General features: G+C 44.8%; 60 protein-coding genes, 1 other RNA gene and 1 pseudogene (1 of these 62 cut by a window edge). 33 read left to right on the forward strand and 29 right to left on the reverse strand.

Annotated elements, in window-relative coordinates:
- Positions 1-270: the end of an iron uptake porin gene (locus tag DSM107010_RS03945; RefSeq protein WP_106166811.1), read on the forward strand. 1,377 nt of this gene lie to the left of the window's left edge; the window shows 270 of its 1,647 coding nt (coding positions 1,378-1,647); its start codon lies off the left edge, out of view; the stop codon is at positions 268-270.
- Between the two features lie 145 nt (positions 271-415).
- Here the strand turns inward: DSM107010_RS03945 and lptC are convergent, their stop codons facing one another.
- The 4 genes from lptC to DSM107010_RS42025 all read right to left on the reverse strand — a co-directional run bounded on the left by lptC (position 416) and on the right by DSM107010_RS42025 (position 4,423).
- Entirely contained in the window at positions 416-1,579 is a 1,164-nt protein-coding gene (lptC, locus tag DSM107010_RS03950; RefSeq protein ID WP_199755393.1) for an LPS export ABC transporter periplasmic protein LptC, read from the reverse strand.
- A 169-nt stretch (positions 1,580-1,748) separates the two neighbouring features.
- Positions 1,749-2,390: a LabA-like NYN domain-containing protein gene (locus DSM107010_RS03955; RefSeq protein WP_015153513.1), complete on the reverse strand. Its 642-nt coding sequence runs from the start codon at positions 2,388-2,390 to the stop codon at positions 1,749-1,751.
- 171 nt (positions 2,391-2,561) lie between these two features.
- Positions 2,562-4,157, reverse strand: a complete 1,596-nt coding sequence (gene metG, locus DSM107010_RS03960; RefSeq protein ID WP_015153514.1) for a methionine--tRNA ligase — start codon at positions 4,155-4,157, stop codon at positions 2,562-2,564.
- 143 nt (positions 4,158-4,300) lie between these two features.
- Positions 4,301-4,423: a hypothetical protein gene (locus DSM107010_RS42025; RefSeq protein WP_277871308.1), complete on the reverse strand. Its 123-nt coding sequence runs from the start codon at positions 4,421-4,423 to the stop codon at positions 4,301-4,303.
- A 197-nt stretch (positions 4,424-4,620) separates the two neighbouring features.
- On the opposite strand from DSM107010_RS42025, the gene DSM107010_RS03965 reads away from it, so the two are divergent.
- The 3 genes from DSM107010_RS03965 to DSM107010_RS03975 all read left to right on the forward strand — a co-directional run bounded on the left by DSM107010_RS03965 (position 4,621) and on the right by DSM107010_RS03975 (position 7,777).
- On the forward strand, positions 4,621-5,370 hold the full coding sequence (locus DSM107010_RS03965) for a lysophospholipid acyltransferase family protein (RefSeq protein WP_015153515.1): 750 nt from the start codon (positions 4,621-4,623) through the stop codon (positions 5,368-5,370).
- Between the two features lie 2 nt (positions 5,371-5,372).
- On the forward strand, positions 5,373-6,329 hold the full coding sequence (locus DSM107010_RS03970) for an alpha/beta fold hydrolase (protein WP_199755394.1): 957 nt from the start codon (positions 5,373-5,375) through the stop codon (positions 6,327-6,329).
- A 158-nt stretch (positions 6,330-6,487) separates the two neighbouring features.
- Positions 6,488-7,777 carry a Glu/Leu/Phe/Val family dehydrogenase gene (locus DSM107010_RS03975; RefSeq protein WP_015153517.1) on the forward strand — a complete coding sequence of 430 codons (1,290 nt, stop codon included), beginning with the start codon at positions 6,488-6,490 and terminating at the stop codon, positions 7,775-7,777.
- Between the two features lie 129 nt (positions 7,778-7,906).
- Here DSM107010_RS03975 and DSM107010_RS03980 read toward each other — a convergent pair whose 3' ends face one another.
- The gene (locus DSM107010_RS03980) at positions 7,907-9,703 is read right to left on the reverse strand and encodes a metallophosphoesterase family protein (protein WP_106166812.1); all 1,797 of its coding nucleotides are present in this window, start codon (positions 9,701-9,703) and stop codon (positions 7,907-7,909) included.
- Positions 9,704-10,279: 576 nt separating this feature from the next.
- Here DSM107010_RS03980 and DSM107010_RS03985 point away from each other — a divergent pair.
- Positions 10,280-10,714, forward strand: coding sequence for a hypothetical protein (locus tag DSM107010_RS03985; RefSeq protein ID WP_015153519.1), 435 nt, complete (start codon positions 10,280-10,282; stop codon positions 10,712-10,714).
- Positions 10,715-10,781: 67 nt separating this feature from the next.
- Here DSM107010_RS03985 and DSM107010_RS03990 read toward each other — a convergent pair whose 3' ends face one another.
- Positions 10,782-11,210, reverse strand: coding sequence for a thiol-disulfide oxidoreductase DCC family protein (locus DSM107010_RS03990; protein WP_106166813.1), 429 nt, complete (start codon positions 11,208-11,210; stop codon positions 10,782-10,784).
- 65 nt (positions 11,211-11,275) lie between these two features.
- Positions 11,276-11,728, reverse strand: coding sequence for a clan AA aspartic protease (locus DSM107010_RS03995; RefSeq protein ID WP_015153521.1), 453 nt, complete (start codon positions 11,726-11,728; stop codon positions 11,276-11,278).
- Positions 11,729-11,980: 252 nt separating this feature from the next.
- On the opposite strand from DSM107010_RS03995, the gene DSM107010_RS04000 reads away from it, so the two are divergent.
- The 10 genes and pseudogenes from DSM107010_RS04000 to DSM107010_RS04040 all read left to right on the forward strand — a co-directional run bounded on the left by DSM107010_RS04000 (position 11,981) and on the right by DSM107010_RS04040 (position 20,800).
- Positions 11,981-13,588, forward strand: a complete 1,608-nt coding sequence (locus DSM107010_RS04000) for a VOC family protein (RefSeq protein ID WP_127022419.1) — start codon at positions 11,981-11,983, stop codon at positions 13,586-13,588.
- A 79-nt stretch (positions 13,589-13,667) separates the two neighbouring features.
- Complete coding sequence (locus DSM107010_RS04005; protein ID WP_015153524.1) at positions 13,668-15,335, forward strand: FAD-dependent oxidoreductase; 1,668 nt, start codon at positions 13,668-13,670, stop codon at positions 15,333-15,335.
- A 154-nt stretch (positions 15,336-15,489) separates the two neighbouring features.
- Positions 15,490-15,567: pseudogene (locus DSM107010_RS42030) on the forward strand (type II toxin-antitoxin system prevent-host-death family antitoxin); the annotation flags it as partial.
- 15 nt (positions 15,568-15,582) lie between these two features.
- Complete coding sequence (locus DSM107010_RS42035) at positions 15,583-15,687, forward strand: DUF2281 domain-containing protein (protein WP_258183989.1); 105 nt, start codon at positions 15,583-15,585, stop codon at positions 15,685-15,687.
- Positions 15,684-15,953: a type II toxin-antitoxin system VapC family toxin gene (locus tag DSM107010_RS04015; protein WP_106169199.1), complete on the forward strand. Its 270-nt coding sequence runs from the start codon at positions 15,684-15,686 to the stop codon at positions 15,951-15,953. The genes DSM107010_RS42035 and DSM107010_RS04015 overlap by 4 nt, the downstream gene beginning before the upstream one ends.
- Positions 15,954-15,960: 7 nt before the next feature.
- Positions 15,961-16,785, forward strand: a complete 825-nt coding sequence (locus DSM107010_RS04020; protein ID WP_106169200.1) for a hypothetical protein — start codon at positions 15,961-15,963, stop codon at positions 16,783-16,785.
- Positions 16,786-16,826: 41 nt separating this feature from the next.
- Entirely contained in the window at positions 16,827-18,218 is a 1,392-nt protein-coding gene (locus DSM107010_RS04025; RefSeq protein ID WP_106169201.1) for an ATP-binding protein, read from the forward strand.
- Positions 18,219-18,303: 85 nt separating this feature from the next.
- Positions 18,304-19,104 carry an alpha/beta fold hydrolase gene (locus DSM107010_RS04030; protein WP_106169202.1) on the forward strand — a complete coding sequence of 267 codons (801 nt, stop codon included), beginning with the start codon at positions 18,304-18,306 and terminating at the stop codon, positions 19,102-19,104.
- 11 nt (positions 19,105-19,115) lie between these two features.
- The gene (locus DSM107010_RS04035; protein WP_041462392.1) at positions 19,116-19,373 is read left to right on the forward strand and encodes a serine hydrolase; all 258 of its coding nucleotides are present in this window, start codon (positions 19,116-19,118) and stop codon (positions 19,371-19,373) included.
- Between the two features lie 2 nt (positions 19,374-19,375).
- Positions 19,376-20,800 (forward strand): sensor histidine kinase, encoded by a 1,425-nt coding sequence (locus DSM107010_RS04040; protein WP_015153529.1) that lies wholly within the window; start codon positions 19,376-19,378, stop codon positions 20,798-20,800.
- 140 nt (positions 20,801-20,940) lie between these two features.
- Here DSM107010_RS04040 and ftsH2 read toward each other — a convergent pair whose 3' ends face one another.
- Positions 20,941-22,827 (reverse strand): ATP-dependent zinc metalloprotease FtsH2, encoded by a 1,887-nt coding sequence (gene ftsH2 / locus DSM107010_RS04045; RefSeq protein WP_015153530.1) that lies wholly within the window; start codon positions 22,825-22,827, stop codon positions 20,941-20,943.
- Between the two features lie 105 nt (positions 22,828-22,932).
- The gene (locus DSM107010_RS39375; protein WP_127022422.1) at positions 22,933-23,145 is read right to left on the reverse strand and encodes a hypothetical protein; all 213 of its coding nucleotides are present in this window, start codon (positions 23,143-23,145) and stop codon (positions 22,933-22,935) included.
- Between DSM107010_RS39375 and DSM107010_RS04055 the strand changes: the two genes are divergently transcribed.
- The 3 genes from DSM107010_RS04055 to DSM107010_RS04065 all read left to right on the forward strand — a co-directional run bounded on the left by DSM107010_RS04055 (position 23,140) and on the right by DSM107010_RS04065 (position 26,102).
- Complete coding sequence (locus DSM107010_RS04055) at positions 23,140-23,847, forward strand: SDR family oxidoreductase (RefSeq protein ID WP_015153531.1); 708 nt, start codon at positions 23,140-23,142, stop codon at positions 23,845-23,847. The genes DSM107010_RS39375 and DSM107010_RS04055 overlap by 6 nt on opposite strands.
- Before the next feature lie 186 nt (positions 23,848-24,033).
- Positions 24,034-25,281 (forward strand): 4-hydroxyphenylpyruvate dioxygenase, encoded by a 1,248-nt coding sequence (hppD, locus tag DSM107010_RS04060; RefSeq protein WP_106168246.1) that lies wholly within the window; start codon positions 24,034-24,036, stop codon positions 25,279-25,281.
- A 122-nt stretch (positions 25,282-25,403) separates the two neighbouring features.
- Positions 25,404-26,102, forward strand: coding sequence for an HAD family hydrolase (locus DSM107010_RS04065; protein WP_041462393.1), 699 nt, complete (start codon positions 25,404-25,406; stop codon positions 26,100-26,102).
- A 15-nt stretch (positions 26,103-26,117) separates the two neighbouring features.
- Here the strand turns inward: DSM107010_RS04065 and DSM107010_RS04070 are convergent, their stop codons facing one another.
- Complete coding sequence (locus DSM107010_RS04070) at positions 26,118-26,741, reverse strand: CPP1-like family protein (RefSeq protein WP_015153534.1); 624 nt, start codon at positions 26,739-26,741, stop codon at positions 26,118-26,120.
- A 704-nt stretch (positions 26,742-27,445) separates the two neighbouring features.
- On the opposite strand from DSM107010_RS04070, the gene DSM107010_RS04075 reads away from it, so the two are divergent.
- The gene (locus DSM107010_RS04075) at positions 27,446-28,156 is read left to right on the forward strand and encodes a response regulator transcription factor (protein ID WP_041462394.1); all 711 of its coding nucleotides are present in this window, start codon (positions 27,446-27,448) and stop codon (positions 28,154-28,156) included.
- A gap of 192 nt (positions 28,157-28,348) precedes the next feature.
- Here the strand turns inward: DSM107010_RS04075 and DSM107010_RS04080 are convergent, their stop codons facing one another.
- The gene (locus DSM107010_RS04080; protein ID WP_015153536.1) at positions 28,349-28,546 is read right to left on the reverse strand and encodes a DUF2811 domain-containing protein; all 198 of its coding nucleotides are present in this window, start codon (positions 28,544-28,546) and stop codon (positions 28,349-28,351) included.
- Between the two features lie 559 nt (positions 28,547-29,105).
- Here DSM107010_RS04080 and DSM107010_RS38145 point away from each other — a divergent pair.
- From DSM107010_RS38145 to DSM107010_RS04100, 5 genes are all read left to right on the forward strand, one after another.
- Positions 29,106-29,279 (forward strand): hypothetical protein, encoded by a 174-nt coding sequence (locus DSM107010_RS38145; protein WP_158631730.1) that lies wholly within the window; start codon positions 29,106-29,108, stop codon positions 29,277-29,279.
- A gap of 21 nt (positions 29,280-29,300) precedes the next feature.
- Positions 29,301-30,284: an alpha-ketoacid dehydrogenase subunit beta gene (locus tag DSM107010_RS04085; protein ID WP_015153537.1), complete on the forward strand. Its 984-nt coding sequence runs from the start codon at positions 29,301-29,303 to the stop codon at positions 30,282-30,284.
- Positions 30,285-30,367: 83 nt separating this feature from the next.
- Positions 30,368-31,792 carry a protein translocase subunit SecD gene (gene secD, locus DSM107010_RS04090; RefSeq protein WP_127022425.1) on the forward strand — a complete coding sequence of 475 codons (1,425 nt, stop codon included), beginning with the start codon at positions 30,368-30,370 and terminating at the stop codon, positions 31,790-31,792.
- A complete protein-coding gene (gene secF / locus DSM107010_RS04095) occupies positions 31,789-32,757 on the forward strand; it encodes a protein translocase subunit SecF (RefSeq protein WP_127022428.1) in 969 nt (322 codons plus the stop codon). The genes secD and secF overlap by 4 nt, the downstream gene beginning before the upstream one ends.
- A gap of 106 nt (positions 32,758-32,863) precedes the next feature.
- Complete coding sequence (locus DSM107010_RS04100) at positions 32,864-33,265, forward strand: hypothetical protein (protein ID WP_015153540.1); 402 nt, start codon at positions 32,864-32,866, stop codon at positions 33,263-33,265.
- Positions 33,266-33,295: 30 nt separating this feature from the next.
- Here the strand turns inward: DSM107010_RS04100 and DSM107010_RS04105 are convergent, their stop codons facing one another.
- Complete coding sequence (locus DSM107010_RS04105) at positions 33,296-34,276, reverse strand: sensor histidine kinase (protein WP_015153541.1); 981 nt, start codon at positions 34,274-34,276, stop codon at positions 33,296-33,298.
- Positions 34,277-34,378: 102 nt separating this feature from the next.
- On the reverse strand, positions 34,379-34,957 hold the full coding sequence (locus DSM107010_RS04110; RefSeq protein WP_015153542.1) for an L-threonylcarbamoyladenylate synthase: 579 nt from the start codon (positions 34,955-34,957) through the stop codon (positions 34,379-34,381).
- Between DSM107010_RS04110 and DSM107010_RS04115 the strand changes: the two genes are divergently transcribed.
- A complete protein-coding gene (locus DSM107010_RS04115; RefSeq protein WP_127022431.1) occupies positions 34,942-35,169 on the forward strand; it encodes a hypothetical protein in 228 nt (75 codons plus the stop codon). The genes DSM107010_RS04110 and DSM107010_RS04115 overlap by 16 nt on opposite strands.
- Before the next feature lie 14 nt (positions 35,170-35,183).
- Here the strand turns inward: DSM107010_RS04115 and plsY are convergent, their stop codons facing one another.
- The 5 genes from plsY to DSM107010_RS04135 all read right to left on the reverse strand — a co-directional run bounded on the left by plsY (position 35,184) and on the right by DSM107010_RS04135 (position 38,822).
- Positions 35,184-35,855, reverse strand: a complete 672-nt coding sequence (gene plsY / locus DSM107010_RS04120; protein WP_015153543.1) for a glycerol-3-phosphate 1-O-acyltransferase PlsY — start codon at positions 35,853-35,855, stop codon at positions 35,184-35,186.
- A 150-nt stretch (positions 35,856-36,005) separates the two neighbouring features.
- Positions 36,006-37,286, reverse strand: a complete 1,281-nt coding sequence (locus DSM107010_RS04125; RefSeq protein WP_106547762.1) for a DUF3086 domain-containing protein — start codon at positions 37,284-37,286, stop codon at positions 36,006-36,008.
- A gap of 72 nt (positions 37,287-37,358) precedes the next feature.
- Positions 37,359-37,499 (reverse strand): hypothetical protein, encoded by a 141-nt coding sequence (locus DSM107010_RS39380; protein WP_199755402.1) that lies wholly within the window; start codon positions 37,497-37,499, stop codon positions 37,359-37,361.
- Positions 37,486-37,902 carry a DUF3119 family protein gene (locus DSM107010_RS04130; RefSeq protein ID WP_127022434.1) on the reverse strand — a complete coding sequence of 139 codons (417 nt, stop codon included), beginning with the start codon at positions 37,900-37,902 and terminating at the stop codon, positions 37,486-37,488. The genes DSM107010_RS39380 and DSM107010_RS04130 overlap by 14 nt, the downstream gene beginning before the upstream one ends.
- A gap of 131 nt (positions 37,903-38,033) precedes the next feature.
- The gene (locus DSM107010_RS04135) at positions 38,034-38,822 is read right to left on the reverse strand and encodes an MlaE family lipid ABC transporter permease subunit (protein ID WP_015153546.1); all 789 of its coding nucleotides are present in this window, start codon (positions 38,820-38,822) and stop codon (positions 38,034-38,036) included.
- A 483-nt stretch (positions 38,823-39,305) separates the two neighbouring features.
- Between DSM107010_RS04135 and DSM107010_RS04140 the strand changes: the two genes are divergently transcribed.
- Positions 39,306-39,599 carry a hypothetical protein gene (locus tag DSM107010_RS04140; RefSeq protein ID WP_015153547.1) on the forward strand — a complete coding sequence of 98 codons (294 nt, stop codon included), beginning with the start codon at positions 39,306-39,308 and terminating at the stop codon, positions 39,597-39,599.
- A 488-nt stretch (positions 39,600-40,087) separates the two neighbouring features.
- On the opposite strand, the gene DSM107010_RS04145 is transcribed toward DSM107010_RS04140, so the two are convergent.
- The 4 genes from DSM107010_RS04145 to ssrS form a co-directional block, all read right to left on the reverse strand.
- The gene (locus DSM107010_RS04145) at positions 40,088-41,353 is read right to left on the reverse strand and encodes a M16 family metallopeptidase (RefSeq protein WP_015153548.1); all 1,266 of its coding nucleotides are present in this window, start codon (positions 41,351-41,353) and stop codon (positions 40,088-40,090) included.
- A 20-nt stretch (positions 41,354-41,373) separates the two neighbouring features.
- The gene (locus tag DSM107010_RS38150) at positions 41,374-41,550 is read right to left on the reverse strand and encodes a hypothetical protein (protein WP_158631731.1); all 177 of its coding nucleotides are present in this window, start codon (positions 41,548-41,550) and stop codon (positions 41,374-41,376) included.
- 33 nt (positions 41,551-41,583) lie between these two features.
- A complete protein-coding gene (locus DSM107010_RS04150; protein WP_106169475.1) occupies positions 41,584-42,849 on the reverse strand; it encodes a M16 family metallopeptidase in 1,266 nt (421 codons plus the stop codon).
- 230 nt (positions 42,850-43,079) lie between these two features.
- Positions 43,080-43,261, reverse strand: a non-coding RNA gene (gene ssrS / locus DSM107010_RS04155) — 6S RNA.
- 21 nt (positions 43,262-43,282) lie between these two features.
- Between ssrS and DSM107010_RS38155 the strand changes: the two genes are divergently transcribed.
- On the forward strand, positions 43,283-43,450 hold the full coding sequence (locus DSM107010_RS38155; protein ID WP_158631732.1) for a hypothetical protein: 168 nt from the start codon (positions 43,283-43,285) through the stop codon (positions 43,448-43,450).
- On the opposite strand, the gene DSM107010_RS04160 is transcribed toward DSM107010_RS38155, so the two are convergent.
- Positions 43,430-44,596: a 5-(carboxyamino)imidazole ribonucleotide synthase gene (locus DSM107010_RS04160; protein ID WP_106169256.1), complete on the reverse strand. Its 1,167-nt coding sequence runs from the start codon at positions 44,594-44,596 to the stop codon at positions 43,430-43,432. The two genes, DSM107010_RS38155 and DSM107010_RS04160, sit on opposite strands and share 21 nt — an antisense overlap.
- Entirely contained in the window at positions 44,593-45,090 is a 498-nt protein-coding gene (locus DSM107010_RS04165) for a pentapeptide repeat-containing protein (protein ID WP_041462395.1), read from the reverse strand. Before DSM107010_RS04165 ends, DSM107010_RS04160 begins: the two co-directional genes overlap by 4 nt.
- A gap of 11 nt (positions 45,091-45,101) precedes the next feature.
- On the opposite strand from DSM107010_RS04165, the gene DSM107010_RS41080 reads away from it, so the two are divergent.
- On the forward strand, positions 45,102-45,653 hold the full coding sequence (locus DSM107010_RS41080) for a phage holin family protein (protein WP_241994120.1): 552 nt from the start codon (positions 45,102-45,104) through the stop codon (positions 45,651-45,653).
- 123 nt (positions 45,654-45,776) lie between these two features.
- Here the strand turns inward: DSM107010_RS41080 and DSM107010_RS04175 are convergent, their stop codons facing one another.
- Positions 45,777-46,562 (reverse strand): HAD family hydrolase, encoded by a 786-nt coding sequence (locus tag DSM107010_RS04175; RefSeq protein WP_181246470.1) that lies wholly within the window; start codon positions 46,560-46,562, stop codon positions 45,777-45,779.
- Positions 46,563-46,798: 236 nt separating this feature from the next.
- On the opposite strand from DSM107010_RS04175, the gene DSM107010_RS04180 reads away from it, so the two are divergent.
- The gene (locus tag DSM107010_RS04180) at positions 46,799-47,605 is read left to right on the forward strand and encodes an SDR family NAD(P)-dependent oxidoreductase (protein WP_106169254.1); all 807 of its coding nucleotides are present in this window, start codon (positions 46,799-46,801) and stop codon (positions 47,603-47,605) included.
- 152 nt (positions 47,606-47,757) lie between these two features.
- Here the strand turns inward: DSM107010_RS04180 and lpxD are convergent, their stop codons facing one another.
- From lpxD to uvrB, 3 genes are all read right to left on the reverse strand, one after another.
- Positions 47,758-48,795 (reverse strand): UDP-3-O-(3-hydroxymyristoyl)glucosamine N-acyltransferase, encoded by a 1,038-nt coding sequence (gene lpxD, locus DSM107010_RS04185; protein ID WP_106169253.1) that lies wholly within the window; start codon positions 48,793-48,795, stop codon positions 47,758-47,760.
- 208 nt (positions 48,796-49,003) lie between these two features.
- Positions 49,004-50,365: a BaiN/RdsA family NAD(P)/FAD-dependent oxidoreductase gene (locus DSM107010_RS04190; protein ID WP_127022437.1), complete on the reverse strand. Its 1,362-nt coding sequence runs from the start codon at positions 50,363-50,365 to the stop codon at positions 49,004-49,006.
- A gap of 97 nt (positions 50,366-50,462) precedes the next feature.
- Positions 50,463-52,460, reverse strand: coding sequence for an excinuclease ABC subunit UvrB (gene uvrB / locus DSM107010_RS04195; protein ID WP_015153557.1), 1,998 nt, complete (start codon positions 52,458-52,460; stop codon positions 50,463-50,465).
- Between the two features lie 283 nt (positions 52,461-52,743).
- Between uvrB and DSM107010_RS04200 the strand changes: the two genes are divergently transcribed.
- From DSM107010_RS04200 to DSM107010_RS04215, 4 genes are all read left to right on the forward strand, one after another.
- The gene (locus DSM107010_RS04200; protein ID WP_015153558.1) at positions 52,744-53,271 is read left to right on the forward strand and encodes a hypothetical protein; all 528 of its coding nucleotides are present in this window, start codon (positions 52,744-52,746) and stop codon (positions 53,269-53,271) included.
- 286 nt (positions 53,272-53,557) lie between these two features.
- A complete protein-coding gene (locus DSM107010_RS04205; RefSeq protein WP_015153559.1) occupies positions 53,558-53,737 on the forward strand; it encodes a CsbD family protein in 180 nt (59 codons plus the stop codon).
- Positions 53,738-53,855: 118 nt separating this feature from the next.
- Positions 53,856-54,284: a hypothetical protein gene (locus tag DSM107010_RS04210; RefSeq protein WP_015153560.1), complete on the forward strand. Its 429-nt coding sequence runs from the start codon at positions 53,856-53,858 to the stop codon at positions 54,282-54,284.
- A gap of 185 nt (positions 54,285-54,469) precedes the next feature.
- Positions 54,470-54,997 (forward strand): hypothetical protein, encoded by a 528-nt coding sequence (locus DSM107010_RS04215; RefSeq protein WP_015153561.1) that lies wholly within the window; start codon positions 54,470-54,472, stop codon positions 54,995-54,997.
- A gap of 82 nt (positions 54,998-55,079) precedes the next feature.
- Here the strand turns inward: DSM107010_RS04215 and DSM107010_RS04220 are convergent, their stop codons facing one another.
- Positions 55,080-56,102, reverse strand: coding sequence for a hypothetical protein (locus DSM107010_RS04220; protein ID WP_106168741.1), 1,023 nt, complete (start codon positions 56,100-56,102; stop codon positions 55,080-55,082).
- Positions 56,103-56,355: the final 253 nt, after the last annotated feature.

Genomic DNA, 56,355 nt, shown 5'->3' on the forward strand with positions numbered 1-56,355 from the left:
AACTGGGCAGCAACCCTGGCTTTACAAGATGTAGGTAAAGAAGGTAGCGTACTTGGTTTAGTCTTCGGTCAGCCACCAAGAACAGCTAAAAATGATTTTGGCGGTCGCCGCGACCAAGATACTTCATATCACTTAGAAGGTCTCTATCGCTTTCCGCTCACCGATAACATTGATGTGACTCCTGGTGTCATTGTCATCTTTAATCCAGAGCATAACGACAACAACGACACGGTTTATGTAGGTACGCTGAGAACGACATTCCGCTTCTAATGCTATATCCCCTTGTCTTGGCAAGGGGATTCCAAATTAGTTCGGATTTATCCACATAAGCTATGTATTTTGAAGTCCGCTGGGAGCGGACTTTTTTTGTTTCCTCTGTAGGGACGCACAGCCATGCGCCTCTATAATTCCTTTGTTACGGTTGCGGTACGAATTGTGTCGAAACCCTACCCCCGCTAACGACAAAATTTTGTGCGTCCAACTTGCCTACGGCTTTTTGTCCTTTAAGAGTCGCTGGCGGCTGAAATTGTTGATAAACAACATTACCTGTTGCTTCCATTTGCTGAGTTTCAATGTACCAAGTAAGCGCGTCAGATGTAACAGTCTGCTGCTTCTGCCCTACACCTTTGACATTGCCATTCATGTAGGCAACTTGTTTTTCCGTTTCTAGCCTACCGCGATCGCCACTCACAGTGACTTGCTGCTGGCGCTGCACGACGCGCACGGGTTGGTCTGCAATTACAGTTTTCGTGTCAACGTTCCACTTAAGCGAATTGCCATTCACTTGTAGCGGTGGCTCTTGTAAAGAAATTTGAGCATTTTGCGCCAAGGTAGCAATGTTTGTTTTCAGATCGTACTCGCCACGACCTGCCGTCCCTCGGTCGGTAATTTTATGATTTTGGTAGCGATCGAATTTTATCGGGCGATCGCCAATCAACTTTTGAGCGCGAAACTGCCAAGTTAGCTGTTCCGTCTGCATTTGCACGTTTGATTCTTTTGCAGTTGCCTGGACTCCATTCAAGAACTCAACAATTCCCGCTCGACTTCTAACTCTTGCCTCTTGAGCGACTGTTTGCATTTGGGGATGTTCTCCCGTCAGGCGATCGCGCACGATTAATAAATCTTGGTTTGGTTGCCACTCTAGCTCATTGCCGCGCAATACCAAATTGTATGCAGGAGCTTTAGCAACAATTTCACCCTTAAGCAATAACTTTGCTCCATCCTGCTGAATCTCTCCTGTTTTTGCCGTAATATCGTATACGGGTTTGCCGTCTTGAAACAGTTGACCAACAGGGTTTTCTACTTGAGCGGTTTTACGATCTTTACTATACGTTGCTTGCTTCGATTTAACTTTCCAAAACAATTTTCCCTGCTTATCTGACTGCTCTAAGATCACATCATTAAAAGTTAAGTCGCGCTGCACTTGCTGAGGAGGCGAGGAGGGAGCTTGAGCAACTGTTTCTGCTGTCTGAGTTCGCTGCTCGCAGCCAAATAGTAACGTTACAAGTACTACACCTACTAATGGTGCTGCCATGCAGCGAGAAAACATAAAAAATTGCTGAAAGATATTATTTTTCATGCCTCCATCTTGACAAAAAAAGAGGGAGTCGGGAGAGAAAAGAGCTGCGGGAGCGATCGAGAACTGAGGGAGAAAAATTAGTTCTGACTTCTGACTTCTCCCTTGTCTCCCGTGTCCCCCTTGTCCTCTTTTTCCCTGCTCGTGCGCTCGTGCGCTCTCCGCTCCCTAGTTAAGTGTCTGAAGTTTCGATCGTATCTAAACCATCGGGGGATGGTTGCTCGACAAGATCCAGGCTGGAGAGAGGACGATAGGTATAACCGGATCGCGGTGTTTTTTGAATATCTTCTTTGATCGTTTCCAAATCGATATAGCGATCGCTAACATTGATCAAACTATCACTGGTCATCGATCGCAAGCTGACAACCTCAACTCGCGCCCCACGATAGCTGACAGCGTTTACGGCATAAGCCAAATCTCCATCACCGCTGACTAATACTGCTGTATCATATGCGCCAACCAACGCCATCATATCAACGGCGATCTCGACATCTAAGTTAGCTTTTTTAGAACCATCTGGTAGCTGAACTAGATCTTTAGCAATCACGCGGTAGCCATTGCGCCGCATCCATAATAGAAACCCTTGCTGTTTATCATTGGTACGGTCTACGCCTGTATAGAAAAACGAGCGCAACAATCGCGATCCTGCCGTTAGCCGACATAAAAGCTTGGTGTAATCGATTTCAATTCCCAACTGTAACGCTGCATAAAATAAATTTGACCCATCAATAAAGATTGCTACCTTACCTCGATTTTCTAAAACTTGTTCTGGCGTAAAGATCGAACTATTTTCAAAATCTCTATTGCTCAACATGATTGTTATACCTCAAGCTTTTATTAAAAAAAGAAAAATTGTTATTTTTGAAAGTTTTTATTGTCTTGATTCTAGCAAACGCCCCTGCTAACACTAGACTCTATAAAAGAACAGGGTCGATGGCTCAAATCTTTAGTAATTCCTATCGACCCTGTAAGCTTGACTTATTAGTTAAACCTTTTGAGCCAATTCTATGCGTTGAAATACTGGTCTAGGCTCCCCCAATTGTTGTATATCGCTCAGTATCCCCCAATTTGAGTGACTACTGAATGGAGTGGTAATGAAAGTTTGAGCTTTGTGATTAAAATCAATCGCAAATCCTAATTGCTGATAAATTTCGGTGCAAGTATGTGGGATAATTGGGGCTAGTAAATAGGCTGCTAATCTCACTGATTCCAACACAGCATACAATACTTCCTCCACTTCTGTCTGTCGCTTTTGTTTGTAGAGACTCCACGGGGCTTTCTCATCAATAAATTTATTACTTGCTCTGACGAGATCGAGAATCGCTTCACAAGCGCGGTCGAATGCTAGGACTTCGTAGTATTGTTTCACTTCCTGTCCTAAAGAGGTAGCGATCGCCTTCAGAGGATGCTCGGCAGCTACTTCTCCTACACTCGGTACTTTGCCAGCGCAGTACTTGCGCACCATGCTCAGGGTGCGATTTAACAAGTTACCTAAGTTATCTGCTAAATCTGCGTTGACTGTATTGATGAATCGAGTTTCGCTAAAGTCTCCATCTTTACCAAACTCGATCGTCTTGAGGAAGTAATAGCGCACGGCATCGGAACCATATTGCTTAACCAAAGCTACGGGATCGATTGTATTTCCCATCGTTTTTCCCATTTTCTGCCCGTCTTTGGTTAAAAAGCCGTGTCCGAAAACTCGCCCTGGTAACGGCAAACCAGCAGACATCAACATCGCGGGCCAATAGACAGCATGGAAGCGGAGAATATCTTTACCGATAATGTGTATGTTAATGGGCCACCATTGAGCTAAAGCATTTTCCAAAGTTGCTTCGCTGTCAGGATCGAGCAGCGCCGTCACGTATCCTAACAATGCATCAAACCAGACATAGAGCGTCTGTTCTGGCGCGACGGGAACGGGAAAACCCCAATCTACATTCACTCGCGAAATCGAAAAATCCTGTAAGCCTTGACTGACAAAGTTCAGCACTTCGTTGCGACGGCTGACTGGCTGGATGAAATCGGGATATTTTTGATAATGTGCTTCTAGTTGTTCTTGGTAGCGCGACAAGCGAAAAAAGTAATTTTGTTCGTCTCGCCACTCTACTTGTTTATTTGGGTGCAGCGGGCAGTAATTCCCCTCTAATAATTCTCGTTCCTCTTTAAATTCTTCACAGGAAACGCAATACCATCCTTGCTGGCGATCGGAGTAAATATCTCCTGCATCCCAAACTCGCCCAAAAAATTCTTTGACAATGGCTTCATGTTGAGTTGCTGTCGTCCGACTAAAGCGGTCGTATTGAATGTTCAACAGCTCCCACAAAGAGACAAAGCTAGATGAAATTCGATCGCAATACTCTTGAGGCGATCGCCCGTGACTTTCTGCTGCTCGTTGAATTTTCTGCCCGTGTTCGTCTGTGCCTGTAATCATGAGTACGGATTTACCCAACAATCGCTCAAACCGAGCTAGCGCATCTGCTGCCATCGTTGGATAAGCACTGCCGATATGAGGTAAGTCGTTGACGTAATATAGTGGCGTTGTAACAGCGAATGTGTCTTTGCTGCGATCGGCAAAATTCATGAATCTTAAGCAGAGGATTTAAAAACTCCCTCTATCATATATCAGCCTTGGTAGTTATATATTTTCATTACTTTTAATGCAACTACATAATTACTTGAGTTATGACTCTTGCGATCGCGATCGAATAATTAAACTCTATAAAATTAGCTCAATTTCTGATAGAAACTGTATAAGTGGAGAGTGGTGTAGGGAATTGGTAGTTGGTAATGGGTAATGGGTAATTGGTAATTGCTCCCTTGTCCCCCTGGTCTTCCTTGTCCCCTCAACTTCCTCAGCTCCCTGGGCTCTCTTCTCTCCCTTGTCCCCCTTGTCCCCTCACTCCTCGCTCCTCGCTCCTCACTCCTATTCCCAAAGATATGCGATCAGGTTCGCAAAGAAATGTAAAAATAGATTAAGTACAGCAGCAACTCGTTCGAGCGATCGCCGGCTGCCGATCTCATAAAAGAACTATACAAAGTAGTGCATGAGTGGAAACAGCCCCCTGCAAATTTCTGATTGGTTTCTGGCTTCGATGGGAACCAAACAGTTTCTCTATTACGAAGACCGTATTCCTCGCGATAGTGCCGTTTTGATCGTGAGCAATCATCGTAGCTTTATGGATGCACCACTGTTGATGAAGGCAGTGGAACGTCCAATCCGCTTTGCTTGCCATCATTACATGGGACAAGTACCAGTCATGCGCGAGATTGTCACGGGTCAATTAGGGTGTTTTCCTTTGGAAACTCCCCAATATCGCCAACAAAGCTTTTTTAATCAAGCAATTGAATTATTGCAACGTCGGCAAGCCGTGGGAGTCTTTCCCGAAGGGACAAAGCCAATGGTGCAATTTAGTCAACCTTACCAGATGCAAAAGTTTCAGCGCGGATTTGCTCACTTAGCGATTCGGGCAGCTGCGGGTGGAGAGATTCATAAACCAGTCAAGGACTTGGCAGTTTTACCAGTGGCGATCGCCTCTTTAGAAGAAGTTAACACCTCCGCCGTACCGCTGCGGCTGCTGAGCGTATTTGACCCCTCAGAACCTTTATTCGATCGCGCTGGCTGGCATCCTTTAGTTATTTATCGCCGCGTTGTCCTTCTCGTCGGTCATCCCTTGTGGATTACACCCCAGCAGGTGAGACAATATCAGGGCAAACAAGCAAAAGCTGTTGTCTCAGAATTGACCGAGCGCTGCGAGACAGAAATCGAGACGCTGTTACGTCAAGGATGTTACTAGTTATGAATGATAAAGGAGCAGAGGAGCAATTCAAAATTCAAAATTCAAAATTCAAAATTCAAAATTCAAAATTCCCCGACTCCCGACTTCCTAGTACGGGCGCGCAGCAATGCGCCCCTACCGATTCCCGATTTTCTACAACAACACCAATAGTCTCCAATCGTCCCTGTTTCCTCAGTCCGAAAAAACTTCAGCCAGAGTATCCGCTATTCGTATTTTTACCAGGTATGGATGGAACGGGGCAGTTATTGCGATCGCAAACTGAAGGTTTAGAAGTTGCTTTTGACGTGCGTTGTTTGATGATTCCACCAGATGATATGACAAGTTGGGATGTGTTGAGCGCACAAGTGATTCAACTGATTCACAAAGAACTTGCTAAAAATCCTCAAAGAGAAGTTTACTTGTGCGGCGAGTCATTCGGTGGCTGTCTAGCAATGAAAGTAGCAGTCAAAGCACCAGAGTTATTTAGCCGCATTATTTTGGTCAATCCTGCTTCTTCCGTACAACTTCGTCCTTTCTTAGCGTGGGGTTCGCAATTTGCAAATTTAGTGCCGTCTTGTTTCTACCAATTTGGGGCAGTGGGATTGTTACCGTTTCTTGCCTCCTTGGGGAGAGTAACTAAAAGCGATCGTCGCGAAATGCTTAAAGTCATTCGTTCGGTACCCCCAGAAACAGTTCTCTGGCGAATTGCTTTAATCAAGAACTTCGATGTAGACAAAACACAGTTACGACAACTAACACAACCAGTACTACTAATTGCCAGCGCTCAAGATCGTCTTTTACCTTCAATTGCAGAAGCCGAACGATTGCTCGGAATTTTACCAAATTCCCGTTTAGTTGTCCTACCCTACAGCGGACACGCCTGCTTGCTCGAATCAGAGACAAATCTTTATGACATCATGCGATCGCAGCATTTTTTAGATGCAAATACGGCAAAAATGGCTGCTGGTAAGTCGTAAGTCGGAAATTGTTTAAATCTCCGCTGCTCCCTGCTCCCTGATAAAAATGTAACGAATTTTACAGAAATTTAGTGTGTTTCGATCGTGGAAGGATAGGCTAGAGATCGAGAGATAATCCGATCGCAATCGGGCGATCGCAATCAAATAGAGGAAAAAATATGGTTTCTACATCCCCACTGCCGCTAGAAACTCCCTCTCCGGCTCATATTTGCCCCTACGACCAAGCTTGTAGTTATCTAGAACAGGCAGCAAAAGAATTAAGGTTAGACCAAAACCTACTCGTGATGCTGAGTCACCCGCGCAAAGTTATCACCGTATCAATTCCAGTTAAACTCGATAGCGGCGAAGTGCGAGTGTTAGCGGGGCATCGCGTACAGCATTGTGATATTTTAGGACCTTATAAAGGTGGAACTCGTTACCATCCGGCTGTAACCCTGCGAGAAGTTTCAGCATTGGCAATGTTGATGACATGGAAATGCGCTTTGCTGGGTATTCCCTACGGTGGGGCAAAAGGCGGAATTGCGATCGATCCTAGTCGCTATAGTGTGGGAGAACTAGAACGCATTACCAGACGTTATACGAGCGAACTGATCAAGGATATTGGACCATCTGTAGATATTCCCGCCCCAGACATGGGGACTTCCGCACGGGAAATGGCGTGGATGATGGATACGTATTCTGTCAACGTCGGTCACGCCGTACCGGGAATCGTGACCGGAAAGCCGATTTCGGTGGGTGGATCGCGGGGTCGGGAAATGGCAACGGGACGGGGTACGATGATTGCCGTGCGAGAGGCACTTGCCGAGCGGGGTAAGTCTTTGGCGGGATCGCGGATTGCGATTCAAGGTTTTGGGAATGTTGGCGGTGCGGCGGCTTTGTTACTCCATCAAGCAGGAGCAAAAGTCATTGCTGTGTCTACTGGTGCTGGGGGAGTGTACGCCGAAAATGGTTTAGATGTTCCCGCACTTAAGAGTTTTGCGGCTCAAAATCACCGCAGTTTGAAGGGTTTTCCCAACGCCATGCCAATTAGTAATGCTCAGTTGCTAACTTTACCCTGCGACGTGCTGATTCCTGCTGCATTAGAAAATCAGATTACTGAGGATAATGCTAACCAAATTCAAGCCGCGATTGTAGCAGAAGCAGCGAATGGACCGACAACCCTAGAAGCAGACCGCATCTTAGAAGCACGAGGGATAACAGTATTACCCGATATTCTGGCGAATGCTGGCGGAGTTGTAGTGAGTTATTTGGAATGGGTGCAAGGGCTGTCTTATGTATTTTGGGATGAAGAGCGCGTCAACCGAGAACTAGAACATTTGATGGTGCAAGCATATCAGCAAGTGTCTCAAAAATCTAGACAGCGGGAAATATCCTTGCGAGGGGCTGCATATATGTTGGGTGTCGGTCGTGTTGCTCAAGCATTATCTGACCGAGGGTTGTATCCTTAATTGTTTATATAGCCTTTTTCAATTCGATGAAATACAAGATCTGTAGGGGTGCACAGCTGTGCGCCCCTACGAATGTATCGCATCATAACGAGAATCGCTATATATGTAGAGATGTTTCATGAAACGTCTCTACAAAGCAAATTCATCAAACTTAACTACATCTGAACCCGGGAATCGCGTGTCAAATCGATAGCTACTAATCGTACCTGTTGCCGTATTGAAAATACTAAAAACTGTAATATCGTTGCTGGCAATATAAGGCTGTGGCTTATCGTCTTCACCTCGTAAAGGGGCAATGGTTGGTACTATAGGTTCTAATCCATTCGGATTGCCTAGCGCAACATAATCCTTATTATTGCCAGGTGGGACTTTTCGCCTTTTATTTCCCACAGCCGCACCGTAAGTATTGCCAACATTCGATGTTTCTAAAAAGTGCGTGCCATTATTACTAATAAAACGATTCCACAGGTGAGAATGCCCGTAAAAAACTAATTGCACCCCAGCCGTCTCTAACAAAGGTACGACATCGCGAATGATGTAATCTGCTGCTCTAGGATATTCGTATCGCACTGCTTCGAGGCTACCATCTGTAGCGCGATCGCGAATTTGTACCGGATCGGTATAAGCAGGAACGATATTATCTCCTAAAGAATGGGGCGGATGGTGGAACATAACAATTTTGTATTTCGCTTGTTGAAATTCCTGACTTTTGAGTTCCGCTTCCAACCAGTTATATTGCGGACTACCCTGAGCAATTTCACCAAAAATGACTTGTCCATAGCCCCACTTTTCAGGGCGATCTAAATCTTGTTGGCGTTCTTGGTACTTTCCTCTTACATCTGGCGTGAGATTGTAAGACCGCCACATATTTGTCACGTACAGCACTACCAACCGTACATCACCAAAGGTAATGGCGTAGTATGTCTTTCCGCCTGGACTCGTTTCGGGAAGCGTGAAAATTTCTTCGTAGGTATTCGTATTAAAGGAACGATCCTTCAACCATTGTTCTGTTTGAGTTTCTGTTTGTTCGGGATAAAGTTTTTTAGCGATCGCACGCGGGATAGAATTCTCGAATTCTTCCCCTAAACTATCGCCACTACCATATCTACCCATTACCTCATGATTGCCGATCGCGGGAAATATTGGCGCATATTGAGCGATCGCCCCACCGCGATACACTGTTTTAGCAATCTCGTATTTTGCCCTTCCTTGCAAGCAGGGAAAAAACGCGCCACCACGATTATCGTCAAACCATTCGGAAGCGCGATCGGGAATATTAATTAAATCTCCAGCAAAGAAAACCCCGTCTACTCTCCCTACCGTCTCTACTACTTTTTGCAAGTTTGCTGCTGTCATCGGTTTGAGTTGATGATCCGAGGTGAGTAAAATTTTGAGTGGCGTTCCAGATTCAGGCAGGGAAGCAAGGGTATATTCACCGCTACTGAATGTCGTGCCATCTTCACGCACGCTAGACACGCGATAGGGGACGCGCACCCCAGCACTTAATCCCGTCACTTTTGCTTCGTGTCGCCAGATATCTCGCAGTTTGATGTTTTGGTATTGTCCGGTTTCAGCTTGTGCGCCGACATGGGACTCTCGATCTTCTCGCGTGCGGCTGAGTTTAACTGTAGAGGCGATCGCAGTTTGTTTCAGTCCTGCACCATAAGTAACTGCGTGCTGACTACCTGCAAATTCTGTAAACCACACTACTTGTACAGAGTTGACTGTTGGTAGTTGTAAAAATGGCTCTGTCAGTAACTGAGGTGGTGCAGGCATCATTGGCTCTCTGTTGAACACTCCTAGCAGCGTCAGCATCAAGATTAGCAAAAAACCAATAATGGCGAAGATGGCAAAACGAAGCGCTTTCGGCAGCGCATTCCACCCGACTCTCGACTCTTCTAGCCTTGACCGAGTAGAAAACATCATTTCTTTATAGTATAGTGGTGCATCTTCATCATTTCTTGATGACAGCAAAATAGAGTAAGTCTTACAGTTGATATAGAGTAAACAAGCAAAGGTTTACTTGACGCCAAACCGAATATCTCTAGCTCTAATACTATACTTAAGTAATTATCGTTAAGCACAACCCCGTATGTAATCTAAGTTACATACGGGGTTGATAATTTTTGGTCACTAGTCATTTGCGACGTTAGCGCTTTACAGTCAAACCAATGATAGTTCCATAGTCGAAAAATACAATCTTCAAAAGATAGAAAATCAACCTTTTCATCGCAAATCCGCGCTAGAAATGTTGGTCTTCAACTAGATCGATCCTTATAGCAACCCCACACGCTCGAAACGTTATGGCGATCGCTAGTCATTTGTGAATCACAAATAACAAATGACTAATGACTAATGACTAATGACAATTTTTGTATCACAAGTCACGCAAGTAAGCACTCAGGGAATTGTTAAAATTAGTTACCAATAGCAGCGAGCTTTCTAGAAATCTTGCTGCCCTCACTTCTCTCATCTATATTTCAATCTACAGGAGTGTTTCGCGTGAATGCAGCCGAGCAAGCGATTAATCTGGAGTTTACAAGTAAGATTGCTACGGTGGTGAATTTACTCAAAGCAGAGTTTCCTGAAATTAGAGCCGATCTGAAACCTTGGACGAACGATCCAGAAACCCTAGAGTTAGTCGATCCTGACTCGGTTGATATTGGCTTTCATTTTCCTGGTTGGAGTAAATCGTTTCAGAGTCGCAGTATCCTAATCCAAATTCGGTTTTATCAAGATCCCATCAGCGATGTCCGGCGTTGCATCGGCGTGGAGGCTGCTGGATTCGATCATCGTGGCAAACAGTGGCAATTTTCTACGGTTGAGGAATGGCGTTGTGAAGGCGAAACAAAACCCAAAACAGAATCCAGTGACAAGTTAAAGCAGATTTGCCGCAAGATTATGGAAGTGTTTAATGGTCAAGGGAGCAGGGAGTAGTGAGCAGGGAGTAATTATCAGCAACCAAGTGACCAGTTAAATTTGACTTGTGACTTGTCTTGCTCCCTCAATTCTCTTTCCCGACTCCCCCAGAAGCGCAGCCACAATCGGCGGCGTACACAGTTTTATATGTCGTGTCGCGTTTGCCAAATAGAGTGTAGCGGTTATCGCGGATTTGTTCGTAAGTGCGATCGCCCATCCATTTTAAGCCAGGTAGAGAACGGTAAGCATTGACAAATATTTCACCCATCGGTAATAGTCTGCCAATTTCTTCAGCGGCGGCTGTACCTTGCCAACGACGATTGGGAGTATTAGCATCAATTAAAATCATCCCGAGTTCGCAATCTTGAGATGTAATTCCTAACTGTTGCAAAGCAGTTTCATCTTGCATGGATATATAGCGAAATTTTTGTCCTTGGTCTAGTTTTTCTAATAATTGAACGAGAGTGGTACAGAGATTGCAATTGCCGTCAAAGATAACGATATATTGGTTCATGAGAATGGTAATTGGTAATTGGTAATTGGTAATTGGTTGACAGCTGACAGATAACTGATAACTGATTAGATCCGAAAAACAGGTTGGTCGGGATGAGCGGGATTGGGAATTAAACGCTGATTTTTACAATCTACGAGTAAATCTAATGTTTCTAATACAGTTTGACCAATTAAGACTTCATCCCCAGTTACTAACACTGCCTCGGTTGTCTCCCGTCCCATGATTTCGATAATTACAGGTTCAGTAAGTCCCACCATTTCCTCTCTACCATCAGCATATTTAGCAAGCTGCTGAGCGCGAACTTTTAAGCCCAGTTCTTGTACTATAGCTTGAGATACGACTGTACGAACTGCACCAGTGTCTACTAGTGCTTCAGTTTCACACACGCGCAACTGATTTGGATTAAGTAATCCTCGATTGACTAAGATTTCATCAACAGCATTTGTAAGCTTGACTGGTACTCGGACTGCTCCCATATGTTCGCTAGCTGCAACATCAATTCGATTGAAACTTACCATAATTCAATTGCCTCTCTCATAAAGACTTTACTTTTTGATTATTTTATGGTAGATACGGCAAAATATATTAGGCAGACAATTTAGACGAAAAACAAGGTATAAATTAAGTAATTTGCATGAGTCTGCGCTGTTCGATTTTAGTGGCGGAAATAACTAAATAGGTACTCTTAAGAGTTTGAAAACTATATAGAAAACTCAGAAACACAGTGTACGGGTTGGTCATAGTGTCCTCACAGCAAGCAGGGAAACGACATGAGCCAAGAAATCCTGGGAATTCACCATGTGACTGCGATCGCCTCAGACCCACAGAAAAATCTCAACTTCTACGCTGGTTTTTTGGGTCTGCGTCTAGTCAAAGTTACTGTCAATTTCGACGATCCTGAAACATACCATTTCTATTACGGCGATGAATTAGGACGACCTGGTACGATTATGACGTTTTTCGTCTGGTCTGATGCGCCCAAGGGTCGTCAAGGAACGGGACAAGCGACAATTGTATCCTTTGCCATTCCCCAAGCATCGTTGGGTTATTGGATCGAACGCTGTATTAAATATGGCATCCGCTACGAAAGTCCCGAAGAACGGTTTGGCGAGTCTGTCTTGAGTTTTAAAGACCCAGATGGATTGATGGTAGAACTAGTAGCTACAGCCAATCCTCAAACTTCATCGCCTTGGTCTACTAGCGGTATTCCCGCAGAACACGCAATCCGTGGAATTCATACAATCATGCTATGTGAGGATGGCTACGAACTGACGGCAAAGTTGCTGACAGAAACGATGGGGTGGAATTTTCAACAACAAGAAGGGAATATATTTCGCTACCAAATTGGGGCAGGAGGATCGGGAAAAATTGTCGATGTCAGGTGTGCGCCAGATTTTTGGAAAGGTGCGGTAGCGGTGGGGACAGTCCATCATGTAGCGTGGCGGACTCGGAACGATGAGGAACAGGAAGCTTGGAGAAGCGCGATCGCCAAATTAGGATTTAACGTTACCCCAATCTTGGATCGTCAATATTTCCACTCAGTTTACTTTCAAGAACCAGGGGGAATTATTTTTGAATTAGCTACCGATGCCCCAGGTTTTACCGTTGATGAAGCACCAGCAGAACTGGGAACTCACCTGATGCTACCTCCTTGGTTGGAAAAGAAGCGGCAGCGAATCGAAGCAATTTTGCCATCACTATATTTACCGCAAACTGGTACTTCTCCCATTCGTAGCAGCAACCATCGCCCTCAAACTCAACTCGGATTTACTCACCGTTTTATCCCTGCTGCTGAGCCAAATATACCTTACACCTTACTACTGCTACATGGAACAGGAGGCGATGAAACCGATTTACTTTGGCTGGGGGAAGAATTAATCCCAGATGCAGGAATACTCAGCCCACGCGGTCAAGTTTTGGAAAATGGAATGCCGCGATTTTTCCGGCGCTTAGCTGAAGGGATATTCGATCTAGAAGACTTAAAATTCCGCACCCACGAACTTGCTAACTTTGTTGCCACTGCTGCTGACAGCTACGGATTTGAACCAGATCGAGTTGTTGCTGTAGGCTATTCCAATGGAGCAAATATTGCTGTCAGTATGTTGTTACTCCGTCCCTATACTTTGAGTGCAGCAGTATTATTCCGTCCGATGGTTCCCCTCGAACCGTCTCAATTACCCAGTCTTACTGGTATCCCCATATTTATTGCAGCCGGACGTAACGATTCTATCGTCAGTCCAGAGGAAACAGAACGATTAGTCAAAATATTGCAGACTGCTGGTGCTGATGTAACCCTCACTTGGCATCCTGGCGGACACGCCTTAAGTGGAGAAGACGTGCAAGCAGCTAAGCAATGGCTGTTGACAGTTATCAGTTAACGGTTATCAGTTGACAGTTATCAGTTAACCGTTATCCGTCAACTACCAACTACCAATTACCAACTACCAACTACCAATCATGACAACTAAGCCTGTCATTTTAACAGTTGACGACGATCCAGAAGTTTTGCAAGCGGTGGCGCGGGACTTGCGACGTGAATATGGCGATCGCTTTCGCGTTTTGCGGGCGGAGTCTGGCGCAGTTGCTTTAGAAGCGCTGCAACAGCTTAAACTGCGAAACGAGCCTGTAGCATTGTTTTTAGTAGACCAAAGAATGCCTCAAATGTCTGGGGTAGAGTTTCTGGAACAGGCGTTACAGATGTTTCCAGAGACGAAAAAGGCTTTACTTACGGCGTATGCAGATACGGATGCAGCAATCCGCGCTATCAATACTACGCGGATCGATTATTACTTAATGAAGCCTTGGGACCCGCCAGAGGAAAGGTTATATCCAGTATTGGACGATCTCCTCGATGATTGGTTATCGCAATTCCGTCCGCCTTTTGATGGGATTCGCGTAATTGGCAATCGCTGGTCGCCCCATTCTCACGAGATTAAAGATTTTCTCGCCCGCAACCAATTACCTTATCAATGGTTGGATATTGAATTGTCAGAGGAAGCGCAGGATTTAGTTAAATACGCCGACTGCGATAAATTAAATTTGCCGCTGGTGCTATTTTCCGATGGTTCCAGTTTACTCAAACCTTCGCCTTTGGAGGTTGCAGCCAAAATTGGGCTACAGACTCAAGCTGGAAAACCATTTTACGATCTGGCGATTGTAGGAGGAGGACCAGGAGGTTTAGCGGCTGCGGTTTATGGTGCTTCGGAAGGGTTGCACACGGTATTGATCGAACGGGAAGCCCCAGGTGGACAAGCGGGAACGAGTTCGCGGATTGAGAATTATTTGGGATTTCCTGTGGGTTTGAGTGGTGGCGATTTGGCGAGAAGGGCAGTCACCCAGGCTAGACGTTTTGGTGTAGAGATTCTCAATCCCCAAGAAGTGCAGGGAATTCGCATAGAAGATCCCTATCGGATTATAACTCTCGCCGATGGCAGCGAAATTAGCTGTCATGCTTTAATTTTGGCGTTGGGCGTTTCGTGGCGACGGTTGAACGTCCCAGGAATGGATCGATTGACTGGGGCGGGTGTGTACTATGGTGCAGCGCAAACCGAAGCCCTAGCTTGTCAAGGGGAAGAAGTCTACATCGTTGGTGGTGCAAACTCTGCCGGACAGGGGGCGATGTATTTTTCTCGCTATGCCCACCACGTCACGATGTTAGTGCGGGGCGAGTCTCTTGCTAGTAGCATGTCGCAATACCTAATCGACCAAATTGCCGAGACACCAAATATTACAGTTAAGGTGCATTCTCAGGTGGTGGAGGTAAAAGGAGAGACAAATTTAGAGGCGATCGCGATTCAAAATACCCAAACAGGTGAAATTGAAGTCGTTCCGGCTAATTCCCTATTTATCTTCATTGGGGCTGTTCCCAGAACAGAATGGCTAGATGGAATTGTCGCACGCGACGATCGCGGTTTTGTTTTGACTGGAACAGATCTCAGCCAGAACGGACACCGCCCAAAAGGATGGACGTTAGATCGAGAACCTTTTTTATTAGAAACTAACGTACCTGGGATTTTTGCTGTGGGCGATGTACGTCACGGTTCCATTAAGCGCGTGGCTTCTAGCGTTGGTGAAGGATCGATTTGCGTCCAATTCATCCATCGGTATTTGAGTAATGTGTTGTAGGTGGTAATGGGTAATAGGGAAGTCAAAATTCAAAGGTTAAAAGTCAAAAGTCAAAATTACATTTGTAAGTAAAAAATGAATAATGACCAATGACCAAAAAAGTAGAAATAGAGAGGTTGTAGCTATGCGATAAGTCAATCTTGTTGAAGCATCTCAACAATTATCAGAATTAATTGAAGCTGCAATGCATGGGGAAGAAGTCATTATTACAAAAGACGAACAGCCACTAGTTCAACTCACGCCGCTATTGGCAGCTCAACGTCGCCGTCAGCCAGGAAACGCTAAAGGCTTAGTAATAATATCCGATGATTTTGATGAACCTCTAGAAGATTTTAAGGATTACATGTCATGAGGTTCTTGCTAGATACTCATACATTTATTTGGTACGTGGCGAATGAAGGACAACTAACCACCTCAGTTTTGGAGATCGTTAATGATGCAAATAATGATATTTTGTTGAGTGTAGCTAGCCTTGGGGAAGCTGTAGTTGCATCCTTACGTCTTCACCATCGCTATCCGTTCGATCTCCTGTTAATCTCACAAGTAATTGTAGAGCAATTACCAATATTAAGTATCGATTCTGCTTTCGATGCCGAGCCAATGCAAAGACTTTGGTAATAAGTGTATGAAACAAGAAGAAAAAGGAGATTCTGAGCTATTCTATGCTTTCTTCTCTCTAATTAAACCTCGTAAAAGCACTTCTTCTAAAGATGAGTGGCAATCTCATGTTTTACCTCATAGTGCAATTGCAGAACTAGCGCCGAATCTATGGCACGTTACTGGTATTTTACCAAGTTCTACTATGGTTCCACGTGAAATGGTGGTTTATAAATTGCCAGACTCTAGTTTACTAATTCACAGCGCGATCGCACTCAACGAAGTGGGAATGTCACAGCTTGAGTCTTTAGGCGTACCTAAAATTTTAATAGTACCCAACCGCATTCATAGGCTAGATGCTGGCGTATACAAACAGCGATATCCACAACTTACAATTATTTGTCCCGCCGCTGCAAAACCATATGTTGAAGAAGTCGTAGCAGTAGATGGAATTGCAGAAGAAGTATTACCAAAATATGACATTATCTGTCACGAACCTGCTGGTATTCGTCCGCAGGAACTCGTTTATGAATTACCATTACCTACAGGAAAAGCATTAATATTTACAGACATTTTATTTAATTTAAATAAGTTATATTTACAACAAAACTCACCCAAAGGACAGTTTACATTTCAATGGTTGGGAGCAAGTGCTATTGGGGCAAATGGATTTTTTGGTATGACTTTTTTAGGTAGGCAATTTTTTCTACGCGATCGCCATGCTTATCGTCAATGGTTAGAAACATTAGCTGATAGTATACACGACTTACAAGTTATTTCCGTTGCCCACGGTAGCCCTATTATCGCTGACTGTAATCAGCGATTACGGGAAGCAGCAGCACGTTTATCGTAGCGTCTCAGCCATCAATTACCAATTACCAATTACCAATTGAAATGACAGCTACTAAATTATCCATACAACAAGTACCAATTTTTGCTCATTTAGATGAGAAGCAATTGCAGTGTTTAAATCAACTCGGTACGGAAATTCAACTCGATGCGGGTACGCAAATTGCCAAACAAGGAGATCCGCCAGATGGATTTTATATTATTTTAGAAGGAGTTACAGAATGGACGCGAACTGTAGATGGACAAGCAGCACATGCCGTCAATTTAGGTTCTGGGGAAGTATTTGCAGAATTAATTTTACTGCTAGACGAACCCTATCCCACCAGCGGACGCGCCTTGACTCCCGTTACACTTTATAAACTCCATCCAGAAGCTTTTTGGCAGATGTTAGAAATTTGCCCTCAAGTATGGCGCAGTATTTTAAAAATTGCTACGCAGCGATCGCAACTCCACGAATCTGTCACCCAGCAACAAGCAAAATTAATTTCTCTTGGTACTTTATCGGCTGGTTTAGCACATGAATTGAACAATCCGGCGGCGGCGGTAAAAAGAAACGTTCAAAATTTAGATGAGATTTTACAGCAATTACCTGCTTTGGCGTTGCAGCTACATCAGCAGCCTTTAAATAAGGAACAAATCGATTTTTTATGTGACTTGTATAAACAAGCGATCGCAACTGCAAAAACTTGTTCTCGTCGCGATCCAATTGCTCAAAGTGAAGCTGAAGATGAGGTTACTGATTGGTTGGACGATCGCAATGTTAAAGAAAGTTGGAAACTTGCTCCTACACTAGTCAACGCTGGAATTACAACAGAAAAATTAGATGAAATTACAGCTCATATTACTCCTGAATGTTTGAGTAGTGTATTGCGCTGGTTGGATGCAACAGTTACGGGAAGCGGATTGTTATATGAATTACAACAAAGTTCGGGGCGGATTGGAGAATTAGTTAAAGCGATGAAGGAATATTCCTACATGGATCGCGCCCCCATTCAAGAAGTAGACGTTCACGAGGGAATTAATACTACGTTAATGATTCTCAAATACAAATTGAAACAAGGTGTATCAGTACATAAAGAGTATGGTAATTTACCCAAGATTAGTGCATATGGCAGTCAGTTAAATCAAGTTTGGACGAATTTAATTGATAATGCGATCGATGCTACGGGTGGTAAAGGACAAATTTGGATTAGGACTTGTCAAGAGGGCGATCGCATTTTGGTAGAAATTGTTGATAATGGTGTGGGAATTGCACCAGAGATTCAGTCGCGGATTTTTGAACAGTTTTTTACTACGAAAGAAGTGGGGAAAGGGACGGGTTTAGGGTTAGATATCGTGCGGCGAATTATTGTCGGACAGCATAAGGGTGATATTAGGTTTGAGACAAAGGCAGGAGAGACAAAGTTTCAGGTTAGATTGCCGATACAGTTAAATTAAAATGTCGCGCAAAGACGCAAAGGCGCAAAAGATGGAAGATATTTTACTATCCGAATAAGATGTAAAGCCAAAAAAGGAGAAAAGAATGCCTTCAGCTAAGTTGAGCAATATTAATATGTACTATGAGGTACATGGAGCTGGAGAGCCCTTAGTCCTAATTCAAGGTTTGAGCTTGGATAGTAGTGCTTGGGCAGATCAGATTTCTGCATTTTCTCAAAAGTATCGAGTTATTGTTCTTGATAATCGCGGCGTAGGGCAATCTGATTCTCCTAATATACCTTACTCTACTGCAATGATGGCTGATGACATAGTGGAATTATTGAAGTTTTTAAATATTAAAAATGCCCATATTTTAGGTTTTTCAATGGGTGGAACGATCGCTCAGCAAATTGCTTTAAAATATCCAGAAGTTGTGAAAAGCCTAATTTTGGTCGCGACATCTGCTAAGTTTCCAGCTAGAGCTAGATATTTAACTAAGTTATGGTTAAAAATGCTTGAGGAACAGGTTTCTACAGAAACCCGACTGCAAGAGATTTGCTTATGGGTGTTTACAGATGAATTTTTGGCAGATGAGGCGCGAGTTACAGCAGCGGTAAACCTGGGATTGAATCATGCACATCCTCAACCAACACATGGCTTTGTAGGACAAATCGCTGCTCTTTTAGAACACGATACAAGAGACGAGATCCATCGAATCTATGCTCCTACTTTAGTGCTTATTGGTAAAGATGAAATATTTATTCCTTTGAATTTTTCTGAGGAGTTAGCTGCAAATATTCCTAATGCAGAATTAGTCATATCGGAGAAAGGTGGACATAATTATTGGATGGAATTTCCAGAAATATTTAATCGAGCAGTCATGCAATTTTTAGCTAAAGTAGCTTAGAAGCGATCGCAATGGACGAATATATTGAAATTTTAAGAATTAGTCGTTCTATTCCTGGGCTTTCTATTGCAGTAGTAAAAGATGGTAGTCCCTTGCTAGTAAAAGACTATGGATTAGCAAATGTAGAATTATCAGTACCAGCAACAAAAAATTCTATTTACGAATTGGCATCAGTTGGCAAAACTTTTGCTGCTGCCACGATGATGTTAGTGAAACAAAATAAAAGTAGAAACCCGCCCCTACCACTTTTGACATGCTACGAAGGATAATTATGACCAACATTCAAAATCTTCCACGTCAGCAACTCAATATCAAAGACGCACTCCGCCAAGTACCGCTATTTGTTAAATTACCAGAAACAGAATTGCAGTGGTTATGCGATCGCGGACAAGAAGTATGGCGGGAAGCAGGAGAAGTTCACCGTCAAGAAGGAGATCCAGCCGACCATGTTTTTATCTTGCTAGAAGGAGAAATTCGGATTACCCAGCAGGTAGGAAATCAGCAACTCGTTTTAGCTACCTACGACACGCAAACTCTGTTTGGTGAATTACCCGTATTAATGGGGCAAGATACTTATTGGGCGAGTGGAATTGCGATTAAGCGATCGCGCATTTTTGAACTACCAAAAGACGCATTTTGGCGCTTACTATCTACTTGTTCCTGCGTTACTGCCTCCATTCTCAGCACGATGGCGCAGCGAATGCAAACGGTGCAAACCATAGCACAGCAACGAGAAAAATTAGCTGCTTTAGGAACGTTAGCTGCCGGACTCGCGCACGAAATGAATAATCCCGCTGCCGCTGTCAGACGCAGTGCCAAACACCTGCACGAACTTTGGCAAGATATACCCTGCTTCACTTTAAAGCTGAAGCAGCAGATGACAAACGAACAACTCGGCTTTTTGATTGATATGCAGTGCGAGGCAGTGCAACGGGCGCAAAATATATCTACTCTCGATCCACTGACACAAAGCGATCGCGAGGATGAAATAGCTGAGTGGCTGACAACCCATCATGTAGAAAATAGTTGGCAACTCGCCCCCATTTTAGTTGGAACTGGGTTAGATTCAACTTGGCTAGAAAGCATCGCCCAGAAAATACCTACCGATGCCCTATCTGGGGCGATCGCTTGGTTAGCTGCATCCCTTACAGGTGTTGGGGCAATTGAAGAGATCGATCGCTGTGCCGATCGCATTTCTCAGTTAGTACAGGCAATTAAAGATTACTCTTACATGGATCGCGCCCCTCTACAAGACGTAGACGTACATCAAGGGCTAGAAAGCACTGTGACAATTTTAAGTCACAAACTCAAAGGTGGCGTGACTGTAATCCGCAACTACGATCGCAACTTGCCGCGAATTGTCGGTTATGGTGGGGCATTGAATCAAGTGTGGACGAACCTCATTGATAATGCGATCGATGCCATGCAAGGACAGGGCAAGATTTGGCTGCGGACTTGGCAAGAACACGACCATATAGTAGTCGAGATCGCCGACAACGGATCGGGCATTCCTGCCAATATTCAACCCCGTATTTTCGAGCCATTTTTTACCACTAAAGGTGTAGGACAAGGCACGGGTTTGGGTTTGGATGTCACGTATCGGATTATTGTGGGCAAGCATCACGGCGACATCAATTTTACGTCAAAGCCTGGAGACACCTGTTTTCGGGTACGTTTACCGATCGCAGCTTCATAATTCCCTACGCCAAAACAAAAGCCCCCTGATAAAACAAGTCAAAAGTCAAAAGTTAAAAGTCAAAACAAAAGCCCCCCTTTTGAAGGGGGGTTGGGGGGATCTAACTTGTGGCAAAAACCAACAGAATTAATGTGACAAACTTACAGCGTTGGCACGTACTGCTGCTTTTCTGGTACGTCGGTGTATTCAGCCACAATCTGACGAAACTCTTCGCCGTCGATGGTTTCTTTTTCGATCAACAAATCGACTAAGCGATCCATCACAGTGCGATTGTCACGGACGAGTTTCTTTGCCAACTCATAGCATTGGTCGACAATAGCGCGAACCTGAGCATCGATGCGAGAAGCGATCGCGTCTGAGTAATCGGAACGAGTCATCAAGTCACGTCCCAAAAATACCTCTGAGCTTTGGCTATCTAACGACAGGGGACCCAAATCTGACATCCCAAATCTTGTCACCATCTGTCGCGCCATTCCCGTTACTTGTTGCAAGTCATTACCTGCACCAGTAGTCACTTCTGCCGTACCAAAGATGATATCTTCAGCAGCTCTACCACCTAAAGCACCACTAATTCTAGCTTTGAGCTGCGATCGCGAGATCAATCCTTGTTCTTCGCTAGGAGTAAACCAAGTCAAACCTTGAGCTTGTCCGCGTGGTACTAGCGTGACTTTCTGTACCGGATCGTGGTCTTTAATCAGCGTACCGATTAAAGCATGTCCGATTTCATGATAGGCAATCAACCGCTTACTCTTGCTATCTACCAACGGTGTGCCTTCCATCCCTGCTACAACGCGATCTACAGCGTCGTCAATTTCTAGCAGGGTAATCGCGTCTTTACGTCGTCTTGCCGTCAAAATCGCCGCTTCATTCAGCAAGTTGGCTAAATCTGCTCCTGTAAACCCAGGAGTGCGGCGAGAAATTGCTTCTAACGATACTGTGTCAGCAAGCTTCTTGTTTCTGGCGTGGACTTTGAGAATTTCCAAACGCCCTTTGATGTCTGGTGCATCTACTGTAACTTGGCGATCGAATCGACCGGGACGTAATAATGCCGCATCGAGTACGTCAGGACGGTTGGTAGCAGCAATGATGATAATTCCCGTATTACCTTCAAAACCGTCCATTTCTGTGAGCAATTGGTTGAGAGTTTGCTCTCTCTCGTCGTTTCCGCCACCAATTCCCGCGCCTCTTTGTCTACCTACTGCGTCAATTTCATCAATGAAGATCAAACACGGGGCGTTGTCTTTGGCTTTCTTGAATAAATCCCGTACTCGCGATGCACCGACACCAACGAACATTTCCACGAATTCGCTACCGGAGATGCTGAAAAATGGGACTCCTGCTTCCCCAGCGATCGCTTTTGCCAGTAATGTCTTCCCCGTTCCTGGGGGTCCTACTAACAGTACGCCTTTGGGTATGCGTGCGCCAACAGCAGTGAAGCGTTCTGGCTGTTTGAGGAAAGTCACGACTTCTTGTAATTCCTCTTTGGCTTCGTCAATTCCCGCTACGTCATCAAATTTTATGCCCGTCTTGGCTTCCATCTGGAATCTAGCACGGGATTTACCAAAGTTAAGTGCTTGCCCTGGTCCACCCGGAATATTACTAGAGCGACGGAATAAGAAGAATAAACCGCCAATCAACAGCACGGGGAAAATGAGATTACCCAGTAAACCCCAAATTGCCCCATCATTTCGCATCGGGTGAGAATCAAAGCTTACATTTCCCGCTCTGAGTTTAGCAATCACTTCGGGAGCGCTGTATGGCAGGTCTACCCGCAGCCTTTGGACGCGATTGTCCAGTTCTGGATCGACTGCCTCTACAATTGCCGTCCGTCCGCCTTCATATAGGTCTACACTAGTGACGCGACCAGCATCTAGATATTCCAGAAAACGACCGTAAGTCATCCGAGTACTGGCGGCGTTCTTACTCATATCAGCAGGAGCGCCAGCAAATGCCCCCTGCCAGAAGAAAAAGCCTATCACGAGTGCAGGCAGTGTCCACAGTACTAGGACTCTCCAAGAAAATTTCATCAGTTAGTTGCCTCTAGGTGTAGATACAACAAATCAGTTTGACTACAGGCGGGCGCTTTTATCCCGTAAACGATAGTCCTTAAACAGATATTGTTAACTTTTCTTTCAATCAGTAAATCTTCTAGTGTATGAAGATACTGATAGCAGTTTGATTACTATCTTAATCAAATTTAACGTAATTTTAAGCGATCGCGCTAATTCAGTGACCAGTGACCAGCGATCGGTGACCAGCGACCAGTGACCAGCGATCGGTGACCAATAACCAATCAGTTCATCTACCATGTAGAGAGATGTAAACAAATGTAAAGAAAGATGCAAGACAAGGTGGTTGTAGTTGTCGGTGCAACTGGGGGTATTGGTTCAGCTTTAACTCGCAAACTGGCTCCAACTGGAGCGCGTCTGGTGTTAGCAGCTAGAAATAGCAGCGCGCTGCAAGACTTGGCAACACAGTTGTCAGTTAAGTCAGTATTGACTGTTCCCACAGATATCACCGATCGCACCTCGGTAAATGCCCTGATGGAGCAAACTACAGCTCAGTTTGGAAAAATTGATGCTTTAGTAAATGCAGCTGGTGCAGGAATATTAAAGCCTTACAATGCTCTAGAACCAGCCGATCTAGAGGCGATGTTAGACCTAAACTTGAAGGGTAGCTTCTACACCTGCCAAGCCGCAGCTGAATTCATGCAACGGCAGAAATCCGGGCATATTTGTAACGTAGTTGGAATTTTGGGCAAGCATTCAATGGCAATGGCAGCAGCATACAGCGCTTCCAAGTTTGGTGTAGTTGGTTTCAGTAAATGCATGGCGGAAGAGTTGAAGCGTTTTGGTGTGAAGTTCACGCTATTTTATTTTGGTGGCGTAGACTCTCCCTTCTGGGACAACATACAGCTAAAAGTCGATCGCAAAAAAATGCTCAGTACCGAAACTGCTGCCAATGCAATCTTTTATGCCCTCCAAGCAGAACCGCAAGCAGTCCCGATGGAAATTAATATTCAGCCAGACAGTCACTTGTTTTTTTAGAGACAAGGGGACAAGGAAGCAGCTACCCATTACCAATTACCAATTACCAATTACCCTTGCCCTGATAATTGATAACTGATAACTGACAACTGATTCTGCAATTCTTGCTTAAGAGCGAATGGTAAATTCAGCAAAACAGGCAAAATTTACAAAGAGATAGGCTGTGATGCTGAATTTTCCAAAAATATGAAAATCGATCGGATTCACTTCTACGTAGAAGATGCAAAAGCTTGGCGTGACTGGTTTGTCAGCAAATTAGGCTTTCAAACTGTAGCTAGTTACAGCCGCGATCGCTACACTGATACAGAAGTGGTGAAGAGTGGTTTCGTCTGCTTCGCTCTATCGTCACCGCGATCGCATTTCAGTCCAGTCTGGCAGTTTTTGCGCCATCATCCTCCTGGTGTGGCGGATGTCGCCTTTGTTGTAGAAGATCTCGAAGCGATCGTCCAAAGAGCGATCGCTCACGGCGCAAAAGTCTTACACCCCCCACAATTACAGCAAGGCTACAAGTGGAGTAAAATCTCTGCCTGGGGTTCTCTGGCTCATACTTTGATCGAAAGGAGACAGGAGACAGGAGACAGGAGGCAGGAGAAGACAAGGAAACAGAAAAGAGCTGAGGAAACTGAGGGAGAAAAAATAACCAACCACCAACTACCAACTACCCATTACCCATTACCCATTACCAACGCCACGCAACACGCACTACCCTCAATCATGGGCATCGATCACATCGTATTAAACGTTGCTGCGGGGGATTTGGAGACGGCTGTGGCATGGTATAAAGAGATTTTAGATTTTCGCTCTCAGCAGGCTTTTACTATTCAAACCGATCGCTCTGCTTTGCATAGTCAGGTGATGGTTTCTAGTAATAGCTGCGTTCAGTTTCCAATCAATCAACCTGCATCGCCTAATTCGCAAATTCAGGAATTTTTAGATTGCAATCAAGGTGCGGGAATTCAACACATCGCCCTCAAAACTAGCAACATCATCGAAGCGATCGCGCAATTTCGCAATAACGGCGTATCTTTTCTTTCAGTTCCTCCTACTTACTACACTCAGCTAAAGCAGCGTTTGGGATTACCAATATCATTTCCAATCTCAGTTGATGAGTTACAAGCGATCGCCCAACAGCAAATTTTAGTTGACTGGCAAGATTCCCACCCTGATGCTTTGCTACTACAAACTTTTACTCAACCTATTTTTACCCAACCAACTTTCTTTTTTGAAATTATCGAACGCCGCTCCCAAGCCACGGGTTTTGGCGAAGGTAATTTTCGCGCTCTGTTTGAGGCAATCGAACGAGAACAGATGAAGCGCGGTAGCCTTCAGGTGCGAGAGTCGGGCATCGGGAGTCGGGGGGACAAGGGAGACAAGGAGGACAAGGGAGACAAGGGAGACAAGGGAGACAAGGGAGATAACTTACCAAATAGCTAATGACCAATGACTAACGATCGATGACTAATTAGTATTTCTAAACTCATCCATCAAATATTCAAAATTTCGCCTTATGGCATCTGAGCTAAGGTGTTAATGAAACTTAGCATCTTAACTATAAAATGATTAGATTAATTACTGATTTTGACGGACCTATTATTGATGTGTCGGAGCGATACTACCGCGTATATCAATTATGTTTAGAGAAAACTCGCCATCCAGAACAAGCTGTAACGCAGTTGAGTAAAGCGGAATTTTGGCAGTTGAAGCGCTCTAAGGTTCCTGAAAAACAGATTGCTATCCTATCTGGACTAGACGAAACTCAAGCTAAAACATTTGCTAATTTGCGGCGACAAACGGTACACGCTCATCCTTACTTTCAGTATGACAAACTCGCTCCGGGCGCAGTAGAAGCTTTAGAGCAAATCCAGCAAGCTGGTATCGATTTAGCAGTGATGACAATGCGTCGCGTGCGCGAGCTGGACTATGCTTTCGGACAGCACGATCTAGGTAGATTTTTTCCTGAAAATCGCTGCTATTGTTTAAGCAATGATTATCTGAAAACTCGCGACATTGACGATAAACCTTTGTTGATGGCAAGGGCTTTAGTAGAATTGCCCCCTGCTAGCGATGTTTGGATGGTTGGTGATACGGAAGCGGATATTATTGCGGCAAAAAAGCACGGGATCAAAGCGATCGCCGTAGAATGCGGAATTCGCGATCGCGTGCGGCTACAACAGTACCAACCTGATTTAATTGTGAAAGACCTAAATGCAGCAGTCGAGTTCGTTCTCAACGCTGCATTTGCCCAAGCTAGCTAGTACCTCGATCTTTTCTCAGCGTAGAAAGCTAGAAATCACCCACAACAACACAAAAGTTAGGACAGTAGAAAATTGTTCTACTGTTACAATGCTGGCAATCTGGGTTTGCAACAAACTACCGATCAGCCCACCACCAATTAAGCCAACAACCAAACCCATAGCTGTTAGCAGTACTGCTCGACCAAATTTTTGTTCTTTCCGATAGAGAAAGTAGAGGCTCGAACAAACACCAACGATTAATAAAAATTGCAAGATTTGAGCGCCGACAGCGCTATAAAACACTCCAATACAGCTCAACCCTAAGTACAGCACTCCAGGCATGAGAATCTCACTCAAGCTAGGCTTGTCTTGTATACCTTGCAGCCACGCTGGGGCTTGAGGCGCAGGCGATGAGACTTCTTTAGGGGGAGATTGGATAGCCGTCTCAGCGAAGCGGATACCTTCTGGAACTTTAATCTTTCCTTCTTGGCGCAGTCGCAAACGCTCCATTAAGATGGCATCATAAGCTGCTTCCACTGTCTCCAACAGCTGCCGATCGTTGCTGCACTGCTGTACGAGGCGAGTGCGAGCTTCTTGGATCTCGTCGAATGTCGCGTCTTCTGATACCCCAAGTTTGTCGTAGGGACTTTGCTCGATCATGTGAATTTATCGCCTTAGCGGAGTCGGGGGCGAATATAGAAAAATGTACAACAAGGCGTATGCTGTCAGCCTAGCCTATTTAGATCTATTCTAATAGACTATTGCGGCTACCGGTTATCGTCGTACTTAACCAGAATATCACTTATTCGTTTTTTACTGTCATGTCTTCTAGGCAATGCGATCGCGTACGCTGGTTTCTACCTCAGATTTACTGAGATCGGACACTTAGTTTACTGTTTTTGACCAGAACTGCTAAGCTTTTCTGCTTTACCTCGGTAATTGTACGAAAACGTAACATAAGTTGTAACACCGAGCCATGCTGTCGTAAATAGCACGACTGAGTTCAAGCAGAATTGAGCGATCGGCAGTCGAAAAGAAAATTTTAGTCGCAAAATCTGCCGTTAGTGAGACAGGTGCAAAAGCAAACAATAGCGGAGTTGGCAATTTTTGCCGTTTTGCTAGCCCGAGTCTATTCGATTGAGAACTGCTCGAGTTATTGTGGGTTAATTGATTTACGCGCCCGTACTGGCGATAAAATCCCCGGGGAAATTCTACTAGTATATTAGAACACCAGGGTCGATCTCAGAGTTGGCATTCCTGAATTATCGATTAATAATTGTGGTAGTTTCGATCTGCTTGTTCTAGCGCTACCACCCAGGTTGCTGAATAGGCTTTTTATTCCTTCTCTGCTCAAAGTAATGCCTATGGCTGTTGCCAAAATTCTAGTTGTTGATGACGATCCATCAATTCGTAATTTAATTCAACGCTTTTTAACCAAGCATAACTATCAGGTAGAGGCTGCCGAAGACGGTAAGACTGCCTTGGCTCTATTCGAGCAATTTAACCCCGATCTAGTCATCCTAGATGTAAATCTACCAGATACGCTTGGTTACAATCTCTGCCAAGAGATGCAAAACCGCACTAAAGTTTTTGTACTCATGCTGACAAGTCGAGCTGATGAGGCAGACAAAATCAGAGGCTTTTCTCAAGGTGCGGATGACTATTTAACCAAACCATTTAGTTTAGGAGAGTTAGAAGTCCGAGTTGGAGCAATTTTGAAACGCCAACGAGTAGTTACGACTGCGGAAAAACAACGTCTGGTGTTTGATAAACTGACAATCGATCCAGAACGGCGAGAAGTGACAATTAACAATGAATTGATTCCCTTAACTGCATTGGAATTTGATTTGTTACGCTTTCTTGCCAGCCATCCAGGTCGAGTTTGGCGGCGTGCCGAGCTAATTCAAGAAGTTTGGGACTATGAATATGTAGGAGATCAGCGGGTGGTAGACGTGCATATCGGTCAGATTCGCAAAAAAATTGAAATTGATGCGGCTCAGCCGATCCTGATTCAGACAGTACGTGGTGTCGGATATAAATTTGAAGCTCCTAGTAAGGCTGGGAAAAGTCAATAGCACACCACTCTCAATTACAAAATCAGAGCTAGAAGGCTACACTCTTGCTGCTGAGGGAAAAACTATAGGGTCTTCATGCGGTTGAAGACCCTTTTGTTTTGTCAGTTATCAGTGGAACCAGTGGCTGGTGGCTAGAGTTCTCATATCTAGTCACGAGTCATTAGCCACCAGTCACTCACACTCATTCTCAAATTAAGAGTGATGAAATAGGGTTTCTAGATAGACTCTAGCGGCACGGCGATCGCCATTACTATTTTGTAGCAAAAACAGGGATAATGCTGCGGCAAACACTCGGTCTTGATCCCAATCAGGATGGGTTTCTAAGTAATTTTGCATTGATTCGTGTAATGACTCGGGAATTTCAGTCAAAATGCTAACGGTGGCGGACATGGAGAACCTCTCTTCAAACAGTTACATGAATGGGATAAGCTGACTTCCACGACATAAAAAACGCAAGTTAAAAATCAAGTTAAAGATGCAATGCCTTCGGTAGTTCGTGCAGCAACCATAATTGCACCTGTGGCACTGAAAAACCCTCGTTGCTAAAGCATAATCATCACTTCGATGGAGCGCGATCGCCCGAACGTTTTCTCGGCAGGTTTTATAAAGGGAAGTCGCATCATTGTGCGACAAGTTTCCCTGTCCCGTCAATGCTGCGAAATATTACAACGGTTCTAAACACAAAAAAATCAGTACGATACAATTAGGGTTTTAACCACATTTTTGTCACACATCTTTACAAATCCTCTCAGATTCTCAGCAGAGAGAAAGCGGTGTGAGAAATTCACAACTAGAGCAGTAAACCCAGATTTCTGAAGTCATCTCTTGTGGAAAAACTCAAGCCTGCTGTGGAAAAACCCAGACTACCTGTGGAAACAGTGGGGAATACCTGGGGAAAACTCGACAGAAAAATAAGAATTGCAAAGCTCTCTGAATTTAGGGATGAGGAATGAGGCGCGAGGAGCAAGGGAGAGGACAAGGGGGACAAGGAAGACAAAGGAGACAAGAGAGAGCGGGGAGCAAATTCTTCGAGCGTTCTCCCATACTTCCCATACCACGCTCCACTCTCTTTCCCTCACTCCTCACTCCTCGCCCCTTGTTTAGCGCTAAGATGCTAGATTAGTCAACTAAAGTTGTAAGGTTAATGGCAGAAACGTTATTCTTTAATGCCCTGAAAGAAGCCATCGACGAGGAAATGGCGCGGGATTCTACTGTATTCGTTTTGGGTGAGGATGTCGGTCACTACGGCGGCTCGTATAAAGTTACAAAAGATTTGTATAAGAAATATGGGGAGTTACGGGTACTAGACACCCCCATTGCCGAAAATAGCTTCACGGGTATGGCAGTAGGAGCAGCGATGACTGGCTTGCGACCGATCGTCGAAGGGATGAATATGGGGTTTTTGCTGCTGGCTTTTAACCAAATTTCCAATAACGCAGGAATGCTGCGCTATACCTCTGGTGGCAACTTTAAAATTCCGATGGTAATTCGCGGACCTGGCGGAGTAGGCAGACAATTGGGTGCAGAACACTCGCAGCGGTTAGAAGCATACTTCCAAGCAGTGCCTGGATTGAAGATAGTCGCTTGTTCTACTCCCTATAACGCTAAGGGGTTGCTTAAATCAGCAATTCGCAACGATAATCCCGTTCTATTCTTTGAACATGTACTACTTTACAACCTCAAGGAAAACCTACCAGAACACGAATACTTAGTCCCGTTAGACAAAGCAGAAATCGTGCGCCGTGGCGAAGACGTGACAATTTTGACCTACTCGCGAATGCGCCACCACGTCATGCAAGCAGTCAAGCCGCTAGAGAAAGAGGGATTCGATCCAGAAGTTATCGATCTCATTTCTCTAAAACCCCTAGATATAGAAACCATTGCTACTTCCGTCCGCAAAACGCATCGCGTCATCATCGTGGAAGAGTGCATGAAAACTGGGGGTATAGCCGCAGAATTGACCGCATTAATTAACGATCGCCTCTTCGATGAATTAGATGCGCCTGTCTTGCGTCTATCTTCTCAAGACATTCCCACACCCTACAACGGCAGTCTAGAAAGACTTACCATCGTACAACCAGAGCAAATTGTCGAAGCCGTGAAAAAGATGGTTGCCGTTCAGGTGTAAGTTTAGGGACGCTTGAGCTAGCTCAAGCGTCCCCAGCCTCTCAAAAAGAGGTTAGTATAGCACTTGTTGCCGCAACACGTAGTATGCAAAAACAGCGATCGCTATTAGCTTTAATTGTCGTTCTCATCATCGCCGCAATTGTCGTAATTGTGAAATTTCCCGTGCCACTCGGGTTAGACCTCCAGGGGGGTTCGCAATTGACAATTCAGGTCAAGCCTAACGAGGAAATCAAACGCATCACCGAACGCGAGTTAGAAGCAGTACAAACTGTGGTGGAAAACCGCGTCAACGGACTAGGGGTATCGGAACCCGTGATTCAAACAGTAGGACAAGACCAAATTCTCGTCCAACTTCCAGGAGTCAACGATCCAGAACAGGCAGAAAGGGTACTAGGTGGTACAGCTCAACTGGATTTTCGTCGCGAGAATGCAGAAAGTCGAGCTTTTGTCAATAACAGGCAGCAACAAATTCAAGGATTGCTGGAAGAACAACAAAAGTTACAAAGTGCGAAGGAACGAGACGAAAAGGCGATCGCGGCAAATAATGCCCAAATAGAAGCCAAAATCAAAGAAATTACCGAGCTAGAAGCAAAGCTATTCGAGCGCACCGGGTTGACGGGGAAAAATCTCAAGTACGCTCAGGCGACACCTACACAAGGCAGCAACTGGAGTGTAGCTTTAGAATTTGATGCCAAAGGCGGCGAATTATTCGCCCAACTGACAAAAGAATTGGCAGGCACGGGAAGACGTTTGGGAATTTTTCTCGACGATAAACCAATCAGTACGCCCGTAGTCGGTCAAGAATTTGAAAAAACAGGGATTACAGGCGGACGAGCAGAAATTACGGGTAACTTCAATTTCGAGTCTGCGAATGAATTAGCGCTGCAATTACGAGGCGGTGCTTTACCCGTACCCGTAGAAATCGTTGAAAATCGAACTGTGGGCGCGACTTTGGGACGCGATAGCATTCAACGCAGTATTTATGCTGGGGTTGGGGGGTTGTCCTTAGTCTTGATCTTTATGGTGGTTTACTACCGCTTGCCTGGACTCATAGCCGATCTAGCGTTGGTGATTTATGCTTTGCTGACATGGGCAACTTTCGCTTTGTTGGGTGTTACCCTGACGCTGCCAGGTATCGCTGGATTTATCCTCAGTATTGGCATGGCAGTGGATGCCAACGTGCTGATTTTCGAGCGGACGCGGGAAGAATTGCGGGCGGGTAAATCGCTCTATCGTTCCGTAGAATCTGGCTTTTACCGCGCTTTTTCTAGCATTTTAGATAGCAACGTTACGACTTGGATTGCTTGTGCCGCGCTGTTTTGGCTCGGTTCTGGGTTAGTGAAAGGTTTTGCTCTAACGCTTGCCTTGGGGGTTGCCATGAGTATGTTTACCGCAATTACCTGTAGTCGTACTTTCTTAATGTTGGCGATCGCAATTCCCAGTTTGCGCAAACCAGAGTTATACTGTCCGAGCTTGCCAGCATCGAATAAGGCACAGGGGGCGACATGAGACTCAATATTAACAAACAGCGATCGCTTTGGTGGGGAGTTTCCCTGATCGTGATTCTGGCTGGTTTAGTGGCGATGGGGATTTCTTGGCAACAATATGGTGCGCCACTGCGTCCGAGCCTCGATTTTGTAGGTGGAACGCGATTGCAACTCCAGCGCGACTGCTCTAAACCAGAAAACTGCGCCAAACCCATTGACATCAATGCCGTCCGTCAAGTCATGTCCGAGCGCGGATTAGGTAATAGTAGCATTCAACTGGTAAGTGACGAACGTGGACAACAGCAAGGTATTTCAATTCGGACAAAAAACCTCAATGTTGACGAGAGGACGCAGTTACAGCAAGCTCTCACTAAAGAAATTGGCGCGTTCGATCCCAAAGCAACCCAAATCGATACAGTAGGTCCAACCATCGGACAACAGTTGTTATCTTCGGGTTTAATTGCTCTACTCGTCTCCTTTGCTGGGATCGTCGTTTATTTAAGCCTACGCTTCCAGTTAGACTACGCCATATTTGCGATCGTGGCTCTGTTCCACGATGTTTTGATTACCACGGGGATTTTCGGGATTCTTGGCTTAGTCCAAGGCACTGAAGTTGATAGTTTATTTATCGTTGCGTTGCTAACAATCACGGGTTTTTCTGTCAATGACACGGTAGTCATTTACGATCGCATCCGCGAAACCCTGAAGGTTAATCCCGATCTACCCATAGACCAAGTGGTAGACAATGCGGTCAATCAAACCTTGGGGCGATCGATCAACACCACCTTAACCGTATTGCTGACTTTGCTGACCTTATTCATCTTTGGTGGCGAAACGCTGAAAAACTTTGCCTTAGCACTCATGATTGGTTTCGCTGCTGGGGCGTACTCTAGTATTTTTATCGCCAGTACCCTACTTTCCTTGTGGCGAGAACGGACTGGTCAATCTCAGAATAACAACCAGTTGTCAACAACCAGCGACCAGTGAACAGTTATCAGGGAGACAATTCAATTGAAAATTACGCACCATGCGCCACTCAATTTTGACTTCTGACTTTTGACTTTTGACTTCTTCCTCTCGACTCCCCCATCAGATGCAGCCAGAAGACCCACCCTTTGTACCGATAGAACTTGACCCAACTTTTGAGCGACAAGTACAAAAGCTGTATCTGCTGATCGCATATAGCAGATGGTTAGTCGTAGGGTGTTTGTGGCTGAGTGTTGGTGTTTTAAGTCTTTGGGGACTGCGTTATGAAATTAGTTTATTGTTGCAATATTTCACTTGGGTAGCCGTGCGATACGGGCTTTATTATAATCCTTTACCCACTTTTGGTTTGGCTTGTTGTGCGGTCATGACAATTTCTAATCTCCTTTGGCAGGGTCGCATTTTACTATTTGGACTACCACCAAAGGAGTTGCGTCGCTTAGCGAAACAAGTACAGCAAATTCGCCAGCAGGGTAAAAGCCATCCTTTGTGGAAATGGATTTGTCAGTAGAAGCATGAGGGATGAGAGACGAAATTCTTTCTAGTTTTCTATTGCTTCCGAAACGGTTTCAGGTTCGAGAGTTACCAAAGGAATCATTAATTGCAGTCGCGTGTAAGATTCATTCTCTTCGTCTATTGATATTGAGTTTGGCATTGATAGAATTTCTAACCGACAGTGCATCAGATCGAGAAGAGTCTGAGTCAATAGCAGAATCATTCCTGGTGAAAAAGTAAAATCTTTGATCTCTAATGGTGATATACGATCGCTCTGAGATACATCAATTGAATCTGACAAAATCTGATGTGGTAGTTCGGCATCTAGCCAAATTGCCATCTCGTTAGTAGCAAGACAGGAATGTGTAGAAACAAGAATGTTTCCTTCTTGCATTTGAGTCAAACAAATGTCAAGTAGATCGATCGCAACCTGCCGCAACCAGCGCGGGTCGGCTAAGACATAAGTTTCGGTTTCAGGTAGGGACAGTTGTAACCGCAGATTGCGATTAGCAGCAATGAGATAAGTAGAATTATAAACGTCTGTCAATAGCCCGGCTAAATTAACTGGCTGGATTTCTAGCGGAGACCTGCCATGTTCTAGTCGAGAAACATCGATCACCCGATCCATTAAATTCATCAGCTTCAACGCTGACTGATGAGCTTGGGCAATAAATGTCCTCTCTTCCGCAGGGTCATCGCATAGATCGGATAAAATCAATTGGTGCAGACCGATTAAACTGTTGAGCGGCGATCGCAATTCATGGGCGGTTCTTGTCAGAAATCCGGCTTTAAACTGGCACATTTCCCGTGCTAGCTGATAGGCAATCTGGCTTTGCTGTAGCTGACTTTGTAGAGCCAGGATCTCATTCCTATCTGCCGTGAGAGGCTTCTGCTCAAGTGTGGGATCGTTGGCATTATTAGCAGTAAGCGAGCGCTTAGATTTGTCTAGCCACCAGCGTCCACCTAGACCTAAGCTCAGTCCTAAAAACAGCCCAAATAATAAATACACCCATTCATTCCAGCTCATAACTTCCCAAAGACTCACACCACAAAAAATTGAAATCTTACCCTGAGTTTGGTAGCATTGAGCCTCTCTCGACCAAGATAGTTCCGTAGTTAAAACTGATAATTATATCTCTAACACTACCGCTCCTTGGCGCAAAATTACCCAACCACTACCCATCCACTTAGCTACAGTAGAAGGAACGCCGATTCCAGAAACATCTGAGATTTGTAGGGTTAAAACATCGGGAAACTGAGCTGCAATTTCTGTCAGGGTTTCTAATGGTGGTTGCCCCGATAAATTAGCGCTGGTAGTAGCTAAAGGTCCAGTTTGAGCTAATATTTCTCGCGCGATCGCGCTTTGAGGAACGCGCACGCCTATAGTCGTAGGATCGGTAGGGTTCATGGCTTGAGGGACGCGATCGCTTGCTGGCAGTACCAAAGTTAAAGCCCCAGCCCAATATTGTGCCGCTACCTGTTGCCAAACTCGCCATTCTGCTTCCGTCCCAATTACGTAATCCCACAAATCTTCTGCCTTTGCTCCCATCAAAATCAACGGCTTATCTTGACTGCGCTGTTTGGTTGCAAAGATTAGATCGGCTCGCTCTGGTAAAGCCGCCAATGCAGGAACGGTATCGGTAGGAAAGCTAACCACGCAACCAGCGCGGACACCAGCAACCAGTTCGGCAATTGAAACTTGGGGCATTGAAGGGAGACAAGGGAGACAAGGGGAGACAAGGGAGACAAGGGGGACAAGGGGGCAGAGAGCAGGTGCGCAGGTGTGCAGAGGGAAGAGAGAGTCGCGGAGCAATTCCAAGTCGCTATGCTCGCAGTTGCAAGTCGCAATTAAGCCACTTACCACCCACCACTCACTATACCCCACACCCTACACTCCATACCCCATACCCTGTTCGCTGATAACTGATACTTGTTCACTGATTTGCGGTAGATGATTTTTGCCCTAGTTGAGGTTCCGTACCATCTAGTAAGCGTTGAATATTGCTCTTGTGGCGCAGAATGACGTAGATACCACCTACTATCCCAAACAGGACGTAAGGTAAAGGTTGATGAAATAGCAGCATCAATAGCGAAACTGCGATCGCGCCTGCGATCGAACTGAGTGAGACGATCCGCGAGATGGCGATCGCAACGCCAAATACCCCGACAGTTGCTAAAGCAACCTGCCAATTCATCGCCAATAATACGCCCAAACTCGTAGCGACAGATTTTCCCCCACTAAACCCCAACCAAATCGATTTGCTATGTCCCAAAATGGCTGCTAACCCCGATAACGTTACCATCCAGGACAGCCAGAGCGTAGGGTCAACAGTAGGAGGCAGAAGATTTTGAGCGCTAGCAAAGCTAAACAGCCAAGGTACGAGGGCGATCGCTAAAACCCCTTTGAGAGCATCAATAACTAATACAAATGCGCCTGGTCCCTTGCCTAAGGTTCTTAAAACATTAGTTGCTCCAGTTGAACCAGAACCGTGCTCGCGAATATCAATTCCTTTTAAAAGTTTTGCTAGCGTGAAACCAGTGGGCGTAGAGCCAATTAGATACGCTACTAGTAAAGTTACTACGCACAGAGTGAGCCAGATAGTCATACGTAAGGGCTAGTTTTTTGAAAGCAAGGGAGACAGTTTAAATTCTAAAATCAAAATTCACGCATTCAAAATTGGGACAAGGGGGACAAGAAAGACAAGGGGGACAAGGGAGCAACTACCAATTACCCATTACCAACTACCCATTACCCATTAATAATCAAAATCTCTTTCTCTAAGAGTTTGGGGATCGGGGGCAAAGGCTAGTAATAGAGGGAATTGTAGCAGAGAGAGGCTAATTTTTTCCTCGGAGTCATCAATGATAATCAGTGGCATTTGATTGGCTTCAATCGCTCTTTCGGCTCTGATGGCAGCTGCTTCTGCATCTTCAAACAAGGTTACACCGCGATCGGGTCCAAAATCTGTGCGAGAAATGCCAAGACAATCTTGCAAACCACGCCGCCAATCTCCCAGCCGTTCGGGGGTATTAGCTAAGACCAAGATGCGGAGCCGAGTATCGTACAAGGTGTATAGAATTGAAATAATCGCCGAGCTAATTAGAATATTTTGTAGGCGACTACCTGTAGTTCGTAAAGCACCTCGTCCTCCTTGCTTGAAAAACCAATTGGATACTCGTTCCGCCTGCACTGGTTCAAACGTGCGGCGCAGTTGCCAAGGGGGACCGTAATAATCTGGTTGGTTGCGGTATTGGTCGAGCAGGCGGCGAATTTGTTTTGTGGTAGCTTGAAATCTCTGTTCGGTAAATTGAGGCGTGGCGGGTTGCTCCGGCTCTTGAGGTTTGGGTTGTCTAGTTGCTGGTTGCGGCTCTGGTCTAGTTTTTGGTGCTAGCTCTAATTGCTCTACTGCTGTTGCCAAATCTTGCAAGCTGCCTGTGAGATAGTCTTTAAAGCCCTGCACTCGAATTGCTAAATCTTGGGAAACTCCAGCAAAACTCGTCCGCATTTCCGTCCGAATGCGTTCTTGCCGCCGTTCTAACTGTTCGATTGAAATTTGTAATGCTTGCTTGCGTTGCTCCATTTGAGCAAGACCTTCTTGCACCACTTTACTCATAGCAGATTGAGTTTGCGCTAATTGAGCAGATAGCTGTTTGTGCGTTGCTTGGAGGCGTGCAATTTCTTGTCTTAAGGCTTGTTCCTGCTGTTGCAATTGAGACAAGTTGGATGGTTTTGCCAGTGGAATGAGCGGCGTTTCCGCTGGAGTTTCTCTTGCAGAATTTGGCGTTACTAACTCTTGCAAAAACTCATCTTCTGCTTCTTCGGATGGCGAGGCAAAAAAGTTAAAGTTTTCTAAATCTAAGTCCGTATCTGTATCTTTATCTGTATTAGATTCAGATTGAGATTCATCTAGTAAATTTATTTCTTCTAATTTCCCATTTGGCGCATCCATTGAGAAGTTTAGAGGTTTGTCTTGTTCCTCTGAATCTTCCCAAGGTTGATTATCTGGCTTTGGTGTTTGGGATTCATCTGAAGTCATAATCAGTTATCAGTTATCAGTTATCAGTTATCAGTTATCAGTTATCAATTATCAGTGACTAGTGGCTGGTGACTAGTGACTAGAATTGCTTCCTCGTCCCCCTTGTCCCCCTTGTCCCCCTTCGCCTCCTAATCCCCACTCCCTTCGGTCGTGGGGAAGAGCGAGTTCCCCCTTGTCCCCCTTGTCTCCCTTGTCCCCCTCAGCTCTCTTCACCCCTGCTCCCTGCCCCCTTGCTCTCTAGTCTTGGACAGCGTTGCTCTAAACAAGTTTGTAGCATTTTGGGGTCAAAGAGAATGGGCAAAAAGTGAATGCTTTTCACTTCTCGAAAGTAGAACAGGATCGGCACTTGATGCCAAAAAATTTCCCAATGTTGCCATTCTTGATAGGGAAAGTGCCGGATGATGGTTTCTCCTCTGTAGATATCTAAGGCAGTATCAGTGAATTGTAGCCGTAGGGTTGTAGCTTGAAACATCAGAAACAAACCAAATAAGGCAATTATGCCACCTACCCAGGCTGAAACGAGTATTAGAGGAATTGCCCCTAAGACTATGAATAAAGGCAGCTTGTAGCTGGGAGCAAGCTGAACGGTTGATGTTACAGATGGGGAAGTCGTCACTGTTTTTGTCCTGCCTGAACAATAGACTCTAACACTCTTATTTTAAGGTTCAGCCGGGAGTCGGGAGTCGGGAGTGGGGAGTGGGTAATTGGTAGTTGCACTTGAAGCTTCTCTGCGCGTGCGCTCCCTGCTTACAACGTCGAGCGCCCCAAGCCTTGAAACATGACCCAAGATAAGAAAAAGTTCATGATGAAGATTGATAGTAGCGCCGTGACTACAGCAGCTGTGGTTGATTGTCCGACTCCCTTGGCTCCCCCTGTGGTTGTCAAACCCCAACTGCATCCAATAATTGCGATCGTTGCTCCGAAAACAGCACCTTTGATTAAAGCACTAGTAACATCCCAGACATCTAAGAAATTGCGGGCTGAATCAATAAATACGCTCTGAGATAGGCGATACAAGTTGGTTGCTATCACCAAGCCGCCAATCATACCTGTAATTGCAGATAATAGGGTCAAAATTGGCAGCATGACGCAGCAGGCTAACACGCGCGGAATGACAAGATAATCAATTGGATCGGTTTTGAGCATATAAAGAGCGTCAATCTGCTCTGTGACGCGCATCGTGCCAATTTCCGCCGCAAATGCAGAACCAACTCGCCCCGCGAGAACTACAGCTGTCAATACAGGTGCGAGTTCCCGAGTTAAGGCAAGAGCTAAGACCCCGCCAACTGTTGTTCCTGCTCCAAATCGAATAAATTCCCGTGCTACTTGAATCGTAAAAACTGCGCCGACAAAAACTGCTGTGATGAGGGCGATTAGCAATGAGTCCGGTCCCACTGCTGCCATCTGTTCTACAGTATTTCGGCGATGAATCCTACCTTGGAGCAAGTGAATTAGGACTTGCCCACCTAGTAAAATTGCTGCCAGCAATCGCTGACTCCATACTCCCAGGAAAGAACTTGGTCTGACTTCGCTCAATTTTCCTCTGCTCGATAAACTCTGTGTCCAGAATAACTAAGTTCAGAATCACTAGGTGCAAAATAACTTAAGTTAGGATCGCTAGCTTTCACTCTAGCAATAGATAGATTTTTGCCTTATTGTGTCGTTCGATCGCGCCGTCTTGTCAAGGTTCGCTTCGTCAATGTTTACCAATTGTTAAGTGAATCTGAGAAATTTGCCGATTAACTCAAGTTGGAAGCCGTTGTTAGGGGTGGATGCTGCGATCGCCTACTATGTCTTACTTAGCTAGCAATAAAAATACGTTACAGTCTCGCCACGCTCCGCCAGAAAAATTTAATCTAATTCCCCGATCGTTAATATCGCTTTGAAGTTGTAGACAAAACTTTTAACGATCGCTTAAGATTTTTGAAATTTGCGGCAACGGTAGGCGATCGCTCTTATTGTAGAAAGTGGCACTCGTATCGGATTTTCATTGTCAACCGATTGACCAGAGTACGCTTCATGAGCATTCTGCCTAATTTTCTCCGTTCTCTATTACTGACAATTATTCTGAGCTTTGTCGTCCCCACATTTCTAATTGGTGGGGGTTTAGCAAGCGTGTCTCTGCTGAAGTACGTTCCTGGCTTGCAAGGAATCGGTCAGGCAATTGCTTCTGCTATGCAACAGTTCTTAGCTACATTTGGCAGTGGTAGTGCTTGGCGAGGGCTGTGTATCATCGGTATGACTTGTAGTTTAGTCGGAGCGCTGTTCGATACATATGCATTCTACCGCTATCAAAATCTGCGGGGCGACTGATAACTGATAATTGATAACTGATTAAAATAGCAAACCCGCCTCGGTTAATTGATTTTGGAGGCGGGTTATTCAGAGAGTTTGGATTTAGTTAAAAGCAGCAAAAACTAGATGAACTCAAATAGGGTGGACAAATTCGCAATTTACCTGACAATCAAACTTGGCTTGTATTTGTCGTCGCTCAATCAGGATTCTTCAGTAAACCGGACACCTCCTTTTGTTTGCGAGAAAGTAGAAATATTTAGGCAAGAACGTTTCTTTCACTCAACGTTTCTTCTACTACAAGTGAGGTATTGTCAAGTTCAGGTACTTTGCGATAGGACTAGAGCGGGAGGCACAGGCTCTAATCTCTAGAGTTTTTTCTCTTAAGAATCTCCTTTTGTGCCTTCATTTAAAGTAGCATGGCTTTCTTCGGGCAGAGCTTGCTAATTTATTAAAGTTTATGAGGTTTCATCGGTTGTAATAATTGCTAAAAACTGTTTACAAACAAGTTATCGATCGCCAATCGCCGTTTCTGGTCCAACCATAGAAATATAGGGTTCGAGTAAATAACGGCAAGCTGCTTGTTGTGTTGCTTCAGCGCTCACTTGGGCAATTTCTTGTTGAAAGGAGCGATCGAATTCAATTCCCAACCCTAAAATTTCATACCAACCATATACTTGAGCAATTTGTCCGTTCGTTTGTTTGCCAAGGGCATATTGACCGAGAAGCTTATTTTTGGCTGTTTGTAAATCTTCCGTGCTGAGTTGTGCTTGACATAGTAACTCTACTTCCGTTTGTAGCCGATCGCGGGCGATCGCGGTATTTTCTGGTGCAGTTCCGATGTAGGCGACAAACGTAGCGGGTGACATGCGCGTGGGGTAAAATGCCGAAACTTCGTAAGCTAAGCCCAACTTTTCGCGCAGTTCGACAAACAAGCGGCTAGATAACCCGTTACCTAAATGGGTTGACAGCAGTTTTAAAGCTGGATAGTCTGATTGATGGACGGAAGGAGCTAAGTAGCCCAGCATGATAATTGATTGCTGGGTCGGCTGAGCAATCTTGAGCTGCTGAGGTGCGGGAGTCAGGCTGGGTAACTGCAATGGTGGTATGGGCGATCGCGGCGCTTCCCAGTCGCCAAAAACTTTTTCAATTTGGGCGATCGCGGTATCGGCTGTAATTCGACCTGCTAAGCTAATGACAACATTATCAGGACGAAAATAAGTCTGGTGATATTGTTGTAAGTCAGTTCGCTCGATTTTAGCTACCGTTTCTTCCCATCCCAAACCAGAAGAAGCATAGGGATGATTTTGGTAAATTGCTTGTCGGAGTTGGTCAAAAGCAATTGTAAATGGCTGTTCTTGTTGGGAACGAATGTGTTGGATTGTCAGCCGTCGTTCGAGTTCCACTTCAGCAGCAGGAAATGAGGGCGATCGCAACAGTTCCCCTGCTAATGCCAAGATTTCGGGAAAATCTGCTGAAACAGTTTTCATGCTCAACAGAAAATAATCTGAGGCTGCATCCACGCTCAAGCTTGCGCCAACGGACTCTACCCGTTCGGCAATTTCCATCGAGGATAGTTCTGTGGTTCCCTTTGTCATCACCGCAGATAGCAAATGCGCTAACCCAGCTTGCTGTTGTGGTTCCCAGCAACTCCCTGCTTTGAGAAAAATACGGGTAGCAACAATGTCTGCGGCTGGGTTTTCGATCGCCAGCACAACCATGCCATTAGGTAAAACTGTGCGATGGATCTGTTGAGTTGGTAAAGAGGTTGTCACGGGAAATCAGTTATCAGTTATCAGTTATCAGTAGAAACGTTACATGTAACGTCTGTGTAGGGAATTGGTAGTTGGTAATGGGTAATTGGTGAAAGGCGCTCTTGCGCTCTTGCGAGAGGCAGTTTTTCCCAAGCGCGACCTTGCGCAATCTTGCGCTCCGCGACTCTCTCTTCTCCCCCCTGCACACCTGCACACAAAGCTACCCTGCTTCCTTGTCCCTACTCCCTAGACTAACAAGGTTTGACGACTGTTACCGCGTAGGAATAGGGAGAAAGGTATTGTTGAGCAATTTGTTGGAGTTCGACGGAATCGAAGGATTTGATTTGCTGGGGATAAGTTGTGGCTAACTCTGGTTCGCCTAGAGTTTGATAGTAACCATACAACCCTGCCAGTTGTTCTGGTGTTTCGGTGGAAAAAGCATAGTCGTTACACAGAACTCGCTGAGCGCGCGCGAGTTCTTCCGGGGCGATCGCAGTTGTCTGTAACTGTTCTAAATGGGCGCAAATTAATTCTTCTACTCTTTCTAAATGTTGCGGTTCTAACCAAACACTAATGGTAAATAAACTAGCATCTTGCAGTAGGGAAAACTGGCTGCTGATTGCTTGGACTAATTGTTTATCTTCCCTGAGAGTGCGGATTAAGCGGGAAGAACGTCCCGCGCCCAATATAACTGAAATCAGATCTAAACCATAAGCACTGCGCCATTGGTCGATACCTGGTGCGATCCAAGCCATAAGTAGCCGTGCTTGTTCCAGTCTTGGTAAATATAATTCCTGGCGGCGAATTCCGGCTAGCAGTGGTTTTTTGACCAGTTCTACAGGTGGTAATTCTATCCGTGGCAAAAATCGGTCGAAACTGAGGTTGACGATTTCAATCGCTCGTTCTGTTTCGATTCCACCTGCGATCGCTACCGTCATATTTTCGGGTTGGTAATGAGCGCGATGAAAGCACCGCATTGCCTCTGGTGAGTGCTGCATTAACTCCAATTCCGTACCCAGAACCGATCGCCCGTAGGGATGCTGTTGGTAGATACTTTCACTCAGAGTTTGAAATCCAATCCAGTCTGGATCGTCGTAACAAGCATGAATTTCTTCTAAGACAACTTCCCGTTCTCGATCGAATTCGTCTTCTGGAATAGCAGCATTTAACAACAATTCTGCCAAGTACGGCAGCGTATCTTCCCAGTAAGGAGCGGCAGTTGTTAAATAAAAGTGAGCGTAGTCGTGGCTAGTAGCAGCATTTGTCATTCCACCTCTGTTTTCCACGACGCGATCGAACACTCCTGGCGGGATCGTCTCCGTCCCTTTAAATATCATGTGTTCCAGAAAGTGAGCCATCCCGTACCATGCTTCCGGCTCTGCGATCGCACCTGCCCGCAACCAAACATCTGTGACTACCACTGTAGTTGTAGGAAGGTATTGATGTATGAGAGTTAAACCAGAATCTAATTGAAGAATAGTCGGCGAGTGACTCGGTGCTATCAATAGAGGCGACAAACGCTTAAGCCCAAATTAAGACTACATTAAGTTTATTTATATTACTGTTAGCACAAATAATGAGTTGCATAAATTGATACAAAAATTTATTGGTAATGGGTAATTGGTGAGTGGCTAGTGGAACTAGTGGCTGGACTCTTTTCTAGTCACCACTCACCAGTCACTAGTCACTGATAACTGACCAAAATCAAAAACTCCTTCAGCTATTAGCTAAAGGAGTTCATGCTTGTAAGTCCACCGCAACGCCGTCTTACCTCAGTTTTGACCTGGAAAATCCAGGTGGGAATCGATTAGCTGAACTTAAAGTTTCCGAGTACTTGCTCGGTCTACTGCCGTTAGCAATTTTGACTCCCTTAAATGTTTAAGCATAGATCAAAAACATTATTGGCAGTCACCAACGCCGCAGTTGAACTCCAACTATTATAACTTTTTAGTGAGAATCGACAAGCACGCGGGAGTCGGGAAGAGGGAAGAGGGGGACAAGGGGGACAAGGGGGACAAGGGGGACAAGGAAGCAACTACCAACTACCCATTTACCCATTACCCATTACCCATTACCCATTACCCCACTTACCACTGGTCACTGATAACTGATGACTGAATACCAAATGGATTCAATCTGTTGGGCGATCGCCTCTGCTTTGTGACGGTTGCGATCGTCTAATAATACGGTGACGTGTCCTAGCTTGCGTCCTGGGCGAGATGCAGTTTTGCCGTACCAGCGAAGGTATGCTTGAGGAATTTGGGCGATTTGTTGGCGTTGGGCGAGATAGTCGCGCCCAGAAGCAGTTTCATAGCCTAATAAATTTACCATCAACGCCCCAGCACTACGGAGGGTAGGATTTCCCAATGGTAAGCCGCAGATAGCGCGAAGATGTTGTTCAAATTGCGAGACTTCACAAGCATCTAGGGTAAAATGTCCAGAATTATGAGTGCGGGGAGCAATTTCATTGACCAATACCTTACCTTCTGAGGTGAGGAATAATTCGATCCCAAATATACCAACAGCTTGTAGACTTTCTAAAAACGTGCGGGCGATCGCTTCGATGTCTTGAACTAATTCTGCACTAAGATCCGCAGGGGCAAATACCCGCCGACAAACTTGCTCTTGCTGCTGCGTCTCGACAATGGGATAAATTGCTATCTCACCTGTAACGGAACGAGCAGCGATAACTGCCAATTCGCGATCGAAAGGGATAAATTCTTCTAATAGATACTGAGACTGTTTCTCTGGATGTCGAGATGCAGATAGTTTTTCTTGTAAAGTCTCCGCATCCTTAATAATAAAAGTCCCTTGTCCGTCATATCCGTGACGACGAGCTTTGAGTACGACAGGAAACTTTTGTAGGGGAGCATAGCTATGCTCCCCTACATTTGATTCTTCTAAAGCGATAAACTTGGGGACAGGTAAACCAATTTGCTGTAAATAGCAACGTTGCTCGTATTTATCGAGAATGTGAGATAAGACATTTAGCCCAGGACGAAAGCAGGCTCCTTGCTCGACTAAAGTTGATAAAGCGGTTATGTTGACGAATTCATTTTCAAAAGTCACGATCTCGCAATCTTCAGCTAGGACTTTTGTTGCTTCGGCATCGTCGATCGCGGCGATAATTGTTTCTGTGGCGATCGCTACTGCTGGATCGCTCTTATTTGGTGTTTGTACTACCAGTTCGATCCCTAACTTCTTGGCTCCATCAGCCATCATCCAAGCTAACTGTCCGCCACCAATAACACCGACACGCTTCATTGACACCCCAAAGATTCGCGAGTTGCAATACCTGTTTTTGAGTTAATTCCACTTGCTCGTTGGCACAATTCTTTCACCTGCGCCCCGTCTAAAATCGCGTCGCTAAAATCTGCACCTGTAATATCAACACCAGTAAAGATAGTACGGAGTAAAAGGGCTTCTTGCAATACAGCATCGCTCAGATCGGCTCCAGTCATTTTTACCTGGTCGACCATAGCAATACTCAAATCTGCACCGTGCAAGTTTGCCTGTGTCATCACTGAAGCACTCATAATTGCCCCGCGCAAGTCAGCATCAGTAAAATTAACCTGCTCCATATTGGCATTAGAAAACTCTGCGGCTCTTAAAATTTGTCTCGAAAAGTCTTTACCTGTCAGCTCTGCATTGCTGTAGGAGAGCGGCGGCGGATAATCTAAAGCTTGGGCAGGTAAAGCCCAAATCACGAATAGAGCGATCGCGATACATAATCCTGCCAGTTGCCGCAAAAATACCATGTGAGATCTCAATGCTACTCTTTTCAGCTTATCGCATTCAATCTGAAAGGCAGGGGGTAGAGAACAGAGGGCAGAAGCGTAACCCATACTCTCCAGCCAATTGCCTAAAATTAGCAGCTAGAGAGTGGCAAATTTATAACAGACAAACACAACTGTGGTATGTATTAAATAAGGAAGAATATCATCTTGTCATTTCAGTAGAAACTACCATGATACATTTCCTGTTGACTTGGCTCGTGACCGCAGTTTCCTTACTAATTACGGCAAACATTGTCAATGGCTTTATAGTCACGAACTTTACCGCAGCTTTAATTGCAGCAGTTGTTATTGGTTTAGTTAATGCTGTCATCAGACCGATTTTGAGCGTGTTAACTCTACCACTCACAATCTTGACTTTAGGATTATTTCTATTTGTCGTCAATGGGATAAGCATTTGGATTGCCAGCGTTTTGTCACCTGGTTTTACTGTCGCGGGATTGTTACCAGGTTTGCTAGGCTCAATTGTATTGACGTTAGTTGCAGGCATTATTAATTTTGTAGTTGAGCGAGTTGTCCAGAGCTAGATTGCAAAATTTTGAAGTAAAAAACCGAGAATCATCGCTCGAATAACTTCCTTCAAAATTGCTCTCAAATACAAGAAAAATCTCCAGCATTATACAGATATTTTCGCATTGAAGTTTGAAACTTTAGTTACTCAATTTACCTGAAACCCTGAGAATTTTCCTACATGCCTCACAAAATCCTTGTCCTTCACTTGCTTTTGTAATATAAGCAGGCTGGTAGCTTAAATGATTTGCATACTCAAGCGCATTTGCAACTCCGACAGAAAAGGGAAAATACTGAGGATTAAATAAACTCTCATCGTTAGGACTATCACCAACAGTTAACACCTGTTCTGGCAGACATTGAAAGTAATCTTGTAAAACCTGCATTAAGCCAGTTGCTTTATCTTGATTGAGTGGCTTAATATGACATTGAACGTTGCTGTAAGTAAAGCCCAAACCTAATTCCTGACAAAGACTACTGAGTCGCTCTAATTGTTCTGCACTTAATCCTCGTACATCAAAAGTCCAATCAGTAATCCGAAAGCAATTGTCGCTGGACTCGCAAATTTGAGGAAAAGATTGTTGGAGTTTTTGAAAAACTGCTGCTAATTCTTGTCGATATTCTAATCTATTAGAAATGGATGTAAGCGCGATTGCCTCTTCATTTTTTGCTGGATAAAACAAACCACCATTTTCCGCGATCGCTCCAGCAATTGGTAAATAATTGACTAATCCACTCACCCATCCAGCCGAACGTCCAGTCACAATCAAAACTTGGAGATCCGATACAGCCAACTTTTCAAACATCAGCAATAAATCTGACGTAAACTTCCCTTTTTGCGTCAGAGTTCCATCCATATCAGTAGCAATTATTTTAATATTTCTGAGAAAATTGCTATCGATTTGTTCGAGCGGAGTAAATCTCATAATCGACCAATATTTTAAACATCTTAGTATTCTAAAAAATCGTCATTTAAAAACACATAAACCCTCTTCTTAACTTCTCTTAACCTTAACTTTCTCCACAAAAACACTTCGCGTCTTTGCGGCTTTGCGCGACATAAAAATCTTTTTCTTGACTCATTCGCGAATTCTGCCAACAGAGGGAGGTAATAAAACACGAATAGCCAAGTAATAGATACTAGTGATAGTTTACTTTCGGTATGGCTCCAATAGCACTGATTACAGGCGCATCCCAAGGAATCGGCGAAGCAACTGCTTTGCTTTTTGCCAGCAAAGGTTACGATCTCGTGCTGGCTGCGCGACATAGAGATCGCCTCGCGGTTGTAGCAGAGGATATCCAAAAACTAGATCGCCAAGCCTTGGTAGTCCCTACAGATGTTAGAGATCCAGACCAAGTAAAAAATCTGATCGACAAAGCACTAGAACATTATGGCGCGATTGATGTCCTGATCAACAATGCCGGAATATACGTCTCAGGTCCGGTAGAAAGCTTTTCCCTAGAAGAGTGGCATCATACAATCGATACCAACCTCTGCGGCTACGTTCATACAATCCACAGCGTTTTACCGCACATGCTGGCACGCAGACAAGGCGCGATCGTCAATATCAGTTCAATTGGGGGTAAAGTACCAATTCCTTACCTAGCTCCCTACACTGCCACTAAATTCGGCGTTGCTGGCATGACAGCAGCCATGCATTCAGAACTTAAGCCTAAAGGAATTCACGTCTGCGGCATTTATCCCAACATTATTAAAACCAGTTTTACAGAACGGGCAATTTTTACCGGTCATGATGAAGCAGATGCCCAATCGCGCCGACAACAGTTAGAAGAAATACTACATACCCCTTTTGTGGAAAAGCCGGAAGATGTAGCGAAAGCAATTTGGGATGGAGTTAAACACCAAAGGGCTGAAGTCGTGGTTGGTTCTGCAAATTTCGCTCAAGCTGCATATAATGTGTTCCCTGGGTTCGTGCAATGGTTGTCTCGGCAAACATTTAAAAGGTAGGTCATAGGGGCGGGTTTTGACCGACAATTTAGGAAGAAGGTCAATCTCTCAGCTAAACCCGCCTGTATAGTCGTAGGGGCAGGTTTTGAGCCAAAATCTCTAGAGAGGGCTGTCAATCTATCTGCTAAACCTGCCCGTACACAAATCTGAAGTTATTTTTCTTTCATTTTCTGCTTGAAAAATTCATACATTTCTGGCAATCGCTTGTAAATAGCCGAGTTTTTGAGATAGATTTTGTGGGGAACAGCAGGATAACCAGAAACAATATCTTTCGGTTTAACGTTGTGATAAATTCCGGTTTTAGCCGAAGCGATCGCCCCATTTCCCATTTTGACTTCATTGGCAATTCCCACTTGTCCGCCGAGAATCACGCCATTTCCAAGTTCCACTCCTCCCGCCAAGCCAACTTGCGCCGCCATCGCACAGTTAGCACCAATTTTGCAACCGTGACCGATGTGTACCAGATTATCGAGTTTGGTATTGCGACCGATGCGGGTTTCTCCTACAGCAGGACGATCGATCGTGCTATTACATCCTACTTCTACGCCCTCTTCTAGCACCACAAAGCCAGACTGTTCCATTTTGAACCAACCAGTTGCCGTAGGCACGAAGCCAAACCCTTCTGCACCAATGACAACGCCGCTATGGATCGTGCAATCAGCGCCGATCCGACTGCGTTCTTGGATTGTACAGTTAGCGTGTAACACCGTGCGATCGCCAATTTCTACATCTGGATAAATCACGACATTAGGATGAATACAGACGCGATCGCCAATTTTTCCACCAGCTTCGATCGCAACATGCGCCCCAATTGCTACATCCGCACCTAACTGTACCGAAGGATGAATCACAGCCGTAGGATGAATCGCTGGTTTGGGACGATAGGGTTGATAGAACAATGCCAGCGTCTGAGCAAACATCAATCTGGGTTGAGACGTAGAGATCCACGCAATTCCCCGGTGTTGCGCTTGTTCCTTTAAAGTTTCATCTTGAGGCAAAATCAAGGCGCTAGCGCCAGTTTCATGAATGTAAGTAGCAAATTTGTCTCCATCAATGTAGCTGATATTTTCAGCCGTTGCTCGATCGACTGCGGCTACACCCGTAATTTCTGGATCGCAGTCTGGGTTAGCAGCAAGGCTGTTATTGCTAGCCGCCTCACCCAATTTGCTGACAATTTCGCTAAATTTCATGTTCGCTTCATCCTCAGAACGCTTGCACGGCTCGTTAGGGCGAGTTTACCTGAAATTCGTGTCAAGAGCCGATTTTTTGGTGAACTCGCCCCTACATTTAATGCAATTACTGCGGTTCATGCAAGAAGTTTCATCATCAATCCTAATCAGAGAATAGCGAGTACTGAACTAATTCCGAATTCCGTTCACGCAGTGTAGCGGAGCGCGTCTATTCCGAATTCCGAATTCCCATCGCTTGTCCAGCCAACCATGCAGTTGTCCAGGCACTTTGAAAGTTGAAGCCTCCAGTTACGCCATCAATATCGAGGATTTCGCCAGCAAAGTAAAGCCCTGGGACGAGTTTACTTTGCATGGTTTTAAAGTCAACTTCTTTCAAATTGACTCCGCCACAGGTGACAAACTCTTCTTTGAAAGCTCCTTTGCCTTGGATGAGGTATTCAGCTTGAGCAATTTCTTGGATCAGGCGATCGATCTCCTTATTAGAGATTCCCGCCCAGCGGTCTTCTGGCGCAATTCCCGCCCGTACAATTATGTATTGCCACAGACGGTGCGGCAACACATTCACGCCACGATAAGAAGCGATCGCTTTTTTTGGTTGTGCTGTTTTGACGGAGAGAATTTGCGATCGCAGCGTTTCCCGATCCAATTCTGGCAACCAGTTAACCAATAATTTCGCTTGATAGTGGCAGTCATGCAATGCCCTCGCCCCCCACGCAGAAAGTTTGAGGACGGCGGGACCGCTTAAACCCCAATGGGTAATTAGCAACGCCCCCGTTTGTTCTAATTTTGTCTTGCTATCCGTCAGCAATCGTAGATGCACGGGGTTCATGCTTACCCCTGCCAACTCTCGCAAACTCTTATCCAAAACATTAAAAGTAAACAAAGACGGGACTGGCGGCTCAATTTGATGTCCCAGCGATCGCGCTATGCGATAACCCGCCACATTACTACCCGTCGCTAATAGCAGGCGATCGCATTCTAGGACTTCACCTGATTTGAGTTCGACTTCAAATTTGGGGTAATGGGTAATGGGTAATGGGGAATTGGTAATGGGTAGTTGGTAGTTGTCCCCCTTGTCTCCCTTGTCTCCCTTGTCCCCTTGTCCCCTTGTCCCCTTGTCCCCTTGTCCTTCTTCCCGACTCTCGACATACGACACAGCAGCCACTGGCGCGTTATTCCTTATCTTCACGCCAGCTTTTGCAGCTGCATGGATCAGACATTCGATGATGGTTTCGGAATTATCGGTGATGGGAAACATCCGCCCGTCTGCTTCAGTTTTTAACTGTACGCCGCGACGAGTAAACCAATCGACAGTATCTTGACTTTGAAACCGAGTGAATGCACCCCGCAAGGCTTTCCCACCTCTAGGGTAATTTTGGACTAGTGCAGCTGGGTCGAAACAAGCATGGGTGACATTACAGCGTCCCCCGCCAGAAATCAATACTTTTGTCAATGGTTGACGACCAGCTTCTAGTAAAGTAACTTGCGTGTGGGGATGGTTTTCAGCACAGGCGATCGCGCTAAAAAAACCCGCCGCCCCACCGCCGATAACTATGACTTTCAATTGCAAGGTAGTTGGTAATTGGTAATTGGTGAGTGGCTAGTGGCTGGTAGCTAGTAGCTGGATTCTTTATCTAGTCACTAGTCACTAGCCACTAGCCACTGATTTAATGTCCCAGCAATTTATCCCGCAAATGCTTGATGCGATCGCGATATTTTGCTGCCTCTTCAAATTCTAGATTTTTTGCTGCTTCTTTCATCTGTGCTTCCAGTTGGGTAATTAATTCTGGAATCTGTTCTAAGGGTAAATCGCTGGCTTGTTCGTAAACAGTTTCTAATTCTTGGGCGTTTAAACGACGCGACACGGCTAAGAAGGATAAAATCGCGTTACTCGATTTTTTCACGATCTGCTGGGGCGTAATCCCGTGCTTTTCGTTATATTCGATTTGAATTGCCCGTCGTCGTTCTGTTTCCGAGATCGCCTTTGCCATGCTATCTGTGAGGTTATCGGCGTACAAAATCGCCTGTCCCCGCACGTTTCTGGCTGCCCTACCGATAGTTTGAATTAGCGATCGCTCTGCCCGCAAGAATCCTTCTTTATCTGCGTCTAAAATTGCCACTAGCGAGACTTCGGGTAAGTCCAATCCTTCCCGCAACAGGTTCACTCCTACCAAGACATCAAAACTACCTTCGCGCAAATCTTGTAAAATCTCGATCCGTTCGATCGAATTAATCTCGGAGTGGAGGTATCGGACGCGAATCCCGTGGTCTTGAAGATATTCTGTCAGGTCTTCTGCCATTCGCTTTGTCAGGGTTGTTACCAGCGTCCGTTCGCGCCGATCCACCCGCTGTTTAATTTCACCTAAAAGATCGTCAATTTGCCCCTCGGTAGGACGGACGAAAATTTCTGGATCGACTACACCTGTAGGACGAATCACTTGTTCTACTACTCGTCCCTCTGAAACCTCTAATTCCCAATTCCCAGGAGTTGCGGAGACAAAGACGCACTGGTTCACCTTTGCCCAAAATTCTTCTGATTTTAACGGGCGGTTGTCAGCGGCGCTGGGTAGGCGGAAACCGTGATCGATCAAGACTAACTTACGGGCGCGATCGCCGTTGTACATCCCCCGAATTTGGGGTACGGTAACGTGAGACTCATCTACTACCAACAGCCAATCGTTCGGGAAATAATCGATCAAACACTCTGGCGGTTCCCCTGCTTGTCTTCCCGCTAGGTGACGGGAATAGTTTTCTACGCCATTACAGTAGCCGACTTCACGCAACATTTCTAAGTCATAGCGCGTCCGCTGGTCAATGCGTTGTGCTTCAAGTAACTTATTCTCTGCTTCTAATTCGGCTTTACGCTGTTTTAGTTCTGCCGCGATCGCTTCCAGTGCAAATTCTAACTGGTCTTCTGGAGTGACAAAGTGTCGCGCTGGGTAGATATTCAACGCTTCCAAACTCTGCAGGATTTCCCCCGTCACCGGATCGACATATCGAATTGCGTCGATCTCGTCCCCAAAGAATTCTACTCTCACGATCCGGTCTTCGTAAGCGGGTCCAATTTCTAATACGTCACCCCGTACGCGAAATTTTCCCCGTCCCATTTCTACATCGTTGCGGTTGTACTGTACGGATGCTAAGCTGCGTAAAATTTCCCGCTGATTCACTTCCATTCCCACTTGTAAGGGAATCGAGGCGCGGAGGTATTCGGCTGGCATTCCTAAACCGTAAATACAACTGATGGAAGCAACGACGATCGCGTCTCGCCGTTCAAAGAGCGATCGCGTGGCGGAGTGGCGTAGCATATCGATCTCGTCGTTGATCGAAGCGCTTTTTTCAATAAATGTATCGGTGACGGGGATGTAGGCTTCTGGTTGGTAGTAATCGTAGTAACTGACAAAGTACTCCACCGCATTGTTTGGGAAAAACTCTCTCAACTCGTTACAAAGTTGGGCAGCAAGGGTTTTATTATGAGCGAGTACCAGTGTTGGCTTGCCAATCTTTTCAATAACCGCAGCCATTGTAAACGTCTTACCCGTTCCCGTAGCTCCAAGTAAAGTTTGGTAACGATGTCCGGCTTGAATGGACTTTACAAGTTGAGCGATCGCCGACGGTTGATCGCCTGTAGGTGCAAACGGCGCTTGAAGGCTAAATTGCATCATGAAGAAGGGAGTAGTTATCAGTGACCAGTGACCGGTGACCAGTTATTAGTGATATCTTGCCAACAACTAACAACTAACAACGCTCAACTAACAACTAATGACCAATGACCTTCATTTATCTTAACATATTTAAGTTTTTCTATGTTTATTCCGTTAAGATACCTATAACTATATAATCTTTTTTAACGTTAAACTCAGATAGCAGTAATTAACCGATAAAAACCACTCGGAATTTTCTCTGGCTATTTGCTATTGCTCGATAGAAACTTAGAGGTTTGCGATTATGACTAATGCCAGTAATGCGAGAAAAAATGGTAACGGTTCCACCAGCCGCAGACCGCGTGCCAAGAGTACCGAGTCTAAGGCTGAGAATCAAGTGGTGACTGGCGAGATCGAAAGTTCGGCTTTGAGTGTATCCGCCGATGGTAAGCCACTGGCTGGTAGTGTTGTCAACGTGGCAGGACTGCGCCCGATCGCCGCAAGCAGTTTAGTGGTGCGAGAAGAAGTGAACATGCATGGGATTCGCCCCATCATGGCTACCGATTTTGATACATTCGACACTGTTAACATCTCTGGTATTCGCCCGATTGAGGCAAATCATTTAGAGATTGTGGATACAATCAACTCAGCTGGATTGCGTCCGATTATGGCAGACCAGTTCAAATACTCCAACATTATTCCCTTAATGGGCGATCGCCCCATTGCCGAAGATGCCTTTGATTTCTCCACCACTTATGTATCTTCTGGAATGCGTCCAATTGCTTCTAATGAAATCGACAACTATCCATATTTAATGGGTTATATCGATTAAGAAATCAAAATCTAATCGTGCCTTTATAAACCTAGTTGTTTAATACAGCTAGGTTTTTTTATCGGTCATTCGTCATTTGTCATTTGCGATAGTAATTCTTAACTTTTAACTTTTGACTTTTGACTTACTAAGCTTTATCTCTTTCTTTTTATAGAGAACTCGAATCAGTCTTGTGGCAGAAGGCTAAAACTATTATTTTCAGATAAATTGTTCAGTGTAGAGACAAAAGCTCTCTCAAGTTGGCACTCAACTTAGAAGCTAATTTGAATTCACAAGGAGAAATAGCATGAGCGCAGAAGATAGAGCAAAAGCTACTGCTAAAAATATTGAAGGAAAAGCCCAAGAAGCTTTAGGAAATATTACAGGCGATCCTGAAGATAAAGCAGAAGGCAAAGCCAAGCAAGCAGAAGGACAAACACGTCATGCTGCTGAAGACGTAAAAGATGAAGTGAAGAAGAACCTCTAATCAAACTTTAAAAAATCGGAAGGTAAAATAAGTGAGAGTGTGAAATTTTACCTTCCTCAATTTTTTCAAAAACGGAATTGACATCAATAATTTTAGGGAGGAAACGGAAGTGAATTTCATGCAGCACTTTCGTAGAATTGCGATCGTTCTTTCAGCCATTTTCTTACTGACAACAACAGTTGCTTGTAGTAGCAGCGTACAAGCAAAGCAACCCAATGCTAACGTACCAACAGTTAGCCGCAGTGCTGATTACGGACAAATTGCTCGTGGGAATACACCAGTCGGGCAAGACTTTGGGACTTGGGTAACTCGCACAGGCAAAGGACTGGTTCAAGACGCATATGTAAGAGACAACAATAAGCTAGGCGTAGTTATTACCCCGGATGTTCGTCCGAATGAAGTGAAGCCATTAGCGAAATCTTTGGCACAAGGGTTTCATAAAAACTTCCCTAACCAGGACTTGACAGTCTTAATGTACGCTCCTGACAAAAAACTGATTTTGACAGCACAATACGATGTGCAAACAAATCAGATTCAGTACAAATAGGGTCATTTTTTTGTCATTAGTCATTGGTCATTTGTCATTAGTTAAATGAACGATAACTGTAGGGCCGGGTTCACCCGAACTTCTTACTTATAAAAGTAGATATTAATAAACCCGCTCTCTTGATAAAACAGCTATTCAAACTAGCTGATGACAGGTGAACGGTTTAAAAAAAGGAGATTGGAATTATGACTAGCAGCGACAAATACAGAAGGGAAATCATGGGCGATCTAGCGCAAGGTAACACGGAAAACCTTGACGCATATCCCTCAAATAATCCAGAACAAGAGTACGAGAACTTTGACGATTTCGCTCAAAGATCGTCATACGATCAGCGCCGCCAAATGTTCGGTAACTCTTTACAGCACGAGCGCATTCCTCCAGCGCAAATGGAGCCAGAATTGCAAAAAGCGATCGCCCAAATTAAACCCAACGAACGGGATGATGTGGCGCGGGCTTTCTTCAAGCATTTAAGTAAGAAAGGACTACACGATCGCGATTTAGAAAGACAACTGGGACTCTCTACCCACAATCCCAACCGTATGAGTGCTGATGATGTGAGCAAATTGGCTGCTTATGCATATCACAACCATCCAGACATCTTCCAAGAAGTCATGGCGGAACAACCAGCTATTATCAAGTTCCTTAGCAATCCCCTAGTAGCAGCCGTATTGGGTATCGCTGCGGCTAAGTGGTTAGGTAGTCATCGGAAATAACATTTAGGCATAGAGATTGTACTGTGGTGCAATACATTATGTAGGGGCGCACGGCTGTGCGCCCCTACCACAACTTGTATCTCTACATAGGTGAAAGCGACATCTGAACTACTAGTTTTTCCCAGACTTTAATTGTCGATCGCAGAGGTTGAACTATGAATTGCATCACCCGGTCTACCGTAGAATGAAACATTCTTAATCTGTGTTTGTTACACTCATATCCTGCTCGTTCGCTGCGATCGCGAAAAATATAAATGTCTTTCCCATCAGAATATAGACATTCATATTCTGGGTTCTCATCAAAATTTGAATAATATTTTATACACGTACAAGCTTTATCAATTTTGCCTACAGATAGTCTAAATATGAGCCTTATTGTATTTTTGACATAAGCTATATAATGATTGAGAATGCGGTTGAAATTCTGTCGCTCTTGGGGGAAAGATTTCACCTTTTCGTGTAAAAGCAATAGATGTAAATTTGCTGCGAGTGTAAAAGCTCCCAATCCTAGTAACCCTAAATTTTGTGCTTGTTGAACTAAATCTTTAAGTGCCTCATCTAAATCGCTTTGTAGAGATATTTCACAGCAATTTGCTATAGATGAAAACGCTTGAATAAAATAGTTATCGAGTAGTTCTTTCAGTAGCTCGGTTTGGGCTTCAAGTGTTGCGATCGCCTCCAAATCTGCTGGCTGTCTGACAATCGTACTAATATCATTAATAGTATTGTTTGTAAGTTTTTGATAATCTAGTTCTTGAAAGATAAACTGAAGCTGCTTCAAATCCTTTTGTTCTTCTACCAAAGCATCTGTAGTTTTCTCTAGAACCGATTGCCATGTCATTGCGAAAACATCAGTGGAATAAGGCTCGGAAGAACTATGCTCGCCAAAGTAAGTAGAGCGATTGCTTGGCGTAACGTTGGCAAAATCTGGCGGCGGCATTTTACTAACTTCTACTTCCAGAGGATCGCCAATAGACACGATCTTGACATCTTGCATGATGTCTCCAACCAACTGTCGCTGCTTAGGACTGAGTTTTTGCCAACTACTACCCCAAAGCTTAGCAACTTTCTGATTTTGGATGTCGCGCTCGTTTCCTGAGGTCATAAGAAAACTCATAAGTCAAAATGTATAGAAGCAGCTTAGTCAAGTTAAACGGCGTTGCGCTCGACTATTACAATTTTTGAGAGGTAAGTCAACTCGATCTGTCAGAATTCTTCCAATCGGAGCGTTTGTGTTGGTTAAACTTTGCTGTTAAGCTAGTTGACATTAGAAGGAATGCAACTAAGCAATAAAACAACTCTGAAAAATTCAAAGTTTCCAGCTATGAGAATAGATATGCTTAAAGTAGTATATCTAC

Source organism: Chroococcidiopsis cubana SAG 39.79 (assembly GCF_003991895.1).
GTDB classification, from domain to species: domain Bacteria; phylum Cyanobacteriota; class Cyanobacteriia; order Cyanobacteriales; family Chroococcidiopsidaceae; genus Chroococcidiopsis; species Chroococcidiopsis thermalis.

What these genes read in the sequence shown, in the direction of transcription:
- lptC (WP_199755393.1), bottom strand. Translation starts at nt 1,579, where the DNA reads ATGAAAAATAATATCTTTCAGCAATTTTTTATGTTTTCTCGCTGCATG.
- DSM107010_RS03955 (WP_015153513.1), bottom strand. Translation starts at nt 2,390, where the DNA reads ATGTTGAGCAATAGAGATTTTGAAAATAGTTCGATCTTTACGCCAGAA.
- metG (WP_015153514.1), bottom strand. Translation starts at nt 4,157, where the DNA reads ATGAATTTTGCCGATCGCAGCAAAGACACATTCGCTGTTACAACGCCA.
- DSM107010_RS03965 (WP_015153515.1), top strand. Translation starts at nt 4,621, where the DNA reads ATGAGTGGAAACAGCCCCCTGCAAATTTCTGATTGGTTTCTGGCTTCG.
- DSM107010_RS03970 (WP_199755394.1), top strand. Translation starts at nt 5,373, where the DNA reads ATGAATGATAAAGGAGCAGAGGAGCAATTCAAAATTCAAAATTCAAAA.
- DSM107010_RS03975 (WP_015153517.1), top strand. Translation starts at nt 6,488, where the DNA reads ATGGTTTCTACATCCCCACTGCCGCTAGAAACTCCCTCTCCGGCTCAT.
- DSM107010_RS03980 (WP_106166812.1), bottom strand. Translation starts at nt 9,703, where the DNA reads ATGATGTTTTCTACTCGGTCAAGGCTAGAAGAGTCGAGAGTCGGGTGG.
- DSM107010_RS03990 (WP_106166813.1), bottom strand. Translation starts at nt 11,210, where the DNA reads ATGAACCAATATATCGTTATCTTTGACGGCAATTGCAATCTCTGTACC.
- DSM107010_RS03995 (WP_015153521.1), bottom strand. Translation starts at nt 11,728, where the DNA reads ATGGTAAGTTTCAATCGAATTGATGTTGCAGCTAGCGAACATATGGGA.
- DSM107010_RS04000 (WP_127022419.1), top strand. Translation starts at nt 11,981, where the DNA reads ATGAGCCAAGAAATCCTGGGAATTCACCATGTGACTGCGATCGCCTCA.
- DSM107010_RS04005 (WP_015153524.1), top strand. Translation starts at nt 13,668, where the DNA reads ATGACAACTAAGCCTGTCATTTTAACAGTTGACGACGATCCAGAAGTT.
- DSM107010_RS04015 (WP_106169199.1), top strand. Translation starts at nt 15,684, where the DNA reads ATGAGGTTCTTGCTAGATACTCATACATTTATTTGGTACGTGGCGAAT.
- DSM107010_RS04020 (WP_106169200.1), top strand. Translation starts at nt 15,961, where the DNA reads ATGAAACAAGAAGAAAAAGGAGATTCTGAGCTATTCTATGCTTTCTTC.
- DSM107010_RS04025 (WP_106169201.1), top strand. Translation starts at nt 16,827, where the DNA reads ATGACAGCTACTAAATTATCCATACAACAAGTACCAATTTTTGCTCAT.
- DSM107010_RS04030 (WP_106169202.1), top strand. Translation starts at nt 18,304, where the DNA reads ATGCCTTCAGCTAAGTTGAGCAATATTAATATGTACTATGAGGTACAT.
- DSM107010_RS04035 (WP_041462392.1), top strand. Translation starts at nt 19,116, where the DNA reads ATGGACGAATATATTGAAATTTTAAGAATTAGTCGTTCTATTCCTGGG.
- DSM107010_RS04040 (WP_015153529.1), top strand. Translation starts at nt 19,376, where the DNA reads ATGACCAACATTCAAAATCTTCCACGTCAGCAACTCAATATCAAAGAC.
- ftsH2 (WP_015153530.1), bottom strand. Translation starts at nt 22,827, where the DNA reads ATGAAATTTTCTTGGAGAGTCCTAGTACTGTGGACACTGCCTGCACTC.
- DSM107010_RS04055 (WP_015153531.1), top strand. Translation starts at nt 23,140, where the DNA reads ATGCAAGACAAGGTGGTTGTAGTTGTCGGTGCAACTGGGGGTATTGGT.
- hppD (WP_106168246.1), top strand. Translation starts at nt 24,034, where the DNA reads ATGAAAATCGATCGGATTCACTTCTACGTAGAAGATGCAAAAGCTTGG.
- DSM107010_RS04065 (WP_041462393.1), top strand. Translation starts at nt 25,404, where the DNA reads ATGATTAGATTAATTACTGATTTTGACGGACCTATTATTGATGTGTCG.
- DSM107010_RS04070 (WP_015153534.1), bottom strand. Translation starts at nt 26,741, where the DNA reads ATGATCGAGCAAAGTCCCTACGACAAACTTGGGGTATCAGAAGACGCG.
- DSM107010_RS04075 (WP_041462394.1), top strand. Translation starts at nt 27,446, where the DNA reads ATGGCTGTTGCCAAAATTCTAGTTGTTGATGACGATCCATCAATTCGT.
- DSM107010_RS04080 (WP_015153536.1), bottom strand. Translation starts at nt 28,546, where the DNA reads ATGTCCGCCACCGTTAGCATTTTGACTGAAATTCCCGAGTCATTACAC.
- DSM107010_RS38145 (WP_158631730.1), top strand. Translation starts at nt 29,106, where the DNA reads ATGAGGCGCGAGGAGCAAGGGAGAGGACAAGGGGGACAAGGAAGACAA.
- DSM107010_RS04085 (WP_015153537.1), top strand. Translation starts at nt 29,301, where the DNA reads ATGGCAGAAACGTTATTCTTTAATGCCCTGAAAGAAGCCATCGACGAG.
- secD (WP_127022425.1), top strand. Translation starts at nt 30,368, where the DNA reads ATGCAAAAACAGCGATCGCTATTAGCTTTAATTGTCGTTCTCATCATC.
- secF (WP_127022428.1), top strand. Translation starts at nt 31,789, where the DNA reads ATGAGACTCAATATTAACAAACAGCGATCGCTTTGGTGGGGAGTTTCC.
- DSM107010_RS04100 (WP_015153540.1), top strand. Translation starts at nt 32,864, where the DNA reads ATGCAGCCAGAAGACCCACCCTTTGTACCGATAGAACTTGACCCAACT.
- DSM107010_RS04105 (WP_015153541.1), bottom strand. Translation starts at nt 34,276, where the DNA reads ATGAGCTGGAATGAATGGGTGTATTTATTATTTGGGCTGTTTTTAGGA.
- DSM107010_RS04110 (WP_015153542.1), bottom strand. Translation starts at nt 34,957, where the DNA reads ATGCCCCAAGTTTCAATTGCCGAACTGGTTGCTGGTGTCCGCGCTGGT.
- plsY (WP_015153543.1), bottom strand. Translation starts at nt 35,855, where the DNA reads ATGACTATCTGGCTCACTCTGTGCGTAGTAACTTTACTAGTAGCGTAT.
- DSM107010_RS04125 (WP_106547762.1), bottom strand. Translation starts at nt 37,286, where the DNA reads ATGACTTCAGATGAATCCCAAACACCAAAGCCAGATAATCAACCTTGG.
- DSM107010_RS04140 (WP_015153547.1), top strand. Translation starts at nt 39,306, where the DNA reads ATGAGCATTCTGCCTAATTTTCTCCGTTCTCTATTACTGACAATTATT.
- DSM107010_RS04160 (WP_106169256.1), bottom strand. Translation starts at nt 44,596, where the DNA reads ATGAAGCGTGTCGGTGTTATTGGTGGCGGACAGTTAGCTTGGATGATG.
- DSM107010_RS04165 (WP_041462395.1), bottom strand. Translation starts at nt 45,090, where the DNA reads ATGGTATTTTTGCGGCAACTGGCAGGATTATGTATCGCGATCGCTCTA.
- DSM107010_RS41080 (WP_241994120.1), top strand. Translation starts at nt 45,102, where the DNA reads ATGCTACTCTTTTCAGCTTATCGCATTCAATCTGAAAGGCAGGGGGTA.
- DSM107010_RS04175 (WP_181246470.1), bottom strand. Translation starts at nt 46,562, where the DNA reads ATGAGATTTACTCCGCTCGAACAAATCGATAGCAATTTTCTCAGAAAT.
- DSM107010_RS04180 (WP_106169254.1), top strand. Translation starts at nt 46,799, where the DNA reads ATGGCTCCAATAGCACTGATTACAGGCGCATCCCAAGGAATCGGCGAA.
- lpxD (WP_106169253.1), bottom strand. Translation starts at nt 48,795, where the DNA reads ATGAAATTTAGCGAAATTGTCAGCAAATTGGGTGAGGCGGCTAGCAAT.
- uvrB (WP_015153557.1), bottom strand. Translation starts at nt 52,460, where the DNA reads ATGATGCAATTTAGCCTTCAAGCGCCGTTTGCACCTACAGGCGATCAA.
- DSM107010_RS04200 (WP_015153558.1), top strand. Translation starts at nt 52,744, where the DNA reads ATGACTAATGCCAGTAATGCGAGAAAAAATGGTAACGGTTCCACCAGC.
- DSM107010_RS04205 (WP_015153559.1), top strand. Translation starts at nt 53,558, where the DNA reads ATGAGCGCAGAAGATAGAGCAAAAGCTACTGCTAAAAATATTGAAGGA.
- DSM107010_RS04210 (WP_015153560.1), top strand. Translation starts at nt 53,856, where the DNA reads ATGCAGCACTTTCGTAGAATTGCGATCGTTCTTTCAGCCATTTTCTTA.
- DSM107010_RS04215 (WP_015153561.1), top strand. Translation starts at nt 54,470, where the DNA reads ATGACTAGCAGCGACAAATACAGAAGGGAAATCATGGGCGATCTAGCG.
- DSM107010_RS04220 (WP_106168741.1), bottom strand. Translation starts at nt 56,102, where the DNA reads ATGACCTCAGGAAACGAGCGCGACATCCAAAATCAGAAAGTTGCTAAG.